Source organism: Cryobacterium sp. Y82 (genome assembly GCF_002929495.1).
Taxonomy (GTDB): Bacteria; Actinomycetota; Actinomycetes; order Actinomycetales; family Microbacteriaceae; genus Cryobacterium; species Cryobacterium serini.
Window position 1 is genome coordinate 1 of the sequence record NZ_PJJJ01000033.1, and the last position, 57,421, is coordinate 57,421.

A 57,421-nucleotide genomic window follows, 5' to 3' on the forward strand; every position below is an offset into this window, starting at 1 on the left:
AGAGCGGTGAGAACGGAGGGTTCCGCTCGGTAGCGGTTGGGCGCGGTGGATTTATGAACAATGGCCATGAGGCCTCCAAAAACGGGACCTCAGGGAGAAGCCAGATGGATGGGAGTGGCGATTGGGGCGCCGGTTTCACGCGTCTCGCCACTGGGGCGCGGTGTGATGAGAGTCGACCCGAAGGAGAAAATTCTTTCCCGTCGAAACACTCAGCCATCGCAACGTTACCTGAACGTAAGGGTTTAAGCCCCTTCGCGCACAAATAGGCCGGGCCCCGCAAGGAGGCAGAGCCCGACCCGGTTAGGCAAGGAAGTGGGATGGATTAGTGGCCTGAGCCCATGTTGCCGGCGAGGCGGGCGTGCAGCAGGCTGCTCGCTTCGTTGAGTCCCTCAATCGTCACGGTCTTCTCGTGGCGCTCGTACTTGTAGGTGATGTCGTCGAGGGTGGCGACGGTGGAGGCATCCCAGATGTGCGAGTTCGTCATGTCGATGACGATGCGGTCAGGATCGTCGAGGTAGCTGAACTGCGTCTTCAGATCGTTGCTGGAGGCAAAGAACAGGGCGCCGGTGATCGTGTAATAGGCGATGGGACCAGTCTCGTCGACGGTAAGGCTGCGTTCAACCTGGGCGAGGTGGGCGACGCGTCGGGCGAAGGCGACCATAGCGATGACGACACCGATCACGACGCCGACCGCGAGGTTGTGTGTAGCGACGACGGCGACAACGGTGAAGACCATGACGGTCGTCTCGCTCTTGGGCATTCGCTTCAGCGTGCTCAAGCGGATGCTGTGCCAATCGAAGGTCAGCACGGACACGATGATCATGACCGATACCAGTGCGGCCATGGGCACGACGGAAAGCACCGGGCCGACGCCGAGTACGAGCACGAGCAGAAAGGCGCCGGCGAGGAAGGTGGAGATGCGGGTGCGGGCACCGGATGCCTTGACGTTGATCATGGTCTGGCCGACCATTGCGCAGCCGCCCATGCCGCCGAAGAAGCCGGAGAGCATGTTGGCAACGCCCTGAGCCCAGGACTCACGCGTCTTGTTGGAGTGGGTGTCGGTGCTCTCATCGACGATCTTGGCGGCCATCAGCGACTCGAGAATTCCGACCATCGCCATTCCGAAGGCGTAGGGAGCGATGATCGTCAACGTTTCCATGTTGAGCGGGACGTTGGGAAAGAATAGCTGCGGGAGCGTCGTGGGCAGTTCGCCCTGGTCCCCAATGGTGGGGACATTGATCGATACCACGACGGTCAGCACCGTGAGTACGACGATCGCGACGAGCGGCGCGGGAACCACCTTGGTGAAGCGCGGCATAACGACCATGATGATGATGCCGACCGCGACGAGCGGGTAGACCATGAACGGGACGCCCAGCAGTTGCGGCAACTGCGAGGTGAAAATCAGGATGCCGAGGGCGTTGACGAATCCGACCATGACGCTGCGGGGAATGAACCGCATGATTTTGGCGACGCCGATGAAGGCGAAGACAATCTGGAAGATACCCGCCAGGATCACGGTAGCGATGAAGTAGTCGATGCCGTAATCCCGCGCGACCGGGGCGATCACGAGCGCAATGGCTGCGGTCGCACCGGTGATCATGGCGGGGCGGCCACCGAGAAATGCGATCGACACGGCCATGATGAAGGTCGAAAAGAGGCCGACACGCGGATCGACGCCGGCGATGATAGAGAACGCAATCGCCTCGGGGATGAGGGCCATGGCTACAACGAGGCCGGCGAGCACCTCCCGGGTGAGGATGCGCGGTGTGCGCAGAGCTTTCATCACGGTGGGATCGGCTTTGTACCGATTCTTCTCCGTGGTTTTTTCAATGATGGCCATGGGGCCTTCCTGGAGCGGGACACACGTATGGTGTCGGATGAGTAGAAGAAGTGAGTGTGGGCGCCCCGTCGCGCACCTCCACCAGTCATCAGGGACAATGGTGGGAGAGTGGGCTCACATGACAATGTCAGCCAACTTCTGCAACACTACTCTAACGTTAGGGTTGATTGCTAATCCGTTCGAGAAAAGGTATCAACTATGACTTCCCCAGCCGCCACGGGCACCATGCATATTGGAGAGCTCGCCGAGAAGACCGGTCTCTCACTGCGCACCATTCGTCACTATGACGAAATCGGGCTGCTCAAGGCCTCTGGTCGTACCGAGGGCGGTTTTCGCCTCTATACGCAGGAAGATCATTCTCGGCTGATCTTGATTCGCCGCATGAAGCCGTTGGGGTTCTCTCTCGAAGAGATGATGGCGCTGTTGAAGATCATCGACACGCTGCAGGGCGGCATGGCTGGTTCGGATAATCCGGATGTCCGCGCGGAGCTCGACACCTTCATTGCACAAGCGATTGAGCGTCGGCAAAAACTTCAGGACCAGCTGGGAATGGCCGACGAGTTTCTTGAGGTTCTGCGCACTCAGTAGGGCTGCGCAGTACAGCTAGCCGCGGTGCGGCGGTCGCACGAAAAGTGCGACGCCGATGACGACGGCGGGAATAAGTGCCAGTGCCAGCGTCGGCGTGGTGAAGCTGCCGGTCAGGTCGAACCCGAGCGAGAGCGCGACCGGACCGAAAGCCGTCGACGCGAGGCCGATGGCCGTAGCTACTCCTCGGATATTGCCAATGTGTGCCAAGCCGTAATAGCGCACGTATGAGGCGGCTTCCATGCCGCGCAGGCTCCCTCCGGCGGCACCAAGAATGAGGCCGTAGACGATGGCCGCCATTCCGCTGGTCACCCACGGCAGCATAACGAGAGCCGCGGTCAGCGTCACCATAGAGAACACGATGAAAACCTTGGGGCTAACCCGGTCGACGAGGCTGCCCGTGAGTAGGGTGGCTAAGATCCCGGTCACGGTCTGCGGTAGAAAGTTCGCCGCCGCCTCGAGCGAGGTCAGGCCTTGGGCGCCTAAAATAGCGATTTGATGAAACGCCAGCGCCGTTGTCAGCATGCCCGAGGTTGCCAGGCTCGCGGCGATGACCCAGAACATGCCCGATCGGATGGCCTCCGGCAGTGTCCACGATTCCTTCTGAATGGTGAGTTGAGCTGTGGAGGGGGTCGATTCCGGATCGACGGCGGGGGCGCGCTTGGGAAAGACCAACGCCAGCGGAATGACCACCACAACCACCGCCACCGCTTCCCACCGCCACGCATCGTAAATTCCCACGGATGCGATCAGCCGCTCCACAAAGATCGGTGCGAGTGAGATGCCGGCCGAGCCGATGGCACTCGCAATGCCGAGGGCCAGCCCGCGCCGATGGTGGATGGCCCGGGCAACCGCGGTGGTCGCGGCCAGGGTGAGCGCACCTTGGCCGGCCATCCGAACACCGGTGAAGCCGGCGGTGAGCCCGATGATCTCGCCAACGAAGCTGAAGGCTAGAAGGATGACGGCAAAGGTAAGGCCAATCACGACCGTGACGGACCGTGCTCCCCATCGATCCAACGCCCGCCCAATAAACGGCTGCACGGACGCGCCGGCGAGCGTGCCAATGAGATAACTGAGCGAGACATCCGTTCGCGACAGTCCCAGGTCGGCAATCAGGGGATCTGTGAAGACGGAGAGACCGGCAGTCTGGCCGGGGGCCGTCATGACCGAGATCAGTCCGGCGGCACCGATGAGGGCCAGCCAGGACCATGAGATTCGCGGACGCGGGCGCGGCGCTGTCCTGCGGTCGGACGGCGCCGGGGGGTGCGGGGAGTGTGGTGTAGAAGATGACACGGAAGCTTTCACAAGAATGGGGCAGACGGCGCGCCAGCAGCGCGCTGGGTGCGACGTGCAAAAAGAGCGCATCTGGAAGGTTCGAACAGCTTTCGAAAGGTGAGCGACACGCAAGCCCACTTACACTCTACTCTCACGTGAGAGGAAGGTGACCGATGGTGGATGGGAAATGGCCTTCAATTCATACTCTTCTCTTACGTTAGGGTAGAGTTGCTGTGAGTGGTTGACAGAAAACCACTCACGCGGTCCCTGACCCGATCGCGGCCCCAACTTTCCCCGTTCTAGGTTCCCGAGAGGCGCACTTCATGTCCATTCATCCCCTCGCTCGTACTGACCAGCACCTGATTCAGGATTTCATGTTGACCAAGATCACGCTCCTGCTGGCCCGCCACGCGGAACATACGGAGTGGGAATTTGAACTCACAGCAATGGATGAGAAGTCCCGCGAAGGTTCGTCGCAGGGACACTCATTCCTCTTCATTTACACCGTCGCGCGGTACTATGTCGCGGTCACACGCGCCCACGCGGAATCCAACACCTCCGAGACCGGTCCCGATCGCGACGATTCAACATTCTTCGGCGACTTCATCGATGCTGTCGCCAGCAACGACCCCAAACGAGCGTTGACACTGTGGTTCTCCACCGACATCAGCGCCGAAACCGATATCGCCGCTCCGGCAATTCGACAACTCGCCTTTGTATTTCTCGACCGGCTGACCATGCCGGCCTCGGATTTCATTGCCAGTGACGTGGCCGATTTCCTGCCTGACCCGTACGAACCTGACCATTCCGTGGGCTGACGCCCGCGCCCCAAGAAAAGAGCTCTATGAGCACCCATCCACTGTCCCTTACTGCACCGCCCGCACTTCTTGCGCGCGGCCTGCGTATCATCCCGCTCGGCGGTCTCGGCGAAATCGGCCGTAATATGACCGTGTTTGAGCACAAAGGCAAATTGCTCGTCATCGACTGCGGGCTGCTGTTTCCAAAAGACATTCAGCCTGGCATCAACGTGATCTTGCCCGATTTCTCGATCTTGCGTGACCGGCTCGACGACATCGCAGCCATCGTCCTCACCCACGGCCACGAGGACCACATCGGCGCAGTGCCCTACCTGCTCAAAGAACGCGGCGACATTCCCGTCATTGCCTCCAAGCTGACCCTCGCCTTCGTCGGAGCAAAATTTCAGGAACACCGCCTGCATCCCCCGGTCGTTGAAGTCAAGGAAGGCGAACGCCGCTCTGTTGGTCCCTTCAACCTCGAATTCCTGGCCGTGAACCATTCCATCCCCGACGGCCTCGCCATCGGCATCCGCACAGAAGCCGGGCTGGTCGTGCACACTGGCGACTTCAAAATGGATCAGTTCCCCCTCGACAACCGACTCACCGACCTGCCCGGTTTCGCCCGGCTCGGCGACGAAGGCATTGACCTGCTGCTGATCGACTCGACCAACGCCGTTGTGCCCGGATTCACCACACCCGAAGCCGATATCGGCCCCGCCATCGACACCGTGTTTCGTAACGCGCCACGACGGATCATTGTCTCCAGCTTCGCCAGTCACGTCCATCGCATCCAACAGGTGATCGATGCGGCTGTACGCCACAACCGCAAGGTGGCCTTCGTCGGCCGATCCATGGTGCGCAACATGGGTATGGCCGCTGAATTGGGGTATCTGCACGTCCCGAAGGGACTGCTCGTCGATGTCAAGGCCCTGGAGCGGATGAAAGACGACAAGGTCGTTCTTATCTGCACCGGTTCACAGGGAGAACCGATGGCGGCTCTGGCCCGAATGGCGAACCGTGAACACACCATCCGCATCGGCGAGGGCGACACCGTTCTCTTGGCCAGTTCGGTCATTCCCGGAAATGAGAACTCCATCTACCGGGTCATCAACGGACTGACCCGCTGGGGTGCCAACGTCGTGCACAAGGCCAACGCCAAAGTCCACGTGTCCGGGCACGCCAGCGCGGGCGAACTCGTCTACTGCTACAACGTGATGCGCCCCACCAACGTGATGCCCGTGCACGGTGAATGGCGCCACCTCACCGCCAACGCGGACCTGGCCGTGCGCACCGGAATCAGTAAAGACCGCGTTCTCGTTGTCGAAGATGGCATCGTGGTCGACCTGGTCGATGGACGCGCCACCGTCGTGGGTCGAGTGCCAGCCGACTATGTCCTGGTCGACGGCATGACCGTCGGCGGAGACGCAGCAGAAGCGATGGAAGACCGTCGACTCCTCGCGGAAGACGGTGCCATTACCGTTCTGGGAATTCTCAACACCGAGACGGGACGCCTGGCCGAACCGGTGGAATTCATCTCCCGCGGCTTCAATCACGATGCCGACTGGGCAGCCAATGCCGCGCAGGTCATCGACGAGGCCATGGTTGCAGCAACCCGGAACAATGCGCTCGACGGAGCAGCCGTCGAGCGCATCTTCTCCGAGAGCGTGACCCGATGGATGCAACGCAAGTATCGGCGCAACCCGGTGATCACGGCGGTCGTCGTTGACGCCTAGACGATAGCAAGCACAGCAGCGGCCCGGCACATCACGTGTGCCGGGCCGCTGCTGTTTTCGCCGGTGACTCACCTTCAGCGACGTTTATCGCCGCGGGCTGCGCCCTCGACGGACTCCATCTCGACGGACGGGCTGAGGTTCTCCAGCACGATATCTGGGAACTCCCGAGCGACAGCCTGAAACCGCCAAGGGGTGCTGAACAGGGCCAAGAGTGTGTCGTCGGAGCGGGTGAGCACTTCCACCTGGCGTAGCGACCCCAGTCTGCCCGCGCTTGCTCGATCGGTGCGGCGCGCGATTTGGTAGGGCAACGTCTCCATGCGGATGTCAGCACCAAAATCGTGCGTCATGCGTTCCTCAACGACGTCGAACTGCATTGGACCCACGGCCCCGAGTACGGGAGCTTGGTCGCCCCGCAGGTCAGATCGCATGACTTGAATGACCCCCTCATGGTCGAGCTGATCGATTCCTCGACGGAATTGCTTGTGCTTGCTGGTGTCCGCGGGGCGTACGGCACGAAAATATTCGGGGGCGAACACCGGCAGGGGTGGGTATTTGACGGGTTCGGAATCATAGAGTGAATCGCCTACCCGAAGAGAGGCTGCGTTGATCAACCCGACGATGTCGCCGGGCCAGGCCTGCTCCGCCATGGTGCGTTCTCGTCCGAACATCTGTTGCGCATACTTCGTGGCAAACGGACGGCCGGTCGATGCCTGCGTTAGAACCATCCCGCGGTGGAACATGCCCGAACACACTCTCACGAATGCGACGTGGTCACGGTGCGAGGCGTTCATGCCGGACTGAACCTTGAAGACAAAGCCCGAGAAGTCACCGCTGATGGGCCGTCGTCGATCGGTGATATCTGCCCGGGCCAGTGCGGGCGGAGCGAATTCCACGAGAGCGTCCAGCAGCTGGTGAACACCAAAGTTGAGGACGGCAGCGCAAAAAAGTACCGGCGTGGTCGTCGCGCGAAGAAAAAGTGCCTCGTTGTGGTCGTGCCCTTCGGCATGGAGCAGTGCTGATTCTTCGGCAGCATTAGTCCATTCCTGGCCGAGTTCCGCGGCAGCGGCCGTCGCCGTGGTACGAGCTTCAATGGCGGCGGTCGCGCCTCCCGGGGTTCGGGTGAAACGCACAAATCCGGGGGATTGTCGATCCAGAACTCCGTGAAATTCGCCGGCGAGCCCCACAGGCCAGGTGAGCGGTGTGGGAACGAGCCCGGTGCGGTCGTGGATCTCGTCCATGAGATCCAACGCGGACTTTCCAGGTCGGTCCCATTTATTGATGACCGTGATCACGGGCAGGCCGTGTTGTCGGCAGACCTCAAACAGTTTCATGGTTTGCGGTTCCAGGCCCTTGCTGGCATCGATGAGCATCACAGCGGCATCAACAGCGGAGAGGACCCGGAAGGTGTCTTCGGAGAAATCGGCGTGACCGGGGGTGTCAACGAGATTGATCACGGTGTCGCGATACTCAAACTGGATAGCGGCGGACGTCACGGAAATGCCACGGGCCTGCTCCATGGCCATCCAGTCAGACACGGTGCCTCGCCGGCCGGCTTTGCCGTGTACTGCACCCGCCCAATCAATCGCGTGCGCGTGCAGCAGGAGTGCTTCGGTCAGGGTGGACTTGCCGGCATCCGGGTGAGAAATAACGGCAAAGGTGCGCCGTTTGTGGGCTTGGGCGAGGATGTCGAGGTTAGAGACGGTGGGCGTGGTTTGATGCGTCACGGTGTTCCTGTCTGTGGCATGATCACGAGGTGGGCGTGGTGGCTTCACAGACTTCGCAGCAGGTCGACGAACCCGTTGGCTACGCGAACCTGTTCGCGCAGTGAGCATTCACGCGCTTCGATATCGCTGATCAGGATGGCGAGATCACGCCGGATTGTTGACATTGTCCCGTCCGGGTCGGAGTCGACCAGATCCAGTGTCGCCAGGGCGTCCTTGATTTCCGGATGGGTGAGAGACAACGCTCGGAGGCTGCGGATGATGCGTGCCCGATCGAGGTCGGCCGGGGCATAGAGCCGATAGCCGGAATCGCTGCGCCCTGACGCTTGCAAAATGTGGATCTCGTCGTAGTGCCGCACGGTGCGCTGGGAGAGCCCAGTCCGTTCGGCGAACTCACCGATAAGCATGAATGCCCCCTTGTCTCGTATGGGAATAATCGTACGTCTCTACTCTAACGTAAGAGGAGAGTTGGTGGTAATAAACATAAGGCATATGACCAACGCATATCTGAACCACCCGTGGACGCGATATGTCGCGCTCGGCGACTCCTTTACCGAAGGCATCGGTGACCCCGAGCCAGAGTGTGTGGGCGGGAATCGAGGCTGGGCCGACCGGGTCGCCGAAGTGCTCAGTGACGACCAACCGGACTTCGGCTACGCCAACCTCGCCGTGCGCGGCAAGATCTTGAGCCAGATCAGCGACGAACAGGTGGAACCGGTGCTACAGCTGCGCCCGGATCTCATCACCATCTCCGCTGGCGGTAATGACGTGATTCGTCCCGGTCCCGCGCCAAGATCGTCCTCTTCACCGGGCCGATCTCGGGTTCTCACCATTTTTTCGGGGCATGCGGGGAAAAGTCGCGATCTACAACGAGAACTTGCGCTCTGTGGCAGCGCGGCACGGCTGCGTGGTAGTTATCTCTGGTCGCTGACGGCCATTCATGACGCGGGTATGTGGGCTCCGGATTGGTTGCGCTTCAGCCCGCTGGGTCATCACACCACACGATTGCCCGCAGCGTTCTGAGCGCGCTCCGTGTCGAGAATTCATTGCAGCCATCCCAGATCGAGCCGTTGCCGTTCTGGCGGAGCGTACGAACGAGTGATGTCGCGTGGGCGCGCACCTATCTGGTGCCGTGGGTCTTGCGCCGTGCTCTGCACCAATCCTCGGACGATCACATTCTGCCCAAACGCCCCGAGGCCAGTTCCTTGGGCCAGACTCGGTTGTGACGCTGCCTGCGTTCGATGGCTACTCCGCAGACTTGACCGCGTGGCCACCGAACTGGTTCCGTAGCGCGGCGACAGCTTTCATCGCCGGGGAATCTTCCTGACGAGATTCGAACCGGGCGAAGATTGATGCGCTCATGGCGGGAACGGGCACGGCATTAGCCAATGCTTCTTCGATAGTCCACCGGCCCTCGCCGGAGTCATCGACGTATCCTTCGATACTGGTCAGTGCCGGATCCTCCTCGAGCGCCTGAACCAGGAGCTCGAGAAGCCAGGACCGAACGACCGAGCCGCGCTGCCATGCCTTGAATGTTCCAGGAACATTCTTGATAATGTCGTCGCGCCTGGCGAGCAGCTCGTATCCTTCGGCGTAGGCCTGCATAAGGGCGTATTCGATGCCGTTGTGCACCATCTTGGCGTAGTGACCGGCACCGACTTCGCCGGCGTGCACGAAGCTTTCCTCACGCGGGCCGGTCGGACGCAGGGCGTCGAATACCGGCATGAGCCGGTCAACGGAGGCCGCGCTGCCGCCGACCATAAGCGCAAAGCCGTTCTCCTGGCCCCAGACTCCGCCGGAAACACCGGCGTCGATGTAGTCGATTCCTTTCTCAGCGAGAAGGGCTGCGTACACGAAGTCGTCGCTGAAACGGGAATTACCGCCGTCGATGACCACGTCACCGGTGCCTAGGAGTTCGCTGACCTCGGTGATGACGGTCTTCGTGATGGCGCCGGAGGGGACCATTACCCAGACGGTTTTGGGCGAGGGAAGGGCGTCGATGAGATCTTGGAGAGTAGCGACGTCGGACACGTCAGGGTTGCGGTCGTAGCCGGTTACTGTAACGTCGTTGTCGCGGAGTCGGGCGCGCATGCTGGCACCCATTTTTCCGAGTCCGATGAGGCCGATATGCATGTTCATGCTGCTCATTTCAATCGTGACTTGCAGGCGGAGGTGGTTTGAGGTGTGCTCAACAAACATATGCATAAGGATCGACGCCGTCGGGAATTCGGATGTTTTCGTTGTGGTCCAAGACCACTGAGGCGACTTTGAGCCAGGCTACGCTTTCGTCCCCGGCCGTGGTGAGGCGGAAAGTTTGCCGGATATCAACACAAGCTCGTGGCGACCCTGCAGAAGAAGCCTTTTCGCTTAAGTCAAGGCCCCGAACCGTAGGGTTACGAGATGGCGCGTTCGGCAGGTCCGCAAGGCTAAAAGTCCGATCGAATAGATCAACATCTTGGCCTCGATAGGAGCAGACTGCCGACAACACTGCCTGCGTGAAGTGGGGGTCGGACTTTGCGCAGCGCTGTCCCCGATGACGATAATCGGTAGGCGCTGCATGTGCTGCCAACGGCATGCCGCCATGGGAGGGGGCTATGTTGGGTGGAGATGGAAGCGGCATCGGAGCTGGTCGAGGTACCGCTAGTCCGGACCGCTCATCACGAAGGAGATTCAATGTCGAATCAGAGTCATCAGCCGTGCGCAACGAGAGATCTCGAGGTCCGCAGCCTGTCCGATCATGAATGGCGTGTGGGTGATCGCCGCTGCCACGAAAGGTCACCCGAGAAGGTGCTCGGTTACATCGAAAAACGTGGTTCTGCTTTTGAAGTCATGAACATAGAGGCGCCGCGACGGCATGTCGTATTCGATCACTTCGAGTCGGCGGTCGCCTCGTTTGCGTCAGTCTCTCCGACTTAGATTTTGTCCACGGCGTGACACCAACTTGCCGAATCGCTCAGCTTCGGGCGCGAGGTTTTGACGCGTTCACGCTGCGGGGTCCAGATGAAGCAGAAGCGGCTCAATCCAAGCCTTCCCTGGGGCCAAGCAGCGTGCGTATCAAAAATGAGACCGCCTTAACTTAGATGAGACAGAGGGGGCCATTTCACGGGTTGCCTCTACCGCCAACAGATTCTGTTGGATGAGAACAAGCAGGTTAAGGACCGCCGCCACCACCCCGCCCGCCTCACCGACGCAAAATCGTTCATGGCCTCGTTCGTCGATGGCTATAACCACGAACATCGCCATACCCGGATCGGCCTCAAAACGCCCGCCGACGTCCACTCCGGCCTCGCAGCAGCGAAGGCCATCTAACGTAGCAGCGACGCTGGAGACGCGGCCCGGGAACGCCTCCCCGGGCGATCCAGCACCAACCACGCGCCCCAGATGTCGAAATGAAGGGTCATTTAAACCTTCGTCCGTCCCGGCAGCTAGTGGTAGACTGGCTCGGCGATGGTTACGGCGAGGTCTGCTGGTCGACTCCACATCGGCCAGTGCCCGGTCGGGAGATCGATAAGTTCGAGATCGCGGAGGAGTGCGGCTTCAGCCATCATCGGATTACCTTCGCGAGCCATGTGCATTATGTCAGCGCTCGTTGAAAAGTAGACCAGAGATCGTTACCGGGATGACGCTGTGGCCGAGGTCGCGCAGATGGGCCGCGACAGCGTCCCACGCCCATCCACCAAGCCAGTAGCCGGGTACGAGAACAAATGAGGTTTGGGTGGGGCTGTCTTTCTTCATGATTTCATCTTTGTTCGCACCCGAGACAACGGCATGTCACTATTCATGCCATTAATCTGTTTCTTGTGAAAAGATCCGAGCGTCTTCAATCCCTGACCGAGTCGTTGCGTCGGGCGGGCTCTCGCGGTCGCACCGCGCAGCAACTCGCCGACGGGTTTGAGGTGACCATCCGCACGATCAAGCGTGAAATCTCCGCACTCGAGGCGGGCGGTCTCCCCGTTTGGGCGCGCACAGGTCCTGGCGGGGGCTACGGGCTGACAGAGATGTTCCGTTCTCGGATTCGGCGCGTGCTTCGATCCTCAAAGTGCTTGACGTACTTGATCCAGTGTCCCGTCGGAAAGCCGCTGAGCTCTCCAGCCGCGTATGGGTTGACGTCGGCCCGTCAGCCGAACGGCGCGTGATGTCCGCGCTCGAGCAAGCCACCGTTGACCAGGTCACCGTCAACGTCACCTACACCGACGCGGAGGGGCAAACCACACGACGCGAGATAGAACCAATGATCTTCGCTCTCACCGCTGGCCAGTGGCAGCTCGTCGCCTGGTGCAGACTCCGGGAGGGTATTCGCTGGTTCGCCCTAACCAGGATTCAGCGCGCAACGGTCACACGCCATCCGTGTACGGGACATCAGATCGAAGAGATAGGTAAACCGCCTACGCTTGCGCATTCCGTCCATTTCTGAGCGTCGCTTCGGCGGGGGCCAGATTTTGGCGCAGAAGCCGGTTGGTGTTCTCGTTCGATCCTCGCTGCCACAGAGACCACGGATCACAAAGTAGGCGTTCGATTAGCCGTGAAATGCGTCGCAACTCCCACCCGACAACGCGCCGCTACCGGCCGTATGCCGCGCAGAATTGTTGATGCTGTTGATGCCGACGACGTCGATCAGCCGGTGATTGCCGGAATGATGGCGCCGGAAAACACCTGCCAGGCGAGCGCGGTTTTGGCTACCAGGCTCAAAGTGATGTACGTGCGTTCGCCTTGAAGATAACTCTTCCACTTACCGACCTGCTTGTACTGCAGCCATTGGTTGATCGCAAAGGTATTGAAGAACAGGAACAGAGAAATAACAATGCCGACGACGAAGCTCGGGATAGCGACGTCGCTGGCGCTGCCCGGTCGCAGGAAGTAGATAAGGATGAGGATCCAAGGAACGATGCCGACCATGCACCCGAAAATGAATGGCACCAATCCGCGGGAACCGGGACGCTCATATTTCTCCTGCAAGGCACCGAACATGATCATGGCCGCATTAATAGCGAAGACCGCGAACAGCGCACCAATATCCGTAACGCCGTTGATCGCCAGGATGAGCCAGATCATGATCGATGAACTCAGGGAGTATTCGACCCAGCGGAAATAGTTGTGCGTGTTCTTGAGACCGTTCTTGTACCGCGCGAAAAACCACGGGCTCGAAATAAGGAAGTGAAAGAAGGCGCTGAGGGCGAGGAAAGCGACGACACCGGCACCGATATTCACCTCGAACACGGTGACCCGCTCCGGTGGAATTGGAAACCCGGGGGGACCAGCCAAATAGTCCGCCGTCACCGCGAACAGAACCTGCGAACTCAGGGTGCTCAGAATCACCGAAAAGAAGATCGCCTGGAGCAGGTGCAAACTTCCGGCGACGACGTTATAGATTCGCAGCCGATCGATCTGCTCGTCCGGTGTGTACATTTTCTTGGCCAAGGCCATCTCCTTCTTTGGGCGTGCCTGACCTCGCAACACGGCGAGCTGACGGTGCCAGACTCCTGCGGTCATCATGGCACTATCAGGCGCGTTGTCGGTGACGCGTCGCGACCACGTGGTGGCGGGGTTGACCCGGTCCCCTGCTATTCCCCACACCATTCGGGGCCTGGCCGCAGCCCGCGTACAGGGTTCATGTCAGGGTGCCCTCTCATTGCTGGCGCATGTCTTGTGAACGGAGACGGCAGTGCCGCAATGGCATCGCCACCAATGCGTCCACTGGAGTCTCCGCATCCATTGCGCTTTGGCGGCATTTTGTGATCCTTATCTGTTGTGGCACCGCGCAGACGGCCGCGGTGATGTCGGTGAGCGCTTCGGCGAGGTTGCGGTTGCGGTGGAGGCGTTCGACGTGCGGTGGGCCGAGGAAGATGAAGATGGGGAGGGCACGAACGTGACGCAGATGGTCACGAGCGCCCCGATGCTGGCAGCGACCCAGGGGTCGAGGTCGGCGGGGTTGTGGCAGGCCCCGATGAAGCTGACGAACTGGACCACCATAATCAGGGGCCGAGTGTGGTCTTGGCTTCTTGGTTGCATCCTTGCGATGGACACCGCGAGTACTGGGGATAGACGCCTGTTGAGTTGCGACGCGGAATGCTGGAAACGTGAAAAACATGCGTATCATCTCCGCTCTGGCTGCCGTCCTGATCGTCGGTATTATCTGCCTATGATGCAGATCACGAAGCTTGACCTTGGGTACCTGTGGGTCAAGCGCATTGTGGCGATTTTCGGAGTGATCGTCACCGTCGGCTCCGCTTTCGCAACCGGACCGATGCTGATTCACGGGCATCCGGCGTACATCGTGCTACTCGCGGTGACTCTCGTCGTCAGTGTGATTGTCGCCGTGAGGTCGTGGTCCGTACCCGCACCCCGCACACCCGTCCGTCGTGGGCGCAGAGTGGTTCAGGCGGTGCTGATTGCACTGAGTTCTCTGGTGATCGCGGCCGTTGCCTGGCTGGTGCCCCAGTCGGCCGAAGCTCCAGCATTGGCTGCCATGAAGTCCGACCGCACAGTCACGGTGATGGAGGACGCCACCGAAATCGTGATGATGCCAACGGGCGTCGAGAGCCCCGTTGGAGTGTTCTTTCAGCCCGGCGCTCGAGTCGATGCTCGGGCTTATTGCGCGATTCTTCGACCACTGGTCGAGTCGGGGCACTTGGTGGTTATTGCCAAGCAACCCCTCGGAATCGCTTTTCTGTCTACCGGAACGTTTGCGATGGCCCGGGCCGCGCATCATCCGGTCACTCGCTGGGTTGTCGGAGGTCACTCCCTCGGCGGACTTGTGGCGGCGACAGACGCTGAAACTTTTGCTCGGGCCGCTCGCGATCCGGTCGTCGGGCTGCTCTTTTTTGCTTCCTACCCAGCGACGAACATCGCTCAGGTGAACGTCGCAGTGTTGTCTATCTCGGGGTCGAAGGATGGCTTGTCGACCCCAGCCAAGATTGCTGCAGCGAAGCCGACTCTGCCGGCCGCTGCCCGCTACCTCGTGGTGAAGGGCGTCGTTCACGCGTTCTTCGGGGACTACGGGCCTCAGGATGGGGACGGCAAACCTACCATCAGTCACAATCAGGCTCGCGCGGAGATTGCCGCAGGAAGTGTCGCGTTTGTGAACGGGCTCGACGGCTAATCGATCTCGCCCGCCGCGTACGGCGTCGGCAGCGAGTGGGTAGGAGCAAACGCCGGCCGGTTTCTCGGCATCGGGGGTGTCAGATTCCATGGCGTGGGAATCTTCCACATAAAAAAGGTTGGACCCCTAAGATTTGCGCGGGTCATGAATTACCCGATACTGGCACCACTAATCGAAGGCGGACCGTGAAATATTTTGTAGCTGCAGTCCGACTATCTGTCGCGACACTGGGCACGGTGGCGATTCTGTCGACATTTTTCGACACGGCCACGCGGGCGACGATCAACCCGTTCAACTTCTGCGGATTTTTCACCATGCAAAGCAACATTATTCTGGTCGTTGTGCTGCTGGTCGCCGCGGTCGTGTCCCTCTCTGGACGACCCCAGTCCCGGTCGTTGATGTTGGCGCGAGGTTGTGCCACAACCTACATAGTCATCACCGGCGTCGTGTACAACGTGCTGTTGGCGGGACTTGAAGGTGGCGTGTCCCTCGCGTGGGCTAACTCCGTGTTGCACATAATCCTGCCCCTCTATGCCGCGCTCGACTGGGTGATCTTCAGCGACCGCAGTGCCCTGCCGCTCAACAAAATATGGGTCGCGCTTGTCTACCCAATCGTTTGGATCATCGTCGTCACCATTCGCGGGGCAACCGACGGATGGGTACCCTACCCATTCCTGGATCCGGCACAGGGCTACGGCGTCGTCGGGCTCTACGCTCTGGCCATTGCTATCGCAACTGTCATTTTCGCTTCGATTATTTGGGCTATCAGTCGAGTGCACCTCGTGCGCAATCTAACACCGGGGGAGGGGCCCGAAACCCGTCTCTCGGAACTTGGGCTGCATCCCATTATTCAAAGATGACAGCCCAGACGTAGTTCCCGCGCCCGGTGTTTAGGGTTCCACGGCCGCCAGGGGCGCCTGCCCATTGGCGAGGCCGAAACCAGAGCACGCTTGTATTAGTGGCGCCACTGGAAGACCACGTCCAAAGCGGCTTGCGCACTGTTGCCCAGGTGGTCAGAGAACAGCACTATTCGAGCTCGCGTTCTGGACACGGTGCGCCGCAGAACGGAGCTGTGCCGGGTGTTGACCATCCTCGGAGGATATCCGGCGCTATCGCGGTGACGCCAGACCGCCGCGAGTCGATATCGAGTCGACACCCCTCTCGATGGTTTCTCCGATGCAATGTACGCCACGCATCTCACGATGTATGGGCATCCGCGACGCCTCTGACAGACCCCCTGGGGTAACCTGCGGGCGTGGCAACATTCTGGCAAGGTTTGAAGGAGATTGCTCCGTTTTCTAACATGGCCAAAAGATTGCAAAACCGCGTAATCAGGGAGATCTGAGGCTTGTTCCGCCTTCTCATTGGGGGACGCTTTAGGTTTCAAATCTCACCGGTACGCTGGAGACCACGTCACCCAGCACCAGCACGTGCACTCTGCGGGTGGCGCGTCGTCCTGCCACGCTGCTTTTTAGACCCACCGCAGCGCACCCTTTCGGCAGGCCCAGACGACACCGACCATGAGCACACCGAGAAAGACGAACATCTCCACGTCAAAGGCCAGGCAGAGCAGGGTTACCGGGTACCACCTGGCGTGGTATCTGGACAGGGCATGTTCCTCCAGGTCCCGGCTGGGAAGGAACGGCAACCGCTCAAGTGGGTCGCGGGCCACCGCGGTCTATCGCGCCACCAGGTAGAGGCCTCCCACTGTCAGCAGCGTGACTGCGAAAAGATCGGCAATGCTGATGTAAGTGGACACGCGACTCCTTCTCACCACTCCTCGGCCTCATAGCCTTTTTAGATCGATGCGTTGTCCAACCGAGTCCGACGGCGGGTGCGCAGGTATGCTCCCCAGCACGGATACGAGCAGGATACGTATGAGCGAAGTTCCGAACCCGCAAGGGCAGGCGACAGCAATCCTTGCGTACATCGGTGTCCACGCGGATCACTCAATCGAGAAATCGGAAAGACGTGTGCTGTCGAGCTTTATCTAGCCGTGCCCACATTTTGCCCACAGTGCGCGGGATTCGAAAGTCTGCTATCGATATGATCACACCAACTATCCGAGGGGCACCGCAAGCAAATCAGGGGCCGACCTAGGACCGATCGTCAGCCGGTGCCCAAGCGAGGAACAGCATTCCTGTCCTGTGAACCATCGACGCGAGCGTTGCCGAACTTCGGCGCGAAGCGACGGTGCGCGACAGGTCGCCAGCGGGTTATGGTCCAGCCGCGACCAACGCGACTCGTGGATACAGCGAAAAGCAAGCTGACGCTAATAGTCTGGAGTCATGTCGTTTCGTCCCCGCCGGACGCATCCATGGGCACCGTGACACCGTATGACACCGCACATGGCCGTCGCTATCGCGTGCGTTACCGCAAGCCAGACAAATCACAGACAGACAAGCGAGGGTTTCGAACCCGGCGCGACGCGGATCTGTTTCTTGCATCCGTTGAGATCGCCAAACATACTGGCCGATACATCGGTCCCAGCCGCGCCCGAGTCACGGTCGCGGACTGGACTGCCACTTAGTTGGCCAGCCGCTCGGGCCTGCGCACGTCCACTCTTGATCGCGTAAACGGCGCTGCGGTGGGGCGAACTAGCGGGGTTGCAGGTTCGGGACTTCGATTCGGCGACAGTCGCCTCCACATCCTCACCATGATGGTGGAGATCGAAGCGCTTTGACGTTGGCACCCGCCGAGACAGCGAGGCTGGCGCACGTGTCGCGGAGACGCTCGTCACCTACTTGACAGCGTTGCAGCGGCGCTGAATCAGGTCATTATGAAACTGAATGTGGGCAGATGACGAATTGCCGGCATTGGCGACAGTTGCTGAAAGGGCGCAGGATCCGCGTAATCACGCGGATCCTGCGAGTGTGCCCCCAGGCAGATTCGAACTGCCGCCCCTGCCTCCGGAGGGCAGTGCTCTATCCCCTGAGCTATGGGGGCCAGGGTGGTACAAGGTTAGCATCCTGGCTCGGCTGCCAAGACCCACGACGAGCCAGCTGGCAGAATCTGCTAGCCGAGGTGCGACAGCACCGTCGAGATGAGGGACTCCGCATCGCCGGGCTCAAAGAACGCGGAGGTGCTGAGAGTGACCCAGTACTGTTCCGTGAAGACCTGGGCCTGGCCCACGCCACCGGCGTAGGTGAAGAAACCGTCGACGACCGGCGGGGTACCGTAAGTCGGCACGGCCTGGCTGTCGGCATCCGCCTGCTGCTTGAGCGTGGTCATCAACACATCGTTGGGCGCGACGACCGAGACCTCGATGAGTTCGCCGCTGGTCTGGTTTGACCAGCCGCAGGTTAGCCCGTTGTAGGTCGTGGCGGTCTCGGCGAGACCGTCAGCGGTTGGTGAATAATTCGGGGCGGTGCCGTAATTCGGGTTGAAATCGTAGACATCCTGCAGGGTGAGCAGGTCGCCACAGAGCTGCGCAATCGGAGATCCGGTCGCTTCCGCTGTCGGGGTGGGAGACGACGATGGCTCAGCTCCCGTCGTCGGGTCAGCGGATGCTTCGCTCGTCGCGGCCGCGGAATCCGTCGGCGTCGGTTTCTGTGCTCCGCTGCAGCCGGCCAAAAGGAGTGCGAGCAGTGCTCCGCCCGCGAGCATTAGCCCGGCACGTCGGCGCGTGGCAGCTCCGCCGGTGCGTGCAGCGGTGCGAACAAAAAGGGGGTAGACGCGGGTATCAGTCACGCGTTGACCTTACCAACAGGAGGGGCCGGTACGATTGTGCAGTGACTCCTGCCGAACTCTCCCAGTCCCTTTTCGACCTCATCCAGGGCGTCAGCGAACGCCGACGCGAGGCTGACACGGCAGGGGTAGACCTCGGACTCACTCTCGCCGACGTCGCTGTCGAACGCCCGCGCAACCGCGACCACGGCGACTGGGCTTCAAGCATCGCGCTGAAGATCGCCAAACCCCTCGGTGCGAACCCGCGTGAAATCGCGGCCGAACTGGCCGCTGGTCTCGAACAGCTGGCGGATGTCTCATCCGTTGAAATCGCCGGCCCCGGCTTCATCAACATTCGCCTCGAGGCTGCCGCCGCCGGCGCGCTCGCCAAGACCATCGTCGACCAGGGCACTGTCTACGGCACCGGCCACCTGTATGACGGTCTCAAAATCAACCTCGAATTCGTTTCGGCTAACCCCACCGGGCCCATCCACATGGGCGGCGTGCGCTGGGCCGCGGTCGGCGACAGCCTGGCCCGCGTGCTGGCGGCCGAGGGCGCCGACGTGACCCGCGAGTACTACTTCAACGACCACGGTTCGCAGATCGACCGCTTCGCCCGCAGCGTGCTCGCCAGCTACCTCGGCGAACCCACCCCCGAAGACGGCTACGGCGGAGCGTACATCGGCGATATCGCCGCCAACGTGCTCGCGAAGTACGACGGCGACGTCGCTGCCCTTCCCCGGGACGCTCAGCAGGAGGTGTTTCGCTCGATCGGTGTCGACCTCATGTTCACCGAGATCAAGGACAAACTGCACGGCTTCGGTGTGGACTTCGATGTGTACTTTCACGAGGATTCCCTGCACGAATCCGGCGCCGTCGACCGCGCCATCGAACGCTTGCGCGAGCAGGGCCACATCTTCGAAGCGGATGGCGCCATCTGGCTGCGCACGACGACCTTCGGTGATGATCGTGACCGGGTAATCATCCGCTCGAATGGCGAACCGGCCTACATCTCCGGTGACCTCGGCTACTACCTTGATAAGCGCGAGCGCGGATTCGACCAGTGTCTGATCATGCTCGGGGCCGACCATCACGGCTATGTCGGCCGCATGATGGCCATGGTGTCGGCCTTCGGCGACGAGCCCGGCGTGAACCTGCAGATTCTGATCGGCCAGATGGTCAACCTGCTCAAAGACGGCGAACCGGTGCGCATGTCAAAGCGGGCCGGCACCATTGTCACCCTCGACGACCTCGTCGATGCCGTCGGGGTCGACGCCGGCCGCTACGCCCTGGTGCGCTCGAACAGCGACTCACAGCTCGACATCGACCTCGACCTGCTCGGAAAACGCACCAACGACAATCCCGTCTTCTACGTGCAGTATGCCCACGCCCGCACCTGCTCGGTCGCCCGCAACGCCAGTTCGAGCGGCGTCGAACGCACCGTCTTCGCCCCCGAACTGCTCGTGCACGACAGCGAATCCGCACTGCTGGGTGTGCTGCAGGAATTTCCGCGCGTTGTGGCCCAGGCCGCTGAACTGCGGGAGCCCCATAGGGTGGCCCGCTACATCGAGGAGGTCGCCGGCTATTACCACCGCTGGTACGACAACTGCCGGGTTATTCCACTCGGCGAAGAACCGGTCACCGACCTGCACCGCACCCGTTTGTGGCTCAACGACGCGACGGGTCAGGTGATCCGCAACGGCCTCGGCCTGCTCGGCGTCACCGCCCCGGAGCGCATGTAATCATGGCCAAAACAAAGCGTCGCGGCCTTGTTCCGCTCATCATTGTCGGCGTACTCGCGATTCTGCTGGTCGTCGCCTATTTTCTCGTCGACAGCGGCGTACGTGCGTTCGCGCAGGACCGCGCCGAAGTCGAAATCAGCAACCGGATGCCCGCTTCCGTGACCGGCGACATCACAGTCGCTATCGGCGGCACCTCCGTCATTGCGCAGTTCATCGCCGGCAGCTTCGATGAGATTGAGCTCACCGCACCGAACCTGGCGGTCGACGGCGTGCCGGCCTCCGTTCACGTCGTTGCCCGCGACGTGTCGACCAACACTGCCAAGGCCATCGGCTCGGTCAACGCCACGCTCGACCTCGATCAGGACGCGCTCAATCAACTGGTGCAGGCCTCCGGCACCGCTCCCGCCGACGCCGTGATGACCCTGGGCGACGGCACCGTGGCGTATACCGGCACCGTGAAGTTGTTCGAGTTCAATGTGGGCTATAGCGCCACGGCCACGGCCAGCGCCGCCGGGGAAACGCTGAACTTCAGCCCCACCGAAGCCACCGTGACGAGCGGCGTCGGCGACATCGACGCGACACCCCTCGTCAACCTGATCCTGCAGCAGGCACCGATCGGGGTCTGCGTTGCGAGTTATCTGCCCGAGGGAATCGAGCTGAGTGGCGTTGATATTTCGCCCGAGCGCGCACGCGTTACGCTGGAGTCAAGCACGCTTATGCTTACCGCGCAGTCGCTGACCACCCTCGGCAGCTGCGCCGGTTAATTCGAACGCCACCATCTGCGGCGGTAAAATACCGCAGGCACACCCGCTCACCCGGGCTGTCAATTTTCCGGCTTCAGGGACCAATCCGGGTTCGCTCGCTGAGATTCCCCTTCGACTCTCGTGAGGTAGTTCCCGTGACACCTAGACCAAATCCGCTGGCGCCCGACTGGCTGCGCCTACCCGCCGACGCCAACGACATCGCGCCCGGTCTGTGGCCAGCCTCGACGACCCGCAGCCGCACCGGCGAACTCGTGCTCGGCAACGTGCGTGCCACGGCCCTCGCCGCCGAATTCGGCACCCCCCTCTACGTCATCGATGAAGCGGATGCCCGCGCGCGCGCCGCCGAGCTGCTGGCCGTGTTTCAAGCCGAGTTCGCCCGCATCGGCACGAGCGCCAAGGTGTACTACGCCGGCAAGGCTTTTCTCTCGACCGAGGTAGTGCGCTGGATGATCGCTGCCGGGCTCAACATCGACGTGTGCAGCGGCGGCGAACTGGCCGTCGCCCTGGCCGGCGGCGCCGATCCGGCCCGGCTCGGTTTTCACGGCAACAACAAGTCACTCGCCGAACTCGATCAGGCCACCCGGGTCGGGGTCGGCACGATCGTGATCGACAGCGAGGTCGAAATCGGCCGTGTTGCCGAAGCCGCCGCTCGAAACGGTCGGGTGCAGAACGTGCGCCTGCGCGTGAACAGCGGCGTGCACGCGCACACCCACGATTTTCTGGCCACCTCCCACGAAGACCAGAAATTTGGCATCGTGCTCACCGATGCGCCGAGGCTCGTCGCGCTTATTCGCGCCGAAACGGCTCTCAACTTCGTCGGCCTGCACTGTCACATCGGCTCGCAGATCTTCGGTGCCGACGGATTCGCCGAGTCGGCCGCCCGGTTGCTCGATCTGCACGCTGCACTGCTCGCCGATGGCCCGATACCCGAGCTCAATCTCGGCGGGGGCTTCGGCATCGCCTACACGAGTGCCGACGAACCCACCCCGATTCGCGAACTGGCAGCGGCCCTGGCCGACATCGTCGCGACCGAATGCGCGCGGCTGAACATTCCGCTCCCGATCGTCGCGTTCGAACCCGGCCGCGTCATCATCGGTCGCGCCGGCGTGAGCCTCTACCGCGTCGGCACAACCAAGGCCGTCGATGTCTCCGGCACCTCGCGGCTCTACGTGAGCGTCGACGGTGGAATGAGCGACAACGTGCGCCCGGCCCTGTACGGCGCCGACTACGCTGTGCGCCTGGCCGATCGCGCATCGAGCGCTCCGCCGGTGCTCGTGCGCATCGCCGGCAAGCACTGCGAGAGCGGCGACATCGTGGTCGATGCAGACTATCTGCCCGGTGATGTGAGTCCCGGTGATCTGCTCGCTGTGCCGGCCACCGGCGCCTACTGCTGGGCACTTTCCAACAACTACAACTTTCAGGGCCGTGCGCCCGTCATCGCTGTACTCGACGGCACAGCACGAGTGCTCGTGCGCGGCGAGACAATTGCCGATCTGCTCGCGCGGGACACCGGGGCGCAGCAGCCCTCCAACGGAGGAAAATCTTGAAGATCGAATACCGTAATTTGCGCGTAGCCCTCCTCGGCGGTGGATCCGTCGGCGCCCAGGTCGCCCGCCTGCTGCTGGAACAGGGGCCAGAACTCGCCAACCGCATCGGCGCCACGCTCGAACTGGTCGGCATCGCGGTTCGCGATGTCAACGCGGAACGCACTGTCGACCTGCCACGAGAACTATTCACGACCAACGCCGAGGAACTCATCCTCAGCGCCGACATCGTCATTGAACTGATGGGCGGCATCGAGCCGGCCCGCAGCCATATTCTGCTCGCGATCGGCAGTGGAGCGGATGTTGTCACCGCCAATAAGGCACTGCTGGCCCTCCATGGATCCGAACTGTTCGAGGCCGCGAACCAGGTGGGCGCCCAGATCAACTACGAGGCCGCCGTCGCCGGGGCTATTCCCATCGTGCGTCCGCTGCGGGAAAGCCTCGCCGGAGACCAGATCAAGCGAATCCTCGGCATCGTCAACGGCACCACCAACTTCATTCTCGACCGGATGGATACCGAAGGGTCCAGTCTCGAAGACGCGCTGGCCGAGGCGACCGCGCTCGGTTACGCGGAGGCCGATCCGACCGCCGACATCGGGGGCTACGACGCGGCGCAGAAAGCGGCCATTCTGGCGAGTCTGGCGTTTCACACGACGGTTCCGCTGGCATCCGTTTATCGCGAGGGCATCACCTCGGTCACTCCCGCGCAGATCGAATCGGCACGCAAGGCTGGCTATGTCGTGAAATTGCTGGCTATCTGCGAGCGTGTTACCGACGAGAACGGCGTGGACGGGGTGTCGGCACGGGTCTACCCGGCGATGGTGCCGCGCAGCCATCCGCTCGCTGCGGTGCACGGCGCGAACAATGCCGTCTTCGTCGAAGCGGAATCAGCCGGCAGCCTCATGTTTTACGGGGCCGGGGCCGGGGGAGTGGAGACGGCTTCTGCTGTGCTTGGCGACGTCGTTTCCATTGCCAGGCGTCACGTCGCCGGAGGGCCGGGAGTCGCCGCATCGAGCTACGCTGCGCTGCCCGTCTTTGACATCGGCCGGGTCACGACCCGGTACGCGGTGACCCTCGAGGTCACCGACGAACCCGGCGTACTCGCGACCATCGCGAGCGTGTTCAGCAAACGTCTGGTCTCGTTGGCGCTTGTAGAGCAATCCATGACACCGGCCGTGATGGCTACACAGAGTCGCGCAGCGCGCTCAGCCACGGCTACCCTAGTAATCGGGACCCATGACGCAACGGAGGCCGCACTCGCCGCCACCGTGCATGATCTGGCCGCCAATAGTGTCGTCAGCGAAGTCGCATCCGTTTTGAGAGTTGAAGGAGTCTGATGTTTAGCCCAAGCGAGACCAGTGCCAACCTGACCAAGCCCGGCGCGATTGTCAGCCGCCAGTGGCGTGGGGTGCTGAACGAATACTCCGATCGGCTGAATATCTCGGCCGCGACGCCGATCATCACTATGGGTGAGGGCGGAACGCCGCTTATTTCAGCCGGCGCGCTCTCCGCCCGCACCGGCGCCAAGGTCTGGATCAAGTTCGAGGGTATGAACCCGACCGGGTCGTTCAAGGACCGAGGCATGACCATGGCCATCTCCAAGGCCATGGAAGACGGCGCGAAGGCAGTCATCTGCGCGTCGACCGGCAACACCAGCGCCTCCGCTGCCGCCTATGCCGCCCACGCCGGTATCACCGCCGCAGTGCTCGTGCCGGAGGGAAAGATCGCCATGGGCAAGCTCAGCCAGGCCGTCGCGCACAACGCGCAGCTGCTGCAGGTGCAGGGCAATTTCGACGACTGCCTCGACATCGCCCGCGACCTCGCCACCAACTACCCGGTGCACCTGGTCAACTCGGTCAACCCCGATCGCATCGAGGGCCAGAAGACGGCCGCGTTCGAGGTCGTCGAGGTACTCGGTGACGCTCCCGACTTTCAATTCGTTCCGGTCGGCAACGCCGGCAACTACACGGCCTATTTTCGTGGTTACAGCGAAGAGGTAGCTCGCGGCGCCACCACGAAGCTGCCGCGCATGTTCGGCTTCCAGGCCTCCGGCAGCGCCCCGATCGTGCTGGGCCACCGCGTCGACCAGCCCGACACCATTGCGAGCGCCATCCGCATCGGCAACCCGGCATCCTGGGACCTCGCGCTGAACGCACGTGAGCAGAGCGACGGCTACTTCGGCGCCATCACCGACGCGAAAATTCTCGAAGCCCACCGCATCCTCTCGGCCGAGGTCGGCATTTTCGTGGAACCGGCATCCGCTATCGGTGTGGCCGGCCTGCTGGAGCGTGCCGAAGCCGGGTTCATTCCGCGCGGCTCGACCGTGGTCATCACCGTGACCGGCCACGGTTTGAAGGACCCGCAGTGGGCTCTGCGTACCGCAGACGGCTCCGACGTTGCACCGACCATCGTTCCGGTCGACACCGCCGAAATCGCCAGCGTTCTCGGCCTGGCCAAGGCATGACCAGTCCCGTCTCGCTGATCGGCCGCGCAGTCTCGGTGCAGGTGCCGGCCACAACGGCCAACCTCGGCCCGGGTTTTGACACTCTCGGCCTTGCGCTGGCCAAATACGACCAGCTCGAGGTCACCGTGCGAAGCGTTCCCGGTGTGTCCGTCGAGGTGCACGGTGTGGGTGCCGGGGTGGTTCCCACCGACGAGAGCAACCTCGTCGTGCGCGCCATTGCGCACGCGTTCGCCGCCGTCGGCCAGCCCATGCCCGGGCTCAACATCGTCGCGCACAACGTTATCCCGCACGGGCGCGGCATGGGCTCGTCGGGTGCTGCCATCGTGTCGGGCATCATGGCCGCAAAGGGCCTGCTCGAGGGTATCGTCGACATCGATGCTGAAATGCTGCTCGTGCTTTCCACCGAAATGGAAGGACACCCCGACAACGTCGCGCCGGCGCTGTTCGGCGGCCTGACCATCGCCTGGACCACTCCGGAGGGGCCGCGTCACAAGAAGCTGATGGTGCATCGGGGCGTCAAGCCGCTGGTGTTCGTACCCGAGCAGGAGATGTCCACCGCGCTCGCGCGGAGCCTCCAGCCGGCCTCGGTGCCGCACGAGGATGCCGTCTTTAACCTCTCGCGCTCCGCGCTCCTCATCGCCGCGCTTATCCAGAGCCCCGAGCTGCTGCTCGCCGCGACCGAGGACAAACTGCACCAGAGCTACCGCGCAGCCGCCATGCCGGAAACGAACAAGCTCATCAATCTGCTGCGCGCCGCCGGCTTCGCGGCCGTCGTGTCCGGTGCCGGACCATCCATTCTCGTGCTGGCAAGCGATCCGGGCCAGCGCCTGGTGGCGGCCGAACTCGTCGCAAGCAAATCCGATACCCCGTGGCGTGCCCTGATGCTGGCCGTCGACGTTCAGGGCGCTACCGTGCATCCGCTTACCGTAGAGAACGCCGCGTAACGAGTATTCTGACCGGGCCGACCTGCCGCGTGCACGTCGGCCCGACTGGCGGTTCGGTTGGTGCGGGAGTGCTATGATTATTGTGCACCCGATAGAAACCGCCCACGGCGACATCTTCTCCGGTGCATTCCCTGTACCTCACTGCTATTGCGATTTCGTGCGTAGCTGTGTGTGTTTACACCAATCCCCTCCACTGTCGGATTGGATCACCCGCAGCGCATTCGTCGCTGCATACATCTCTCCTGGCCTGAATTTTTGTTCGGCAGGGGAAAGGAACCCCTTTCGTGACTGATGTCAACCTCCGCGCCACTGGCTCGGATCTTCCCCGTCTGAGTACCCTTCGCGTGTCTGAGCTTCAGGCTCTGGCGCTTGAATTGAAAATCCCCGGCGCTTCCAAACTTCGTAAAGGAGAACTCGTTGAGGCAATCGAAACCGCTCAGGCCGGCTCGAGCGCCGCTGCTCCGGTCGAGGCTGCTCCGGTAGTCGAGGCTGCTTCGGTAGTCGAGGTTGCTCCCGAGAGCGCACCAATTGCGAGCCTGGCTGAGTCACTCGAAACGGTTCCGCGCAAGCGTGCACCGCGTCGCGCCAGTACCACTACCGCCGCTCCTGCCAAGTCCCACGTCAATGCCGACGCCAGCACCGGATTCGGTATCATCCTGCCCGATGCTCCGGCGGCTGGCTCGCGGATCGCGCGTAATGCCCGTGGCGCGGTGGCATCCAACACCGTCGCTCCCGCCGTTGACGACGCTGCAACCGCCGCACCCGACACCGACAAGCCGGTTCGGCAGGCACGCAAGCGCGTGCAGGTCTCACCCGTTCACCGCGATGACGCGGTTGCAGTCGTCGACTCCTCTGATGCTCCGGTGGACGCGCCGGCCGATGCACCAGTCGAGGCCACACCGCCCGCTCGCCGTCCATCCCGCCGCGCTTCGTCGCTGCGCCCAGCCGCTGTGGCTCCCGATGAGTCGGCCGCCGAGTCGCCCGCTGAGCCAATCGATGTCGTCGTAGCTCCTCCCGAAGCTGGCGATTTTGCCGATTCGGCCGATTCAGCCGACGAGACAACCGACCAGGCAAACGATTCCGCGGCGCCCCGTCAAGGGCGAAGCCGCAGCCGAAGCCGTGGTGGTGACCGTGCGCAGGGTGCCGATCGCAACCAGGGCGAACAGAACACCCAGAACCAGAGCGAACGTGGTCAGAGTGACCGCAACCAGAGCGATCGCAACCAGAACGGCACCAACGACGAGGGCATGACCCGGGCGCAGAGCCAGCGTCAGGCTCGCAACGAGCGCAATCAGGAACGCAACCAAGAGCGTGCCCAAGCGCAGGCCGACCGCAACCAGGGTCAGAACGATCGTGGACAGGACCGCAATCAGGGTCAGAACGATCGTGGCTCAGACCGCAACCAGGGCCAGGATCGCAACCAGGGTCCCGATCGGCTCGACGACGACCTGAACGGCCGTGGCAACCGCAACCGGTATCGTGACCGCAAGCGTCGCGGCCCGAACCAGGGTGACGACTTCGAACCCGAGGTCAATGACGACGATGTACTCATTCCCGTCGCCGGCATCCTCGACGTGCTCGACAACTACGCGTTCGTGCGCACCTCGGGCTATCTGCCCGGTGCGAGCGACGTCTACGTCTCGCTCGGACAGGTCAAGAAGTACAACCTGCGTAAGGGTGACGCCGTTGTCGGTTCCATCCGGCAACCGCACGAGGGTGACCAGTCCGGTCGTCAGAAGTACAACGCCATCGTGAAGGTCGACTCGATCAACGGCCAGACCGTTGAGGAGGCCCAGGCCCGCGTCGACTTCCACAAGCTCACCCCGTTGTACCCGACGGAACGCTTGCGCCTCGAGACCGAGCCGGGCAAGCTCACCCAGCGCATCATCGACCTCGTCGCCCCGATCGGCAAGGGCCAGCGCGGCCTGATCGTTGCGCCGCCCAAGGCCGGCAAGACCATCGTCATGCAGCAGATCGCCAACGCCATCGCCACCAACAACCCCGAGGTTCACCTCATGGTCGTTCTGGTCGACGAGCGCCCCGAAGAGGTCACCGACATGCAGCGCACGGTGAAGGGTGAGGTCATCGCCTCGACCTTCGACCGTCCTGCCGAAGACCACACCGTTGTCGCCGAGCTCGCCATCGAGCGTGCCAAGCGTCTGGTCGAACTGGGTCACGATGTCGTCGTGCTGCTCGACTCGATCACCCGCCTCGGCCGCGCCTACAACCTCGTCGCGCCGGCCTCTGGTCGAATTCTTTCCGGCGGCGTCGACGCATCCGCTCTGTATCCGCCGAAACGTTTCTTCGGTGCGGCGCGCAACATTGAGAACGGTGGCTCGCTCACCATTCTCGCCTCCGCGCTCGTTGAGACCGGTTCCAAGATGGACGAGGTCATCTTCGAAGAGTTCAAGGGCACCGGCAACATGGAATTGCGTCTGTCGCGTCAGTTGGCCGACAAGCGCATCTTCCCCGCCGTCGATGTGAACGCCTCGGGCACCCGTCGCGAAGAAATGCTGATGAGCCCTGATGAAGTAAAGGTCACCTGGAAGCTGCGTCGCGCCCTCGCCGGGCTCGAGCAGCAGCAAGCTCTCGAACTCATCCTCGGCCGTCTCAAGGAGACTACGTCGAACGTTGAATTCCTCATGCAGGTTCAGAAGTCGATGCCGACCCTGAACGGGTCAGATAAGGACAAGTAATGTTCGAATCCGTCCTCACGCTGCTGGCCGAGCATGATGACCTGCAGTCGCAGTTGGCGGATCCGGAGCTGCACGCGAATCCGGCCCGTTCGAAGAAGGTCAACCGGCGTTATGCCGAGTTGAGCCGCATCATCGCGGCCTACCACGAGTGGAAAGAGGTTGACGATAACCTTGAGGCCGCTCGTGAACTCGCCGATGAAGATGCTGCGTTTGCCGAAGAAATTCCAGATCTGGTGGAACAGCTCGATGCCACGGCTGAGAAGCTGCGACGCCTGCTAATTCCGCGCGACGAACTCGATGCCCGCGACGTGATCATGGAGATCAAGATGGGGGAGGGCGGGGCCGAATCGGCGCTGTTCGCCGCCGATCTGCTGCGCATGTACCTGCACTACGCCGAGTCGAATCGCTGGAAGACCGAGATCATCGAGCAGACCTCGAGCGACCTCGGCGGCATCAAAGATATTCAGCTCGCGATCAAGGGCAATTCGAGTGACCCGGCCGAGGGCGTGTGGGCGCACCTGAAGTATGAGGGCGGTGTGCACCGCGTGCAGCGGGTGCCGGCGACCGAGTCGCAGGGACGCATTCACACCTCCGCGGCCGGAGTGCTCGTCTTCCCCGAGGTCGACGAGCCCGAAGAGGTCGAGCTGCACCCGAACGATCTAAAAATCGACGTGTACCGCTCGAGTGGCCCTGGTGGTCAGTCGGTCAACACGACCGACTCCGCCGTGCGTATCACCCACCTCCCCACCGGAATCGTCGTCGCGATGCAGAACGAGAAGTCCCAGCTGCAGAACAAGGAAGCCGGTATGCGCGTTTTGCGGGCCCGGGTTCTGGCCCGCCAGCAGGAAGAGATCGACGCGGCGGCCTCGCTCGTGCGCAAGGGCCAGATTCGCACGATGGATCGGTCTGAGCGCATACGCACGTACAACTTTCCGGAGAACCGCATCGCGGACCACCGCACCGGCTACAAGGCTTACAACCTCGACGCCGTTATGAACGGTGCCCTTGGCCCCGTCATCGACTCCTGCATCCACGCCGACGAGGAGACCCGCCTGGCAGAGCTAGGCGACCCCGAGTAGGACCCGCACTAACCGACCGGGCCCGGGCCCGGAAAGCCGGCCCACGATAGAACATGGGCCCACTTTCCGGGCCCGGGCCCGGTCGCTGTATTAGAGGTAGTATTCCGGTTCGAGGGTTCCTCCGCGGGCAGACTCGACCGTCGCGGGGGTTTGCGGGCGTATCGTCGCCGGTACGCCGACCAGCAGGGAGCGCGGAGGGGAATTTTTGGTCACGACGGCGTTCGAGCCGATCGTGCTCCAGGCCCCGATCGTGATCGGGCCGAGCACCTTGGCGCCCGCCCCCACAGTGACGCCGTCATCGAGAAACGGATGACGCCGCACCCCCCGTGCATGCCCGTGACGGCTCTTGCCGCCCAGCGTCACCGCGTGGTACAGCATTACATCGTCGCCGAGCACCGCAGTCTCCCCAATCACGACGCCCATGCCGTGGTCGATGAACAGCCGGCGGCCGATCGTAGCCCCCGGATGAATCTCAATTCCGGTGAGAAGCCGGGTCACCTGAGACAGCAGGCGTGCGGGCAAATGGAGCCCGGCACGCCACAGGCGATTGGCAACCCGGTACGACCAGACCGCGTGCAGCCCGCTGTAGGCAAGGAACACCTCGGTGTTACTGCGCGCGGCGGGATCGTGGGTGCGCGCAGCCGCGACGTCTTCGCGTAGGCGCAGGAAAAAATTCATTGAGGGGCAGGCAGCGTTCTCTTAGTCCAGCAGGTCTTCGTACAGCACGGTCGAGATGTATCGCTCGCCGAAGCCGGGAATGATGACGACAATGGTCTTACCAGCGTTCTCCGGGAGTTTTGCCTGCTCAAGCGCTGCCCAGACAGCGGCGCCGCCGGAAATGCCGCCGAGGATTCCCTCATCCGTGCCGAGTGAGCGCGCTGCGGCGAGCGAGTTGGCCAGGGTCACGTCGATGATCGAGTCGTAAACGCCGCGGTCGAGGGTTTCTGGAACGAAGTTGGCGCCGAGGCCCTGAATCTTGTGCGGGCCAGGCTTGCCGCCGGTGAGAATGGGGGAGTCGATCGGCTCGACACCGATGACCTTGAGACCCGGCTTCTGCTCCTTGAGGTAGCCGCCAGCGCCCGAGAGTGTACCGCCGGTACCGATGCCAGCTACGAGAATGTCGACCGTGCCGTCGGTGTCGTTCCAGATCTCGACGCCGGTGGTCGCGCGGTGAACGGCCGGGTTGGCCGGGTTCGTGAACTGGCTGGCCAATACAGCGCCCGGGGTATTCGCGACGATCTCGGCGGCCGTTTCGACCGCTCCGCGCATGCCGTCGGCCCCGGCGGTCAGCACGATCTCCGCGCCGTACGCCCGCATCATGACGCGGCGTTCCTTACTCATCGTTTCGGGCATGGCCAGAATGACGGAGTAACCGCGGGCCGCGCCGACCATGGCGAGGGCGATGCCCGTGTTGCCACTGGTCGCTTCAACGATGGTTCCACCGGGCTTGAGCGAACCGTCCTTCTCTGCTGCGTTGATGATTGCAACGCCGATGCGGTCCTTCACGCTGCTCGAGGGGTTGTAAAACTCGAGCTTGGCAAGCACGGTGGCACCGAGGCCCTCGGTCAAACGATTCAGCTTGACGAGGGGGGTTCCACCGACGGCTTCGGTGATGTCGGAGTAGATCTTGGGCACGTGAGCAACTTTCGTTCGGTGGAATTTTGCTAAATCCAAATAAATTGGGTGGCAGGGCCGTCTTCAGCCTATGCCCACGGCTGCTAGCGGCCGGGTGCGTTACATTTCACTACGTGCCTTCTTCAGATTCTGCCCTGCCTGCCACCGTGACTTCCCTGCGTAACCGAGCGGTCAGCCTGCTCACCGCGGCCGGCATCACCGACCCCGAAGTTGACGCCGACCTGCTGATCGGCCACGTGCTCGGACAGAGCCGCGGCGAAGTGCAGGCTGGCAGCATCCTAAATCGACCGATCAGCCCAGCGGATGCCGCCACCATCGACATCCTGCTCGCCCGCCGCGGCAGGCGCGAACCACTGCAGCACATCACTGGGCGGGCCCCGTTCCGGTCGTTGTCGTTGAACGTTGGTCCCGGAGTGTTCGTGCCGCGGCCCGAAACCGAACAGGTCGCCCAGCTCGCCATCGACGCCCTGCGGTCGATGCCCGATCCGGAGCCGATTGGCGTTGACCTGGGCACCGGGAGCGGCGCGATCGCGTTGGCTCTGGCCACCGAAGTGCCCCACGCGCGCATCTTCGCGATTGAGAATTCGCCAGAGGCTTTTTCGTGGACCACTCGAAACTTTAAGGAAGTGGCCGCCGAAAACGCCATCCTCACCTTCGGTGATCTCATGGACGCATTCGTGGAACTCGACGGTACGGTTGCCGTCGTTATCTCCAATCCACCGTACATTCCAGCCGATGCGATTCCCCGCGACCCCGAGGTACGTCTGTTCGACCCCGCCCACGCCCTGTTCGGCGGACCAGACGGCCTCGACGTGGTGCGCAGCGTGTCGGCAACCGGCCTTCGGCTGCTGCGCCCCGGCGGGGTGCTCGTGATCGAGCACGGCGAGCTGCAGGGTGCCGCGATCAGGGAGTTGCTGGCGATCGATGGCTGGCGCGCCCCCGCCACCCACCGCGACTACACCAGTCGAGACCGGGCCACGACAGCACTTCGGCCCTAAACAGCACGTGCCGAGGCCGTCGTTCAAACGCCCAGCCCGCGTATCCGCTCTTCACAACCGCACTGGGTTAGAATTGCCGGAAATGACACGCATCTACGATTGCACGAGCGACTCGCAAGCGAGCGAAGACTACCAAGCGCACATTTCACTGGCGCGCACGGCCATCGGACGCGGGGCGCTCGTTGTCATCCCTACCGACACGGTCTACGGCATTGCGGCTGACGCATTCAACGCCGAAGCGGTGCAGCTGCTCCTCGACGCAAAGGGCCGAAGCCGGCAGTCGCCCCCGCCGGTGCTCATTCCGGGCATCTCCACCCTTGACGCCCTCGCCGTGGACGTACCGCAGCCGGTACGCGACCTGGTCGCGGCGTTCTGGCCCGGGGGACTCACGGTCATCGTCAATGCCCAGCCCTCGCTGGTCTGGGATCTCGGTGAGACACGCGGTACCGTGGCGCTGCGCATGCCGAGCAATCAGGTCGCCCTCGACCTGCTCGCGGAGACCGGCCCGCTTGCCGTATCCAGCGCAAATCTCAGCGGCATGCCGCCCACCGTCGACGCCCAGGCTGCTGCAGCCGCGCTCGGCGAAAGCGTCGACATGTACCTCGACGGTGGAACCGCTGGCAGCACCTATGAAAGCGTGTTTAGTCAGACCAGCGACGTGTCGTCGACGATCGTGGACGCCTCCGGTTTCGAGACCAACGGTGGTTTTCTGCACATCGTGCGTAGCGGCGTTATCTCCCGCGAGGCCATCGCCAACGTCGTGGGCGATGTGCTCGCGGCCGTGCCGGCTATTCCAGGGACGCTGGCGGTACCGGCTGAAACGGATGCTGCGCCAACCGTCGTTGCCCCGTCCCAGGATGCCAGCATTGGCGACGCGCCCGACGAAACGGATGCCAGCCGGTAGCCCATGACCCTTTTCCTCCTGCTCGCGCTCGTTTCGGCGATCGTGACCTTCGTTTTGTCAATCGTGGTCTACAAACTGAGCCACAAGTATCGCCTATACCCGAAAATCCGCGCACGCGACGTGCACACCCGGCCCACGCCGCGTCTCGGCGGCATCGCCATGTTCCTCGGAATTCTCGTGGCTTTCGGCATCGCCTATCTCATTTCGGCTCCCTTCGCCCCGCTGCGTCTGGTCTTCGCCGACCCGCAGCAGATTCTTGCGATCCTCGGCGCTGCACTTTTGATCGTGCTTGTCGGCGTCGCCGACGATATCTGGGACCTCGACTGGATGACCAAGCTGGCCGGACAATTTATCGCCGCTGGTCTGGTCGCGTGGCAGGGCGTGCAAATCTACTCTCTGCCGATCGGCGGACTGACGGTCTGGAGCGGCTGGACGTCGATCGTCGTCACGGTCGTCGCGATCGTCGTGGTCATGAACATGATCAACTTCATCGACGGCCTGGACGGCCTCGTCACCGGCGTGGCATTGATCGCAAACGGGGTGTTTTTCCTCTACAGCTACTTGCTCGTGCGAGACACCTCACCGACCAATTACTTCAACCTCGCCTCGCTTATCGCCGCCATTCTGGTGGGCGCCTGTGTCGGTTTCCTCCCCTTGAACTGGCACCCGGCCAAAATGTTCATGGGCGATGCCGGTGCGCTCCTGGTTGGCCTGCTCATGGCAACGAGCGCCATCGCCATCACCGGCCAGATCGACCTGACAGCGATCAATCGCTCCCAGCTGTTTCCGGCCTTCATTCCCATCCTGCTGCCGGTGGCGATCATGATCATTCCGCTGCTCGACTTCGGGCTGGCCGTGATCCGTCGCGTGCACGCCGGCAAATCACCATTCAGCGCCGACCGAAAACATCTGCACCACCGGCTGCTCGATATGGGACATTCTCACCTGCACGCCGTGCTGATCTTTTATGGGTGGACGGCAGCAGCAGCCATCGGATGTCTCCTGTACTACATCCTGCCGGTCTATTTCGGGCTGCCGACCTGGTACGCGACCATCTTTGTGGTCACGTCGCTGCTGACCTGCACCATCGTCACGCTCGCCCCGCTCGGCCGCCGCAAGACCGGTGAATGGATCAGCCAGTCGGCTCCGGTGCAGATGGCAGTGCTGGACCGATTTGACCCGCTTGACGAAGCCGCTGCTCCCACGACAGTACTATCAGCCCCAACAACGACACCAGCGACCGCCTCCACGGCGGCGCCTGCCGAGGAGAACGTATGACCAGCGCCAACCCCCCCGTTTCCACCCAGCCCACCTCGATCCCCGTGCTGCGCCGCATCCTGATGTACGGGGGATATGTCGCCCTCGCCATTGCCGTGGTGGGTTCGATCATCGGCTACTTCGTCGCGGGCGGCACCGGTGTACTCAGCGCCCTGATCGGAACGCTCATGTCGGTTGGCTTCATGGGCATCACGGCCGGCAGCATTCTGTTGGCCAATCGCGTCGCCGGAAACGAATCCGCCATCGGTGGCTTCTTCGGCATCATCATGGGCGGCTGGCTGCTCAAATTCGTTGTATTTCTGGTGCTGCTCGTGGTGTTGCAGGATCGCGCGTGGATTCAACCGATGGTGCTCTTCTTCTGCATCGTCGCCGGTGTCGTGGGTTCCCTTGTCGTGGACGCTGTCGTGGTTCTGAAGACCCGGATGCCCTACGTCGGCGACGTCAGACTGCCGCCTGCCCCGGTCGACGAGTAACCCTTCGACCCATTCGCCCACGGATCCTGCTCTCGATTCGGCTCCGCGCCTGATCTTTGCTAGAGTAAACACCGATCCCACCCCGGTTTGCACACGCTTTTCAGCGGCGTAAACCTGCCCCATTCGTCGTTGCGCGAGCAGAGCTCACCGCCCCGAAACAGGAGAAAGCGCTGCTAGAAATCGCCGTAAACCTGATGGTCCCGTCTGCCACCGGCGACGGTGAATTCCACGGTCCCTCCATCAATGAGTTCTTCCCCGACGTAATATTTTTTGCTGATACTCCGTTCGAGATTAACCGCATCATTCTGATTCGTTTTATTGCGGTCGCCGTTCTGATGCTGGTCTTCTGGCTTGGTACTCGCCGCATGAAGATCATTCCGACCCGCGGCCAGAGTCTGGCCGAAATGGGACTCGACTTCGTTCGCGTCAACATCGCTGAAGACCTGCTCGGCAAGAAAGACGGCAAACGCTTTCTGCCGCTTCTGACCACCATCTTCTTCATGGTGTTGTTCATGAACCTCACGGGAATCATTCCTTTCCTCAACATTGCCGGTACCTCGGTGATTGGGGTTCCGTTGCTTCTGGGCATCATCGCCTACGCCACGTTCATTTATGCCGGCGTCAAGAAAAACCCCGCGAAGTTTTTCCGCAACTCGCTCTTTCCGCCCGGAGTACCAGTCGGGCTCTACATCATCGTGACGCCGATCGAATTCATCTCGACGTTCCTGGTGCGACCTTTCACCCTCACGCTCCGACTGATGATGAACATGATCGTCGGACACCTTCTGCTCGTGCTGTTCTTTAGCGCTACCCAGTTCTTCTTCTTCACTGCGGATGGCGGGTTCAAGCTCTTCGGTGCTGGCACCCTCGTCTTCGGCTTCGCCTTCACTCTCTTCGAAGTGCTGATTGCGCTCCTCCAGGCTTACATTTTTGCCCTACTCACCGCCGTCTACATCCAGCTCGCGCTGGCTGAGGAACACTAGACACTTTAGGAATCCGGCACTCGCCGAATTCACCATCACGGAAGGAAACATACGTGGACGCAACAACCGTTCTCGCGGAAATCAACGGAAACATCGCGACCGTCGGTTATGGCCTCGCAGCCATCGGCCCGGCAATTGGTATCGGTATCGTCGTTGGCAAGACCATCGAAGGTGTCGCACGTCAGCCTGAACTGGCCGGCCGCCTGCAGGTGCTGATGTACATCGGCATCGCCTTCACCGAGGCGCTCGCCTTCATCGGCATCGCCACGTACTTTATTTTCACTGGCAACTAAACCCCTCCACTATCTAGTTAGGAGGCATGATGCTTCACGCAGTAATTGCAGCCGCGACAGAAGAAGCGGCTAAGAATCCGCTCATTCCGGAGTGGTACGACATCATTTGGTCGGCGGTTTGCTTTGTCGTGATTTTCTTTTTCTTCTGGAAGCTTGTGCTGCCCAAGATGCAAAAACTTCTTGACGATCGTGCCGAAGCCATCGAGGGCAACATCGCCAAGGCCGACGACGCCCAGCGCAAGGCCGAAGCTGCACTCGTGCAGTACACGGCCCAGCTCGCTGACGCTCGCGCGGAAGCAGGTCAGATTCGTGACCAGGCCCGCACTGATGGCCAGCGCATTGTCGCTGAGCACAAGGATCAAGCTGCTGCCGAAGCGGGTCGCATCGCGGCCAGCGCCAAGGCGCAGATCGAAGCCGAACGTCAAGCCGCCGTCGTGTCCCTTCGCAGCGAGGTCGGCACCCTTGCCATTGACCTCGCCTCGGGTGTCATTGGTGAAAGCCTGTCCAACGATGCGAAGGCCAGCGCCATCGTAGATCGCTTCCTGGCAGAACTCGAAGCCAATGAAGTACCAGCTCATGCAGCAGCTCCAGCAGCAGGAAAGATCTAGCAAATGGGAAGCGCCACCAGAGAAGCACTGGCCACGTCGAGGGCGGCACTGTCCGTTCCCGGCGGGACGACTGATCTGGCGACGGGCGAAAGTTTGTTCGGTGCCGGTCGCGTGATTGGTTCGTCATCTCAGCTGTTGTCAGCCCTCGGCGACGCGTCAGCGGATGCTGCGGCCAAGGTCACCCTCGTGCGCGCCGTTTTCGGTGCAACTGTGACATCTCGCGCGCTCGACCTGCTTGCCGCTGCAGTGTCCGAACGCTGGTCCAGCCACGAGGACCTGCTGGCCGGCATTGAAGAACTCGGCCTGCGGTCCCTGGCCCTGTCTGTGATGGCTGGCAGTGCGTCAGCCGCTAGCACGTCCATCGAGGGTGAACTGTTCGCCTTCGGCAAGACGGTGGCCTCCGACGCTGAGCTGGAGCTGGCTCTAGCCAGCAAGCTCGGCAAGCCAGGCGCCAAGGCTGCCTTGGTTGAGAAGCTTCTGGCAGGCAAAGTTTCCGGTCAGACGCTCGCCATTGTTCGCCACCTGGTGCAGCAGCCCCGCGGTCGCCGCATCGGAGAACTGCTGCGACACGCAGCGGCCGTCGTCGCGGATGAGACTGGCACGTCGATCGCTACCGTCACCTCGGCACTTGTCCTCACCGCCGACCAGCTTGCCCGCCTGCAGAAGAACCTTGAGCTGCGTCACGGACGAGCACTGACCATCAACCAGGTCGTCGACCCGGAACTGGTTGGTGGCGTGCGCGTACAAATCGGTGATTTGGTCATCGACGGCAGCATTGCAACCCGCTTGGCGGATTTGAGACTCCAGCTCGCTCGCTGAGTCACCTCAGCAGCACCATAAACCCAGCAGTACCAGATGACTCAGGGCGGCAGCGTCCTCGAACAGACAGAACCTGTACAGCCGTACAGAAAAGGGAAGATGATGGCAGAACTAACGATCAGCCCCGATGAGATCCGTGGCGCTCTCCAGGACTTCGTCAAGTCCTACGAGCCGAACAAAACATCAACGACCGAGGTTGGCTACGTCACCACGGCCGGAGACGGTATCGCCCACGTTGAGGGCTTGCCCGGCGTGATGGCGAACGAGCTCATCAAATTTGCCGACGGCACCCTGGGCCTGGCTCAGAACCTCGACGAAGATGAGATCGGCGTCGTCGTTCTCGGCGAATTCGGCGGCATCGTTGAGGGCATGGAGGTGCACCGCACTGGCGAGGTACTCTCCGTACCCGTCGGCGACGGTTACCTCGGCCGGGTTGTCGACCCGCTCGGCGCCCCCATTGACGGACTTGGCGACATCGCGACCGAAGGCCGTCGTGCCCTCGAGCTGCAGGCCCCCGGCGTCATGAGCCGCAAGTCGGTTCACGAACCGATGCAGACCGGCATCAAGGCCATCGACGCCATGATCCCGATCGGCCGTGGCCAGCGTCAGCTGATCATCGGTGACCGGCAGACCGGCAAGACGGCGATCGCGATCGACACCATCATCAACCAGAAGGTCAACTGGGAGTCCGGCGACACGAACAAGCAGGTTCGTTGCATCTATGTCGCGATCGGACAGAAGGGCTCCACCATCGCTTCGGTGAAGGGTGCCCTCGAGGATGCCGGAGCGATGGAATACACCACCATCGTCGCCGCTCCCGCGTCCGACCCAGCCGGCTTCAAGTATCTCGCCCCGTACACCGGCTCGGCTATCGGCCAGCACTGGATGTACGCGGGCAAACACGTTCTCATCGTCTTCGATGACCTGTCCAAGCAGGCCGAGGCGTACCGTGCCGTATCGCTGCTGCTGCGCCGCCCGCCGGGACGCGAAGCGTACCCCGGAGACGTGTTCTACCTGCACTCCCGCCTGCTCGAGCGTTGTGCCAAGCTTTCCGACGAGCTCGGTGCCGGATCGATGACCGGTCTTCCGATCATTGAGACCAAGGCCAACGACGTTGCCGCCTACATTCCGACCAACGTGATTTCAATCACCGACGGTCAGATCTTCCTGCAGTCCGACCTGTTCAACGCCAACCAGCGTCCAGCTGTTGACGTTGGTATCTCGGTCTCTCGTGTCGGTGGTGACGCGCAGGTCAAGTCGATCAAGAAGGTCTCCGGAACACTCAAGCTCGAGTTGGCCCAGTACCGTTCACTCGAGGCCTTCGCCATGTTCGCCTCCGACCTCGACGCGGCGAGCCGTCGTCAGCTCGCCCGCGGTGCCCGCCTCACTGAGCTGTTGCGTCAGCCGCAGTACTCGCCGTACCCCGTCGAGGATCAGGTCGTCTCCATCTGGGCCGGCATCAACGGCAAGCTCGACGAGGTTCCCGTTGCTGACGTGCTGCGCTTCGAGCGCGAGCTGCTCGACTTCCTCGGTCGTAACACTGAGATCCTGAAGACCCTGCGCGAGACCAACGTTCTCTCCGACGAAACCGTTACAGCCCTCACCGCCGGCGTCGACAAGTTCAAGCTTGAGTTCCAGACCGGTGAGGGCAAGCCGCTCGCCTCGGTGGGCAAGGAAAAGTTTGAGGCTATTGCTGCTGAAGACGTCAACCAGGAAAAGATCGTCAAGCACCGCCGCTAGTCCTCGGCGATTCGCACGATGCAGAACCACTGACGACGCTGTAACAATGACGACGACAAACTGAAAGACAAGGAAGCAGACACATGGGAGCGCAACTTCGGGTCTACCGGCAGAAGATCAAGTCTGCCCAGACGACCAAGAAGATCACTCGGGCCATGGAGCTGATCTCCGCCTCGCGTATCCAGAAAGCGCAGGCGCGAGTGGCTGCGTCAACCCCGTACTCGCGCGCGGTAACGCGTGCTGTTTCAGCGGTGGCCACGTACTCGAACGTTGAGCACGTGCTCACCACGGAGCCCGAGAAGATCGAGCGCGCAGCGGTCGTTATTTTCGCGTCCGACCGCGGCCTGGCCGGTGCGTTCAGCTCGCAGGTGCTGCGGGAAGCCGAGTCTCTGAGCGAGTTGCTCCGTGGCCAGGGCAAAGAGATCGTGTACTTCCTGGTCGGCCGCAAGGCCATCGCCTACTTCAACTTTCGCAACCGAGCCTCGGAGCGAATTTGGACTGGTGGAACAGACCAGCCGCAGTTTGAAACGGCCAAGGAAATCGGCGAAGCCCTTCTGGAGACGTTCCTCACGGACTATGCCGATGGTGGCGTCGACGAGATTCACATCGTCTACAATCGTTTCGTCAGCATGGTCACCCAGGTTCCCGAAGTCGTTCGACTGCTTCCCCTCGAAGTCGTCGAGGGGGTGGAAGAGCCCGGTGACAATAAGGTCCTTCCTCTCTATGAGTTTGAACCCGACGTCGAAACCGTTCTAGATAGCCTCCTCCCGGTATACATCGAGAGTCGTTTGTTCAACGCGATGCTGCAGTCGGCGGCGTCCGAGCACGCGAGTCGCCAGAAGGCGATGAAGTCGGCCAGTGACAATGCCGACAAGCTAATTACGGACTACACACGCCTGTCGAACAACGCGCGCCAGTCCGAGATTACCCAGCAGATTTCCGAGATCGTGGGTGGAGCCGACGCGCTCTCATCCGCTAAGAAGTAGTTCACATGTCCTATGGGCAGAGAAGAGAGAGCAATGACTGACACCGCAATCGCGCCAGTCCGGGCGGATGACACGGCCGGCTCTGTTGGCCGCATCGCGCGCGTCACGGGCCCCGTTGTCGACATCGAGTTTCCGCATGACTCGATCCCCGGCATCTACAATGCCCTGAAGACCACGATCACCATCGGTGGCGAGTCGAACGAGATCACCCTCGAGGTCGCATTGCACCTCGGTGACGACCTCGTTCGCGCTATCGCGCTCAATCCGACCGACGGGCTCGTTCGCGGACAGGAAGTACGCGACACCGGCAGCCCCATCACCGTTCCGGTCGGAAACGTCACCAAGGGCAAGGTCTTCAACGTCATCGGCGATGTCCTCAACGCCCAGCCCGGCGAGACGATCGAAATTACCGAGCGTTGGCCCATCCATCGTAAGCCGCCGGCCTTCGACCAGCTCGAGTCCAAGACTCAGCTGTTCGAAACCGGTATCAAGGTCATCGACCTTCTGACGCCGTATGTACTTGGTGGAAAGATTGGCCTGTTCGGTGGTGCCGGAGTCGGCAAGACCGTCCTCATCCAGGAAATGATCCAGCGCGTTGCGCAGGACCACGGTGGAGTGTCGGTGTTCGCAGGCGTCGGCGAGCGTACCCGTGAGGGCAATGACCTCATCGCCGAGATGGAAGAAGCCGGCGTTTTCGACAAGACCGCCCTGGTCTTCGGCCAGATGGACGAGCCGCCGGGAACGCGTCTGCGCGTTGCCCTCTCCGCTCTCACCATGGCTGAGTACTTCCGCGACGTGGAGAAGCAAGACGTCTTGCTCTTCATCGACAACATCTTCCGTTTCACCCAGGCCGGCTCCGAAGTGTCGACCCTCTTGGGCCGTATGCCTTCCGCCGTGGGTTACCAGCCCAACCTGGCCGACGAGATGGGCATCCTGCAGGAGCGGATCACGTCGACCCGCGGCCACTCGATCACCTCCCTTCAGGCGATCTACGTTCCCGCCGACGACTACACCGACCCGGCACCGGCGACCACCTTCGCCCACCTGGACGCTACGACCGAGCTGTCCCGCGCGATCGCGTCGAAGGGCCTGTACCCGGCCGTCGATCCGCTCACCTCGACCAGCCGTATTCTCGACCCCCGCTACCTGGGTGCCGATCACTACAACACGGCTGTTCGGGTCAAGGCCATCCTGCAGAAGAACAAGGAACTCCAGGAGATCATCGCGATCCTCGGCGTTGACGAGCTCTCTGAGGAAGACAAGGTCACGGTTTCCCGTGCCCGCCGCATCGAGCAGTTCCTGTCGCAGAACACCTACATGGCGAAGAAGTTCACCGGTGTCGAAGGTTCCACCGTTCCGCTCAAGGACACCATCGAGTCGTTCACGGCCATCGCTAACGGTGACTTCGACCACGTGGCCGAGCAGGCTTTCTTCAACGTCGGTGGCATCAACGACGTCGAAGAGAAGTGGGCTCAGATTCAGAAGGAGAACGACTAAGCATGGCGAAGTCGTTGTCCGTCAGTGTTGTTTCTGCCGACCAGCAGGTGTGGACCGGCGAGGTGACCATGGTCGTTGCGAAGACCGTCGAGGGCGAGATCGGCATCCTGGCCGGACACGAACCGATGCTGGCGATTCTGGCCGCGGGTGACGTACGTCTCACCCTGGCGGACGGCTCAAAGGTTCTGGCCCAGGCTGAGGATGGCTTCTTGTCGGTCGACAACGACGTGATCACCATCGTGGCCCGCAAGGCCGAACTCGTGGGTTCCAAATAACCCGTTTGAAACACCAGTGCTGATACTGCTTCCGCCGTCGGAGACGAAACGCTCCGGCGGCGAAGCTGTACCCCTGGACTGGGCAGAACTGGCCTACCCGACCCTGAACGTGAAGCGTCGGGTTCTGGCGCGGGCGCTCGTCGCACTGACGCGGCATCCCGAGGCCGCCCGCACCGCCCTCAAACTGGGCCGCACACAGTTGTTTGAGATTGACCGCAACCGTGAGTTGTTTGCGTCTCCTACCCTTCCGGTGATCGACCGTTACACCGGGGTACTCTTCGACGGCCTGGATGCTGCGACCCTTTCGCGGCCGCAGCGCGAGTTCGCACACGCCCACCTGGTCGTGCACTCCGCACTCCTTGGGCCGCTCGCTGCCCTCGATCCGATCCCGGCGTACCGGCTGTCCCACGATTCGCGCGTGCCGGGAGTCACGCTGGCCAATCACACTCTCAAACAGCACTGGAGCGCCGACGTTCAGAAGCTTCTCGGCCGGACTACCGGACTGTTGCTCGACCTGAGGTCTGAGGCTTATGTTGCCCTGGGCGCCCGACCCGTGCGGCCGGAGTCACTGTACCTTCGAGTAGTCACCGACACCGGAGACGGTCAGAAGCGTGCCCTGAACCACTTTAATAAGAAATCCAAGGGTGAGTTCACCCGGGCTCTGCTCGAAAACGAACACAATTTCACGAACGCGCGCGAACTCATCCGCTGGGCACAATCGGTCGGAATCCGACTCGACCATGGCACACCCGGCGAACTCGAGCTTGTCGTCGAGCAGCACCTCGCCGCGCCGGGTCGCCCGGCCTCATCGACGATCTATACCGGGGTTAGGCTGGGCGCGTGACTACAGACACCGGCACCCTCCCCAAAGCGGTCAACGTCCCGATCCTTCGGCAACCGGTCAATGTGACCGTCACCGGAGCTGGCGGGCAGATCGGTTATGCGCTGCTCTTTCGCATTGCCGCCGGCGCGCTGCTGGGGCCCATGACGCCGATCCGTCTCACCCTGCTGGAAATACCTCAGGGGTTGAAGGCTGCTGAGGGCACTGCGCTCGAGCTCGAGGACTGTGCCTTCGGCCTGCTGCGCGGGGTGAACGTCACCGATGACCCGGCGGTCGCATTCGACGGAGTGAATATCGCTCTGCTCGTCGGGTCGCGCCCACGTGGTCCGGGCATGGAACGTGCCGACCTTCTTGAAGCAAACGGCCGCATTTTCGGTCCGCAGGGGGCCGCCATCAACGCGGGCGCGGCCGATGATGTGCGCGTGCTGGTGGTCGGCAACCCCGCCAATACAAATGCCCTCATCGCCGCCGCTCACGCGCCGGATGTGCCGAGTGACCGTTTCACTGCCATGACCCGGCTTGACCACAACCGGGCCGTCGGGCAATTGGCCAACCACCTCGACGTCTCCGTCGGGGCGATTCACGGGCTGACCGTCTGGGGCAACCACTCGGCCAGTCAATACCCGGATGTCTTTCATGCCACAGCAGAGGGCCGAGCGGTTCGCGATCTCGTCGACGAGCAGTGGCTGACGGAGACATTCATCCCGCGAGTCGCCGAGCGCGGGTCGGAGATTATCGCCGTGCGGGGAGGCTCTTCGGTCGGCTCCGCCGCCAATGCGGCCATCGACCATGTGGGCGACTGGGTCACCGGCCGCGGCGTCGACTGGACCAGCGCAGGGGTCGTTTCCGATGGCTCCTACGATGTTCCGCTCGGCTTGGTGTGCTCTTTCCCGGTGCGATCGGTTGACGGGAATTGGCGCATCGTAAGCGGGCTGCAACTCAACGAATTCTCGCGCAGTCGAATCGAGGCATCCGTCGCAGAACTCGTGGAGGAACGCGACGCGGTGCGTGCGCTTGGCCTGCTGCCAATGGGGCGTCGCTGAGTTTCACGGTCACGCTGGCCGGCTACCGGTGCGCGATGCCCTCGTGGTTGAGCAGCCAGGCCTTGGTGGGGATACCCTGCCCAGCGCTGTAGCCGGTGATCTGACCGCTCGTCGCCAATACACGGTGACAGCCGATGATGATCGGCACCGGATTCGCGCCGACGGCGCCGCCGATGGCGCGGCCCGAACCCGGCCGGCCAACGTCACTGCCGAGCGCCCCATAGGAGATGACGTTGCCAAAGTTGAGGCTGGCCAACCGCGCCCAGACGCTCCGCTGAAACTCGGTGCCGCGCGTCAGATGCACGGGAAGATCGAACGACTGCCGGGTCCCGGCAAAGTACTCGTCGAGCTGTTCGGCTGCAAGTCGCAACACGGAGGAGGGCGACTCGGGGGTCGAATCTAGCGGTAAGTGACCGTCGGTTTCGATGGAAAGAGAGAGGATACCCTCATCGTCAGCGGTGAGTTCCAGACGGCCGACGGGGCTGGGGAGGCGAAGGAGCTTGTGCGTCGTTTTGGGGAGCTGGGTGACGTGCGTCGGGATGCTGTCCATGATTCGACTGTAGCCGTCGCTCGGCCGACACGTCGCGGGTTTCGGACAGGGGTGTACAGAGGCCCGGCACGCGCACCTGTGCAGGAGGGGGCCGCGCCCCTAGTCTGTAGTGATGGCTCAAATTGAATATCGCAGGCTTGGCTCCTCCGGACTGACCGTCTCGACGATCGGGCTCGGGTGCAACAATTTCGGTCGTACCGGTACCGCGTCGGAAAGCCAGGAAGGCACTACGGCGGTGATCGACGCCGCATTCGAAGCAGGGGTTACGCTGTTCGACACCGCCGATATTTACGGTGCGGAACGAGGACTGAGCGAAACGCTCATGGGACACTCGCTGCGGGACAAGCGCGACCAGATCGTGCTGGCCTCAAAATTCGGCCTGGACATGGGCGGGTCGAACGGTGCGGACTGGGGCGCGCGCGGCTCACGCCGGTACATCCGCTTGGCCGTCGAGGCATCCCTCCGGCGACTGCAGACCGACTGGATCGATCTGTACCAGCTGCACTTTCCCGACCCGTCAACGCCCATCGAAGAGACCCTGTCAACCCTGCACGACCTCATTACCGAGGGCAAGATTCGATACATCGGTCACTCCAACCTATCTGGATGGCAGATCGCGGAAGCCGAGTTCACCGCCCGGATGAACGGTCATCCCGCGTTCATCTCGAGCCAGAACGAATACAGCCTGCTTGCACGTGATGTCGAAGACGAGGTGTTGCCGGCCGTGAACGCCTACGGTCTCGGGTTTCTGCCCTTTTTCCCGCTTTACAATGGCCTGTTCACCGGCAAATTCTCGCGCACGGGCGGGCCGGCAGACAGCCGCATCATGATGATCAGGCGCCATCTCGCCGACGATGCCCCGTGGGACGTGATCGAGCAGTATCAAAAATGGTGTGACGCGCGCGGGGTGAGTATGCTGGCCGCGACGTTCGCCTGGCTACTGGCGCAGCCGGGACTGACCAGCGTCATCGCCGGCGCCACCAAGCCTGAGCAAATCATTCAAAACGCGGATGCCGCGGCGTCCTGGCAGCCGTCGGTCGACGAGGTTGCGTTTATTTCCAACCTCTTCGCCTGACCTCACTCTGGGAGAACTTCGTGCTGTGGTCCTTGCTCGTGCGTTACCTGCGTCCATACTGGAAGCTGCTTCTGGGAGTGATTCTCTTTCAACTGGCCCAATCGATCGCCTCTCTCTTTCTGCCCACCCTCAACGCCGACATCATCGACGAGGGCATCGCAACCGGTGACACCGGCTACATTCTGCGTGTTGGCGGACTGATGTTGCTGATCACTTTCGCGCAAATTGTCTGCGCGATCGTGGCTGTGTACTTCGGCGCGAAGGTGGCGATGAAGGTCGGGCGTGACCTTCGCGGGGCCGTCTTCAGCAGGGTGGGCGAGTTCTCCGAGCAAGAGGTCACCCGGTTCGGGGCCCCATCGCTCATCACCCGCTCCACCAACGACGTGCAACAGGTGCAGATGCTCGTGCTCACTACCTGCACCTTGCTGGTAACTGCACCCATCCTCAGCATCGGCGGTGTGATCATGGCGATCCGTCAGGACGTGCAGCTGTCCTGGCTCATCGCGGTGAGCGTGCCGATTCTGCTCATCGCCGTCGGATTCATCGTGGTCAAGATGGTGCCCCTGTTTCGCAAGATGCAGACCCGCATTGACACCGTCAACCAGGTGCTGCGGGAACAGCTCACCGGCATCCGGGTCGTGCGCGCCTTCGTCCGTGAAGACGTGGAGGTCGCTCGGTTTGCCCGGGCTAATCAGGATGTCACCGACCTCGCCCTCAGCTCGGGTCGGCTGATGGCGCTCATGTTTCCCATCGTGATGCTCGTGCTCAATGTGTCCAGCGTCGCCGTGATTTGGTTCGGCGCGTTTCGCATCGAAGACGGATCGATGCAGGTGGGTACGCTGATCGCGTTCCTCAGCTATCTCATGCAGATTCTCATGGCCGTCATGATGGCCACGTTCATGGCCGTCATGATCCCGCGTGCTGCCGTCTCGGCGGACCGCGTCGGTGAGGTGCTCGCGACCGAGTCGAGCGTTATGCCGCCCGCCAACCCGGTGAACACAACGGTCGGTCAGGGCGAACTCGAATTGCTCGATGTTGGATTCGCCTATCCGGGCGCCGAACAGCCGGTGCTGCAGAACGTCAGCTTCATCGCCCGTCATGGCCGGACCACCGCGATCATCGGCAGCACCGGCAGCGGCAAAACCACCCTGGTTAATCTGTTGCCGCGCTTGTTCGATGCCACGAGCGGCTCCGTGCTTGTCGACGGCGTCAACGTGCGCGAGCTCAATCCCGACCTGCTCTGGGGGCAGATTGGCCTCGTGCCGCAAAAGCCCTACCTGTTCTCCGGAACGGTGCGCAGTAACCTGCTCTACGGCAAACCGGATGCGACCGAGGACGAACTCTGGCAGGCCCTCACGATCGCCCAGGCTCGGGACTTCGTCACGGAAATGGACGGCGGACTCGACGCACCGATTTCACAGGGAGGCACCAACGTGTCGGGCGGCCAACGCCAGCGCCTCGCGATTGCCCGCGCCCTCGTAAAACGGCCGAAGCTGTACATTTTCGACGACTCATTCTCAGCCCTCGACCTCGCCACCGATGCCCGACTGCGGCTCGCCCTGAAGCAGAGCACCAATGGCGCCACCATGGTCATCGTCGCCCAGCGGGTGTCGAGCATCATCGATGCCGACCAGATTCTCGTGCTCGAAGACGGTCGCATTGTCGGTCGGGGAACCCACGAGGAGCTCCTCGATACAAACACCACTTATCAGGAAATTGTGTTGTCCCAGCTCACCGCGGAGGAGGCAGCGTGAGCGAGACGCACGCCGATGACAAGCCGGCCCCGCGTCCGCAGCGCGGCGGCGGGCCGTTTGGCGGTATGAGCCTGCCGGCCGAGAAATCGATGAACTTCACCGCGTCGGGCAAACGCCTGCTCGGCAAGCTGCGCCCCGAGCGGCTCTGGCTCGTTCTCGTGCTCGTCCTCGCCGTGATCAGTGTCTCGTTTTCCGTACTGGGCCCGCGTCTGCTCGGCGAAGGCACCAACCTGATCTTCTCCGGCGTTGTATCCAAATCGCTTCCGGCTGGCAGTAGCCAGGCCGACGTGATTGCGGGGCTCCGGGCATCTGGTGACAGCACGCAGGCCGACATGCTCAGCGGCATGACGCTGGCACCTGGCCTCGGCATCGACTTTGCGATGCTCTCGACCGTGCTGTTCTGGGCGCTCGCCCTCTACGTGCTCTCCAGCGTGTTCAGCTGGATGCAGGCGTATGTGCTCAACGGCGTCGTGCAGCGCACCGTCTATCGGCTGCGCGAAGAGATCGAGGCGAAGATCAACCGTCTGCCGCTGAGCTACTTCGACAAAAAGCCGCGCGGTGAGCTGCTCAGCCGGGTCACCAACGACGTCGACAATATTTCGCAGAGCCTGCAGCAGTCACTCAGCCAGGTGGTCACGAGCCTGCTCACTGTCATCGGCGTGATTGTGATGATGCTCATCCTCTCGCCGCTGCTGGCCCTGATCGCGCTGGTGACCGTTCCGCTGACCCTCGTGATCACGGCGTTCATCGCGAAGCGTTCCCAGAAACTGTTCGTAGCCCAGTGGGCGAACACCGGTGAACTCAACGGTCAGATCGAGGAGACGTTCACCGGCCATGCACTGGTCAAGGTCTTCGGACGGCAGAAAGAGGTCGACGCCCGGTTCACGGCCAAGAACGACGAACTCTATGAGGCCAGCTTCGGCGCCCAGTTCATCAGCGGCATGATCATGCCGGCCATGACCTTCATCGGCAACCTCGTCTACGTTGCTATCGCGGTCGTCGGCGGACTGCAGGTCGCTTCGGGCGCGATGCAACTGGGGGACGTGCAGGCGTTCATCCAATACTCCCGCCAGTTCACTCAGCCGCTCGCGCAGCTCGGGTCGATGGCGAACCTGCTGCAGTCGGGCGTGGCATCCGCTGAACGCGTCTTCGACCTGCTCGATGCCGACGAACAGAGCGAAGACCCCGACCCTGCCGGCTCACCCACCGAGGTGCACGGACGTCTGGTCTTTGAAAACGTGTCGTTCCGGTACACCAAGGAGAAACCGCTGATCGAGGAACTTAGCCTCGTCGCCAAACCAGGGCAGACCATCGCGATCGTCGGTCCTACCGGAGCCGGCAAGACCACGCTGGTCAACCTCATGATGCGGTTCTACGAGATCGACTCGGGGCGTATCCTGCTCGACGGCGTCGATGTTGTCACCATGACCCGGCACGACCTGCGCAGCCGGATGGGCATGGTGCTGCAGGACACCTGGCTGTTCGGCGGCACGATTCGCGATAACATCGCCTACGGCCGACCGGATGCGACGGAGCAGGAGATTCTCACCGCCGCCGCTGCGACCTATGTGGACCGTTTCGTGCACTCGCTGCCCGACGGCTACGACACCGTGCTCGACGATCAGGGCAGCAACGTGAGCGCCGGCGAAATGCAGTTGCTGACCATCGCCCGCGCGTTCCTGGCGCAGCCGAGCGTGCTCATCCTCGACGAAGCGACAAGCTCGGTAGACACCCGCACGGAAGTTCTCGTGCAGAAGGCGATGAGCGCCCTGCGGGCCGAACGCACGAGCTTCGTCATTGCCCACCGCCTGTCGACGATTCGTGACGCCGATCTGATTCTGGTCATGGAATCGGGCCGCATCGTGGAGCAGGGCAACCACGTGCAGCTGCTTGACGCAAACGGTGCCTACCAGGCGCTGTATGCCGCCCAATTCGCGGCGCCCGTTGCCGACGAGGTCTAGAGGCGACTCCTCCCCAACCGGTCGCCTGGCCGAATCAACCCCAGATTTGGTCCGGCGCGGATCCGCGCGCGGCGGCGCTGGCACTCTGGCGGCATGCATCCCACCATTGTCAAAGCCCAGAAGGCCCAGGACTTTCTGGCACTCGTTCCCCAGCTGCTCGGTTTTGTTCCCGAGGCCAGCGCCGTGCTCGTGGCGTTTCGTGGCAACCGCACCTGCGGCGCGCTGCGTTTCAACCTGCCGGACGACGGCGCACCCCACAAGGTGTACAAACGCATCGCGACGACCCTCGCGGGGATGCTGTGCAAGATTCCCGGAGTGGATGCCGTCGTTCCGGTCATCTACACCGATGATTCCTTTATCGATGCCGTCGGTATCCCGCGCGAACAATTTGCCGAGATTTTGAATCGGCGACTCGAATGGAGCGGTTTTCTGGTGCGCGATTCCCTATGCGTGGCAGCGGATGCCTGGGGAAGCTACCTCGATCCGGAGTGCCCCGCTGGCGGGCATCCACTCAGTGATATTGCTACGTCACCGGTGAACACGGCGGCGAACGAGGAGACGGGGATCAAGACCGTACGCCCGCTTGGCACTCTGCAAAACGGCGCGGATCCGATCGGAGTCAACCTAGCGACCCAGGAACGGCTGGCCCGGATCTACCGGCGGTACCGCCACCTAGTCGCGCGAGCCGAGAACTCTCCACCATTGTTTAGCGCCTTCGGCATTGCACTTGACCCGGTAGCGATCGCTGAGGAGGCACTCACCTGGCCGAATCCGCCCACCGAGGAAAACGCTGCCGCGCTTCTCGTGCTCGTGCAGTCCCCGCCTAACCGCGATCAGATCATGGTGCAGTTCGCCTTTGGGCACGATGAAGGGGTGCGGGCCCACGACATCAACGGGCGGTACGCTCGGCTCCAGCACGAAACCGGGCGCAGCCTCGATGACCTTGTAGCCGAGGAGATCGATATCGGTGACCCGACCGCCGCGCACACCGGCGATATTATGCTCGGCCTGCAGTGCGAACGGCCCGACATTGACCGGATCCGTATCGCGATCACGCTATTACGCACCGTCGTTGCCATGGCTTCTCGATCGGCCAGGCCGGCGCCGCTTTGCATGCTGGCCTGGTTGTCATGGGCACTCGGCAGTGGATCTGTAGCCGGCTTCTTCGTGGACCAGGCCCTTGCCATCGACTCGCAGTACAGCATGGCGATCCTGCTGGAACTGCTGCTCGACTCGGGGCACCTGCCGGAGTGGGCGTTCGCGGTCCCGCGCGACGATGACGGCGATGATGACGTCGCAGTTGATGAGCGCGATGGCTACGAACTCGACGAAGACTTGGACCAAGACTGGGGTGAAGACTTCGACGAGCGCGCAGCCGGCCGCTGAACCTCGTGCGCAGCGGTTACATATACTTCGGTGCCTCCGACAGCACCCCGTGCAGAATCTCGCCCATCTCGGCGAATTCCTTCGGGCCCACGGTCAGTGGGGGAGCGAGCTGGATGACCGGGTCGCCGCGGTCGTCGGCGCGGCAGTACAGTCCGGCCTCGTAGAGCGCCTTCGACAGGTAGCCGCGCAGCAGACGTTCAGATTCCTCGTCACTGAAAGTTTCCTTGGTGCCTTTGTCCTTGACCAGCTCGATACCGAAGAAATACCCGGCACCGCGCACGTCGCCGACGATGGGCAGGTCGAGCAACTTCTCCAGTTCCTTGCGGAATACCGGCGAATTCTCACGAACGTTCTCGTTGAGTTTTTCCTCTTCGAAGATATCGAGGTTGGCCAGGGCAACGGCCGAGGAGACCGGGTGGCCACCGAACGTGTAGCCGTGGTAAAAGGTCGTGTCGCCGTGTTTGAACGGTTCGTAGATACGGTCGCTAATGATGGTCGCGCCGATTGGTGAGTATCCGCTCGTCATGCCCTTGGCACAGGTGATCATGTCGGGTTGAATGTCATAGGTCATCGAGGCGAATATGTTACCAATGCGACCGAACGCCGTGATGACCTCGTCGGCGACCAGGAGCACATCGTACTTGTCGCAAATCTCGCGCACCCGTTTGAAGTAGCCGGGCGGCGGAGGGAAGCAGCCGCCGGAGTTCTGTACCGGCTCCAGGAAGACGGCGGCGACGGTTTCGGGGCCCTCGAACTCGATCATTTCCTCGATGCGGTTTGCGGCCCACTGACCGAACATTTCGAGGTTGTCACCGAGGCCGAGGCCAGGGCTCATCTCGTCGGCCCGATAAAAGTTCGTGTTGGGAACGCGGAAACCACCGGGGGTGACCGGCTCGAACATCTCCTTCATCGCCGGGATGCCGGTGATGGCCAGGGCGCCCTGCGGGGTGCCATGGTAGGCGACATTGCGGGAGATGACCTTGTGTTTGGTCGGGCGCCCCATCAGCTTCCAGTAATACTTGGCGAGTTTGAACGCGGTCTCGACCGCTTCACCGCCTCCGGTGGAGTAGAACACCCGGTTGAGGTCGCCGGGAGCATAGGAGGCGAGCCGATCGGCGAGTTCGATCGCGTTCGGGTGAGCGTACGACCAGATCGGGAAGAAGGCGAGTTCCTCGGCCTGCTTGGCAGCGACTTCGGCCAAACGCTTGCGTCCGTGCCCCGCGTTGACTGTGAACAGGCCGCTGAGGCCGTCAATGTACTGCTTACCCTTGGAATCCCAGATGTGGTGTCCGTGGCCCTTGACGATGATGGGCACTCCAGCGCCGGATTCCATCACCGACTGACGCGAGAAATGCATCCAGAGGTGGTCCTTAGCCTTCTGCTGCAGCTCGGCGTTGTGGGCGTCGCTGAAGGCAACAGTCGTTTCGGTGAGCGTGGTGAGAGTCATTTTTTTTTACCGTGTTCCCCAGTTATAGAACTGTTTATGGAGTTTGAGATAAACGAACGTCTCGGTGGAGAGGACTCCATCGAGATTGCGGATCTTGGAGTTGAGCAGTTCGAGCAGTTCGTCGTCGTCTTCGCAGACGACCTCGGCGAGAATGTCAAAGGTGCCAGCCGTGAGCACGACGTAGTCCACGGCATCGATTGCGGCCAGCTGATCGGCGAGCACACGGGTGTCGGCCGAGGCGCGAATGCCGATCATGGCCTGACGGAAGAAGCCCAGCTGCATCGGGTCCGTTACAGCCACCACCTGCATGACACCGGAGTCAGTGAGTTTCTGTACCCGTTGGCGCACGGCCGCTTCGCTGAGGCCGACGGCTTTGCCGATCTCCGCGTACGACCGACGTCCGTCGACTTGAAGCTGTTCGATGATCTTTTTCGACACATCGTCGAGCTGGGCCGGCTTGAGCGACTGACCGCGCCTTTGTCCATTCATGCATCGATTCTGTCAGTGCGAATACACTTCGGCAAGCGAATCCGTCGCGCATTATGCAAATTACTGCGGATTTCATTTGTGAATCTCCATGCATCTCAAATTGAGATGGATACACTGGGCCGCATGAGCGCCTTCGAACTGCGTAACTTCATCAATGGTCAGTACGTCGACTCCACCGCGGCAAATTGGTTCGACCTCATCGATCCCGCGACCGAAACGGTCTACGGCACTAGTCCTGTATCGAATGCAGCCGATGTGGACTCGGCCTACCGTGCCGCAGCATCCGCTTTCGAAATTTGGGGCGAGACGACCCCGGCCGTGCGGCAGCTAGCGCTGTTTCGCATAGCGGATGCGATCGAGGCGCGTGCCGAAGAATTCGCCGACGCCGAGTCGCTCGACACCGGCAAGCCTCGCTCCACCCTGGTTGACGATGAGATTTTGCTCTCGGTCGACCAGATTCGTTTTTTTGCCGGCGCAGCCCGCAACCTTGAGGGTCGCGCGGCCGGCGAGTATATGACTGACCACACCTCATTCATCCGGCGTGAACCGATCGGTGTCGTCGGCCAGGTCACGCCTTGGAATTATCCGTTGAACATGGCGGTGTGGAAATTCGCGCCCGCGCTCGCCGCCGGCAACACCACGGTGCTGAAGCCCTCGGATACCACCCCAAGCGCGACCCTGCTGCTCGCCGAGGTCGCGGCGGAATTTCTTCCAGCCGGTGTGCTCAACGTGCTCGTCGGCGACCGCACGACCGGTGCGGCCATGGTCGACCACAAAACCCCGCAGCTTGTGTCGATCACCGGTTCGGTGCGGGCAGGAATGGCCGTGGCCGAAGCCGCGTCACACGATTTGAAACGGGTGCACCTCGAGCTGGGCGGCAAGGCGCCGGTCGTGGTGTTCGACGATGCGGATATCGAGCTTGCCGTTGCCGGGATCGTCGCCGCGGGCTTCTTTAATGCCGGTCAGGACTGCACGGCCGCAACCCGGTTGCTCGTGCAAAATGGCATTCACGACGAATTCGTCGCGGCGCTCGCCGTATATGCCCGGGACAACGCCCGCACGGGGGCCCCACGCGAAGCGGGCATTCTGTTTGGACCGGTCAATAACGCCAGCCAGCTTGCCCAGGTAACTGGCTTCGTCGACCGACTGCCCGACCACGCCAGGGTCGAACTCGGCGGACACCGGGTTGGCAGTATCGGATATTTTCACGACGCGACCATCGTGAGCGGACTTTTGCAGACCGATGAGGCGGTGCAGCAGGAAATCTTCGGGCCGATGATGACCGTACAGCGCTTCACCGACGAGGCCGAGGCGCTTCGCTGGGCCAACGACGTGCACTACGGTTTGGCGTCGTCGGTGTGGACCCGCGACCACGGCCGCGCGATGCGCTTCGCCAAGCACCTTGACTTCGGTTGCGTCTGGATTAACACGCATATTCCCATCGTTGCCGAGATGCCACACGGCGGTTTCAAGCACTCCGGTTATGGCAAGGATCTGTCGATATATGGGTTCGAGGACTACACCCGGATCAAGCACGTGATGAGCTACATCGGGCACTAGTCGGTGCAGTGGCCGTGAGCGGTGACGTTATTATGGTCCAAGTCCTTCGGTGAACGTTGGAACGGCGGGGACGAATTCGTGCCCAGACTCGGAAGGCACCACCCGTGACCCAGATTGGTCAAGGTTCGACCGAATTTCGCGTCGAACTGCCCAGCGTTGCCACGACGCTAACGCTGGCATGGGCAGCCCTGACCGATGTCGGCCATCGCCGTGAGGTCAACGAGGACAGCCTCCTCGCCGCCCCGCCCCTGTTCGCCGTCGCCGACGGCATGGGTGGCCATTCGGCCGGCGATGTCGCAAGTGCCGCAGTCGTGACCAGGCTCTCCGAGCTGTCCGGGACTCTCGTGGCGGAGGCTGGTTCGATCGATCGGGCACTCGCTCTCGCCGTGGAGGACATGGCGCAGGGTGTCGGCGTCACCGACCAGGGCACCGGAACCACCGTGACCGGCGTAGCTCTGGCACTCGTCTCGGACGCCGTTAGCTGGATCGTCTACAACATCGGTGATTCCCGGGTCTACCAGCTGACCGGTGGTGTTCTCGAGCAGGTCACCAACGACCACTCGGTCGTGCAGGAACTCGTCGACGCCGGTCGCATCACCCGCGAAGAGGCGGACGTGCACCCGCACGGTAACATCATCACTCGCGCCGTCGGCTTTCACGAACCGCCAATTCCCGACTACCGTATTCTGCCGATCCAGGCCGGCATGCGCATTCTGGTCTGTTCAGACGGACTCACGAAAGAACTCACCCCCTACGGAATTCGTCATTTTTTGCTCGAACAGAAGCTCGCAGCGGATGCCGTCGCGGCGATGGTCGAGGCGGCCCTGGAAAACGGTGGTCGCGACAACGTCACCGCCATCGTGGTTGACGTGCTCGCGGTCGAGCCGTACGAGGCGCCCAACACCTGACCCGACCCCTGCTAGCAAGTATTCCCAGCTATTAGGCATTGCCCACTAGTTGCCCTAGGGTGATAGCTATGAAGCAACCACCGTCCACGCCGGAGGTGCAGCAAGACGCGCAGTCCCTGCGCGGTGTGCTGCCCATGCTGATCCTGAGCCAACTGCACCTCGCCGAATCGTACGGTTACGAACTCGTCGTGCGACTGCAGAACATCGGCCTGGGCGACCTTGCGACCGGCACGGTCTACCCGGTGCTGTCACGGCTCGAACAGGAGGGTTCACTCACCAGCCACCTCGTGGCATCCACAGCTGGACCGGCGCGCAAGTACTACGCACTCAGCCCGGCCGGGGAAAAAGCCCTCATGCTCGCCACGGCGCGATGGCATTCCCTGATTGCGATCGTGCACACGGGGCTGGGCGCCATCCCCACAGCTGAACCAGACGAGCGAGAACCAGCCGGAGAGGAACAGAAATGAACACGCACACCACCGAGGTCAGATCAACGTTTGCAGTCTGGCGTCGCCGCGAGTCCTATCTGTTTCGGTTCGACCTCGCCCTCGAAGAGGCGGTCACTACGCGCGAACGCCGATCGATCCTGCGGGAGATTCGCGACAATATCGAAGTGGATGCCGCCGCCCGCGGCATCGACGCCGCCCTCGACTCGCTCGGCTCTCCTCGCGCCCTGGCCCGAAGTTTCGCCGAGGACGGCCGCAGTAACCGGCCGTCCTGGGTTCGGGCAATCTACTGGTTCACCGGCCTGCTGCTGCTCTGGTGGACCCTGGCCTTCGCGTTCACCGCTGGCATGTTGTCTGCCCTAATGGACAACGGAGCAGAGTCGGCCGAGTCATACTTTCTCGGGCTGCTGGTATCGGCTTTCAACCGTGATTCCGGAATCGGGATTGGTTGGGAAGCCTCCTCTGTCGTCGCCTACATTCCGCTCATGTTCATGGTTATCGCGGCCATCATCGCCGGTCGGCTCTGGCGCGTGCTGACCCGCCGCCGCTAGCACGCCCGTGCCGGCTTAATCCAGACGCGTATTATGGAACGAGTGAATGAGACCCTGCCGCCGTGCCCTGAATGTTCCAGCGACCTGACCTATGAGATGGGCTCCCTGCTGGTATGCCCGCTCTGCGCCCACGAGTGGTCGAACGAACCGGTCGACGAAGAACAGGAAGCCGTTGTCAAGGATGCCTTCGGAACCGTGCTGACCGACGGTGACACCATCTCGATCATCAAGGACCTCAAAGTCAAGGGCCAGTCATTGTCGATCAAGGTCGGCACCAAGGTTCGCAACATCCGTCTCGTCGACCCGGTCGATGGCCACGACATCGACTGCAAGGTCGATGGATTCGGATTCATGCAGCTCAAGTCCAGCCTGGTCAAAAAGGTCTAGGCCAAGCTGATCGTGACGTGTCAGATTTGCGGGGCCTGGTTGCCGGCCTTAGCCATGTTCTGCGGCGAATGCGGCAGCTCCCGTACCGCTACCGTGGAGTCGCGCAAGCGCCGGGACCCTCGCCCCAACGACACGACGATCATTGCGCGGCTGCCGCGCACCACAGTGGTCATCTCCGTACCGATTCCAACAGAGGTGCCGGCGCCCGTTCGGGCCATCGCTGTCGTGACCGTCGCACCAGCCGCCGCACCGCACGCAGTCCCCGCCGCCGCGCTGCCGACCCGGGCGACCTTCGTGTTGACCTTCAGCACCGGTCAGGTGGTCTCCGTGCAAGGCTCCGGCCTAATCGGCCGCAAACCCCTGGCCCAACCCGATGAGATTTTCGACGAACTCATTCGGGTAGCGGATGCCGACCGCTCGGTCTCGAAGACGCACCTCGAGTTCGGCCAGCACGACGGCGAATTCTGGGTCAGCGACCGGGTCTCGGGCAACGGCACCGTGATTCGCCGTCCCGGCGAAACGGCCGAGGTGCTCGAACCGGGCCGACGGTTCGTTTTGCCGCGTGGTACGCGGGTTGAAATC

At 62.1% G+C, this 57,421-nt stretch carries 56 protein-coding genes and 1 tRNA gene (1 of these 57 cut by a window edge); 41 read left to right on the forward strand and 16 right to left on the reverse strand.

Annotated elements, in window-relative coordinates; all coding sequences use genetic code 11:
* Positions 1–322 precede the first annotated feature (322 nt).
* The gene (locus CXY70_RS09860; protein ID WP_104192203.1) at positions 323–1,843 is read right to left on the reverse strand and encodes a SulP family inorganic anion transporter; all 1,521 of its coding nucleotides are present in this window, start codon (positions 1,841–1,843) and stop codon (positions 323–325) included.
* Between the two features lie 198 nt (positions 1,844–2,041).
* On the opposite strand from CXY70_RS09860, the gene CXY70_RS09865 reads away from it, so the two are divergent.
* Positions 2,042–2,431 carry a MerR family DNA-binding transcriptional regulator gene (locus CXY70_RS09865; RefSeq protein ID WP_104192204.1) on the forward strand — a complete coding sequence of 130 codons (390 nt, stop codon included), beginning with the start codon at positions 2,042–2,044 and terminating at the stop codon, positions 2,429–2,431.
* 15 nt (positions 2,432–2,446) lie between these two features.
* Here the strand turns inward: CXY70_RS09865 and CXY70_RS09870 are convergent, their stop codons facing one another.
* Entirely contained in the window at positions 2,447–3,721 is a 1,275-nt protein-coding gene (locus CXY70_RS09870) for an MFS transporter (protein ID WP_233205872.1), read from the reverse strand.
* Positions 3,722–4,026: 305 nt separating this feature from the next.
* On the opposite strand from CXY70_RS09870, the gene CXY70_RS09880 reads away from it, so the two are divergent.
* Both CXY70_RS09880 and CXY70_RS09885 read left to right on the forward strand, forming a co-directional pair.
* Entirely contained in the window at positions 4,027–4,521 is a 495-nt protein-coding gene (locus tag CXY70_RS09880) for a hypothetical protein (RefSeq protein WP_104192207.1), read from the forward strand.
* Positions 4,522–4,547: 26 nt separating this feature from the next.
* On the forward strand, positions 4,548–6,233 hold the full coding sequence (locus CXY70_RS09885) for a ribonuclease J (RefSeq protein ID WP_104192208.1): 1,686 nt from the start codon (positions 4,548–4,550) through the stop codon (positions 6,231–6,233).
* Positions 6,234–6,307: 74 nt separating this feature from the next.
* Here the strand turns inward: CXY70_RS09885 and CXY70_RS09890 are convergent, their stop codons facing one another.
* On the reverse strand, positions 6,308–7,957 hold the full coding sequence (locus CXY70_RS09890; RefSeq protein WP_233205873.1) for a peptide chain release factor 3: 1,650 nt from the start codon (positions 7,955–7,957) through the stop codon (positions 6,308–6,310).
* Between the two features lie 44 nt (positions 7,958–8,001).
* Positions 8,002–8,361, reverse strand: a complete 360-nt coding sequence (locus CXY70_RS09895) for a MerR family transcriptional regulator (RefSeq protein WP_104192210.1) — start codon at positions 8,359–8,361, stop codon at positions 8,002–8,004.
* 85 nt (positions 8,362–8,446) lie between these two features.
* On the opposite strand from CXY70_RS09895, the gene CXY70_RS09900 reads away from it, so the two are divergent.
* Positions 8,447–8,977: an SGNH/GDSL hydrolase family protein gene (locus tag CXY70_RS09900; RefSeq protein ID WP_369852378.1), complete on the forward strand. Its 531-nt coding sequence runs from the start codon at positions 8,447–8,449 to the stop codon at positions 8,975–8,977.
* Positions 8,978–9,199: 222 nt separating this feature from the next.
* Here the strand turns inward: CXY70_RS09900 and gnd are convergent, their stop codons facing one another.
* The gene (gene gnd / locus CXY70_RS09905) at positions 9,200–10,087 is read right to left on the reverse strand and encodes a phosphogluconate dehydrogenase (NAD(+)-dependent, decarboxylating) (RefSeq protein ID WP_104192386.1); all 888 of its coding nucleotides are present in this window, start codon (positions 10,085–10,087) and stop codon (positions 9,200–9,202) included.
* A gap of 999 nt (positions 10,088–11,086) precedes the next feature.
* On the opposite strand from gnd, the gene CXY70_RS17565 reads away from it, so the two are divergent.
* On the forward strand, positions 11,087–11,263 hold the full coding sequence (locus CXY70_RS17565; RefSeq protein ID WP_146066107.1) for a transposase: 177 nt from the start codon (positions 11,087–11,089) through the stop codon (positions 11,261–11,263).
* A 116-nt stretch (positions 11,264–11,379) separates the two neighbouring features.
* Here the strand turns inward: CXY70_RS17565 and CXY70_RS18500 are convergent, their stop codons facing one another.
* Positions 11,380–11,502: a hypothetical protein gene (locus tag CXY70_RS18500; protein WP_255412029.1), complete on the reverse strand. Its 123-nt coding sequence runs from the start codon at positions 11,500–11,502 to the stop codon at positions 11,380–11,382.
* A 31-nt stretch (positions 11,503–11,533) separates the two neighbouring features.
* A complete protein-coding gene (locus CXY70_RS17810; protein ID WP_158250956.1) occupies positions 11,534–11,689 on the reverse strand; it encodes a hypothetical protein in 156 nt (51 codons plus the stop codon).
* Positions 11,690–11,754: 65 nt separating this feature from the next.
* Here CXY70_RS17810 and CXY70_RS18675 point away from each other — a divergent pair, with 65 nt between their 5' ends.
* Together CXY70_RS18675 and CXY70_RS18680 are read left to right on the forward strand one after the other, a co-directional pair.
* Complete coding sequence (locus tag CXY70_RS18675; protein ID WP_369852381.1) at positions 11,755–12,090, forward strand: helix-turn-helix transcriptional regulator; 336 nt, start codon at positions 11,755–11,757, stop codon at positions 12,088–12,090.
* Positions 12,090–12,368, forward strand: coding sequence for a helix-turn-helix transcriptional regulator (locus CXY70_RS18680; protein ID WP_369852383.1), 279 nt, complete (start codon positions 12,090–12,092; stop codon positions 12,366–12,368). Before CXY70_RS18675 ends, CXY70_RS18680 begins: the two co-directional genes overlap by 1 nt.
* A gap of 200 nt (positions 12,369–12,568) precedes the next feature.
* Here the strand turns inward: CXY70_RS18680 and heR are convergent, their stop codons facing one another.
* Positions 12,569–13,447 (reverse strand): heliorhodopsin HeR, encoded by an 879-nt coding sequence (gene heR, locus CXY70_RS09915; protein ID WP_233205874.1) that lies wholly within the window; start codon positions 13,445–13,447, stop codon positions 12,569–12,571.
* Positions 13,448–14,093: 646 nt separating this feature from the next.
* Between heR and CXY70_RS09920 the strand changes: the two genes are divergently transcribed.
* Both CXY70_RS09920 and CXY70_RS09925 read left to right on the forward strand, forming a co-directional pair.
* Positions 14,094–15,053, forward strand: coding sequence for an alpha/beta hydrolase (locus tag CXY70_RS09920; RefSeq protein ID WP_158250957.1), 960 nt, complete (start codon positions 14,094–14,096; stop codon positions 15,051–15,053).
* 185 nt (positions 15,054–15,238) lie between these two features.
* Positions 15,239–15,913: a Pr6Pr family membrane protein gene (locus tag CXY70_RS09925; RefSeq protein WP_199183416.1), complete on the forward strand. Its 675-nt coding sequence runs from the start codon at positions 15,239–15,241 to the stop codon at positions 15,911–15,913.
* A 611-nt stretch (positions 15,914–16,524) separates the two neighbouring features.
* Here CXY70_RS09925 and ndhC read toward each other — a convergent pair.
* From ndhC to CXY70_RS09945, 3 genes are all read right to left on the reverse strand, one after another.
* A complete protein-coding gene (gene ndhC / locus CXY70_RS09930) occupies positions 16,525–16,725 on the reverse strand; it encodes an NADH-quinone oxidoreductase subunit A (RefSeq protein WP_146066108.1) in 201 nt (66 codons plus the stop codon).
* A gap of 1,202 nt (positions 16,726–17,927) precedes the next feature.
* Positions 17,928–17,999, reverse strand: a tRNA-Arg gene (locus CXY70_RS09940).
* A 69-nt stretch (positions 18,000–18,068) separates the two neighbouring features.
* The gene (locus CXY70_RS09945) at positions 18,069–18,743 is read right to left on the reverse strand and encodes an iron ABC transporter ATP-binding protein (protein WP_104192213.1); all 675 of its coding nucleotides are present in this window, start codon (positions 18,741–18,743) and stop codon (positions 18,069–18,071) included.
* Between the two features lie 41 nt (positions 18,744–18,784).
* On the opposite strand from CXY70_RS09945, the gene argS reads away from it, so the two are divergent.
* From argS to prfA, 8 genes are all read left to right on the forward strand, one after another.
* Complete coding sequence (argS, locus tag CXY70_RS09950; RefSeq protein WP_104192214.1) at positions 18,785–20,461, forward strand: arginine--tRNA ligase; 1,677 nt, start codon at positions 18,785–18,787, stop codon at positions 20,459–20,461.
* 2 nt (positions 20,462–20,463) lie between these two features.
* Positions 20,464–21,225: a DUF2993 domain-containing protein gene (locus CXY70_RS09955; RefSeq protein WP_104192215.1), complete on the forward strand. Its 762-nt coding sequence runs from the start codon at positions 20,464–20,466 to the stop codon at positions 21,223–21,225.
* A 134-nt stretch (positions 21,226–21,359) separates the two neighbouring features.
* Entirely contained in the window at positions 21,360–22,772 is a 1,413-nt protein-coding gene (gene lysA, locus CXY70_RS09960; protein WP_104192216.1) for a diaminopimelate decarboxylase, read from the forward strand.
* Positions 22,769–24,106 carry a homoserine dehydrogenase gene (locus tag CXY70_RS09965; protein WP_233205875.1) on the forward strand — a complete coding sequence of 446 codons (1,338 nt, stop codon included), beginning with the start codon at positions 22,769–22,771 and terminating at the stop codon, positions 24,104–24,106. The genes lysA and CXY70_RS09965 overlap by 4 nt, the downstream gene beginning before the upstream one ends.
* Complete coding sequence (gene thrC / locus CXY70_RS09970) at positions 24,106–25,233, forward strand: threonine synthase (protein WP_104192217.1); 1,128 nt, start codon at positions 24,106–24,108, stop codon at positions 25,231–25,233. The genes CXY70_RS09965 and thrC overlap by 1 nt, the downstream gene beginning before the upstream one ends.
* The gene (gene thrB / locus CXY70_RS09975) at positions 25,230–26,177 is read left to right on the forward strand and encodes a homoserine kinase (protein WP_104192218.1); all 948 of its coding nucleotides are present in this window, start codon (positions 25,230–25,232) and stop codon (positions 26,175–26,177) included. Before thrC ends, thrB begins: the two co-directional genes overlap by 4 nt.
* A gap of 284 nt (positions 26,178–26,461) precedes the next feature.
* Positions 26,462–28,873: a transcription termination factor Rho gene (gene rho / locus CXY70_RS09980; RefSeq protein WP_104192219.1), complete on the forward strand. Its 2,412-nt coding sequence runs from the start codon at positions 26,462–26,464 to the stop codon at positions 28,871–28,873.
* Positions 28,873–29,952 (forward strand): peptide chain release factor 1, encoded by a 1,080-nt coding sequence (gene prfA, locus CXY70_RS09985; protein ID WP_104192220.1) that lies wholly within the window; start codon positions 28,873–28,875, stop codon positions 29,950–29,952. The genes rho and prfA overlap by 1 nt, the downstream gene beginning before the upstream one ends.
* 90 nt (positions 29,953–30,042) lie before the next feature.
* On the opposite strand, the gene epsC is transcribed toward prfA, so the two are convergent.
* Together epsC and cysK are read right to left on the reverse strand one after the other, a co-directional pair.
* Positions 30,043–30,630: a serine O-acetyltransferase EpsC gene (gene epsC / locus CXY70_RS09990; RefSeq protein WP_104192221.1), complete on the reverse strand. Its 588-nt coding sequence runs from the start codon at positions 30,628–30,630 to the stop codon at positions 30,043–30,045.
* 21 nt (positions 30,631–30,651) lie between these two features.
* Positions 30,652–31,587 carry a cysteine synthase A gene (gene cysK / locus CXY70_RS09995; RefSeq protein ID WP_104192222.1) on the reverse strand — a complete coding sequence of 312 codons (936 nt, stop codon included), beginning with the start codon at positions 31,585–31,587 and terminating at the stop codon, positions 30,652–30,654.
* 113 nt (positions 31,588–31,700) lie between these two features.
* Here cysK and prmC point away from each other — a divergent pair, with 113 nt between their 5' ends.
* The 14 genes from prmC (at position 31,701) to CXY70_RS10065 (ending at position 44,325) form a co-directional block, all read left to right on the forward strand.
* Positions 31,701–32,585: a peptide chain release factor N(5)-glutamine methyltransferase gene (prmC, locus tag CXY70_RS10000; RefSeq protein ID WP_369852389.1), complete on the forward strand. Its 885-nt coding sequence runs from the start codon at positions 31,701–31,703 to the stop codon at positions 32,583–32,585.
* 82 nt (positions 32,586–32,667) lie between these two features.
* On the forward strand, positions 32,668–33,489 hold the full coding sequence (locus tag CXY70_RS10005) for an L-threonylcarbamoyladenylate synthase (RefSeq protein ID WP_104192223.1): 822 nt from the start codon (positions 32,668–32,670) through the stop codon (positions 33,487–33,489).
* 3 nt (positions 33,490–33,492) lie between these two features.
* Positions 33,493–34,767, forward strand: a complete 1,275-nt coding sequence (locus CXY70_RS10010) for an MraY family glycosyltransferase (RefSeq protein ID WP_104192224.1) — start codon at positions 33,493–33,495, stop codon at positions 34,765–34,767.
* Entirely contained in the window at positions 34,764–35,240 is a 477-nt protein-coding gene (locus CXY70_RS10015; RefSeq protein ID WP_104192225.1) for a hypothetical protein, read from the forward strand. Before CXY70_RS10010 ends, CXY70_RS10015 begins: the two co-directional genes overlap by 4 nt.
* A 194-nt stretch (positions 35,241–35,434) precedes the next feature.
* Positions 35,435–36,223: a F0F1 ATP synthase subunit A gene (gene atpB / locus CXY70_RS10020; RefSeq protein WP_104192226.1), complete on the forward strand. Its 789-nt coding sequence runs from the start codon at positions 35,435–35,437 to the stop codon at positions 36,221–36,223.
* A gap of 53 nt (positions 36,224–36,276) precedes the next feature.
* Positions 36,277–36,516 (forward strand): ATP synthase F0 subunit C, encoded by a 240-nt coding sequence (gene atpE / locus CXY70_RS10025; protein WP_104192227.1) that lies wholly within the window; start codon positions 36,277–36,279, stop codon positions 36,514–36,516.
* 29 nt (positions 36,517–36,545) lie between these two features.
* Complete coding sequence (locus CXY70_RS10030) at positions 36,546–37,124, forward strand: F0F1 ATP synthase subunit B (RefSeq protein ID WP_104192389.1); 579 nt, start codon at positions 36,546–36,548, stop codon at positions 37,122–37,124.
* A gap of 3 nt (positions 37,125–37,127) precedes the next feature.
* Positions 37,128–37,943, forward strand: coding sequence for a F0F1 ATP synthase subunit delta (locus tag CXY70_RS10035; RefSeq protein ID WP_104192228.1), 816 nt, complete (start codon positions 37,128–37,130; stop codon positions 37,941–37,943).
* Positions 37,944–38,045: 102 nt separating this feature from the next.
* Positions 38,046–39,683 (forward strand): F0F1 ATP synthase subunit alpha, encoded by a 1,638-nt coding sequence (atpA, locus tag CXY70_RS10040; protein WP_104192390.1) that lies wholly within the window; start codon positions 38,046–38,048, stop codon positions 39,681–39,683.
* Positions 39,684–39,766: 83 nt separating this feature from the next.
* A complete protein-coding gene (locus CXY70_RS10045; RefSeq protein WP_104192229.1) occupies positions 39,767–40,669 on the forward strand; it encodes a F0F1 ATP synthase subunit gamma in 903 nt (300 codons plus the stop codon).
* 33 nt (positions 40,670–40,702) lie between these two features.
* Positions 40,703–42,166 carry a F0F1 ATP synthase subunit beta gene (gene atpD, locus CXY70_RS10050; RefSeq protein WP_104192230.1) on the forward strand — a complete coding sequence of 488 codons (1,464 nt, stop codon included), beginning with the start codon at positions 40,703–40,705 and terminating at the stop codon, positions 42,164–42,166.
* 2 nt (positions 42,167–42,168) lie between these two features.
* A complete protein-coding gene (locus CXY70_RS10055; protein ID WP_104192231.1) occupies positions 42,169–42,441 on the forward strand; it encodes a F0F1 ATP synthase subunit epsilon in 273 nt (90 codons plus the stop codon).
* Positions 42,442–42,457: 16 nt separating this feature from the next.
* Positions 42,458–43,285 (forward strand): YaaA family protein, encoded by an 828-nt coding sequence (locus tag CXY70_RS10060; protein ID WP_104192232.1) that lies wholly within the window; start codon positions 42,458–42,460, stop codon positions 43,283–43,285.
* Positions 43,286–43,326: 41 nt separating this feature from the next.
* Positions 43,327–44,325, forward strand: a complete 999-nt coding sequence (locus CXY70_RS10065) for a malate dehydrogenase (protein WP_104192391.1) — start codon at positions 43,327–43,329, stop codon at positions 44,323–44,325.
* Positions 44,326–44,347: 22 nt separating this feature from the next.
* On the opposite strand, the gene CXY70_RS10070 is transcribed toward CXY70_RS10065, so the two are convergent.
* Complete coding sequence (locus CXY70_RS10070; RefSeq protein ID WP_104192233.1) at positions 44,348–44,875, reverse strand: methylated-DNA--[protein]-cysteine S-methyltransferase; 528 nt, start codon at positions 44,873–44,875, stop codon at positions 44,348–44,350.
* Between the two features lie 112 nt (positions 44,876–44,987).
* Here CXY70_RS10070 and CXY70_RS10075 point away from each other — a divergent pair, with 112 nt between their 5' ends.
* From CXY70_RS10075 to CXY70_RS10090, 4 genes are all read left to right on the forward strand, one after another.
* Positions 44,988–45,950 carry an aldo/keto reductase gene (locus tag CXY70_RS10075; protein ID WP_104192234.1) on the forward strand — a complete coding sequence of 321 codons (963 nt, stop codon included), beginning with the start codon at positions 44,988–44,990 and terminating at the stop codon, positions 45,948–45,950.
* Positions 45,951–45,970: 20 nt separating this feature from the next.
* On the forward strand, positions 45,971–47,704 hold the full coding sequence (locus tag CXY70_RS10080) for an ABC transporter ATP-binding protein (protein WP_104192235.1): 1,734 nt from the start codon (positions 45,971–45,973) through the stop codon (positions 47,702–47,704).
* Positions 47,705–47,769: 65 nt separating this feature from the next.
* Positions 47,770–49,665: an ABC transporter ATP-binding protein gene (locus CXY70_RS10085; RefSeq protein ID WP_104192392.1), complete on the forward strand. Its 1,896-nt coding sequence runs from the start codon at positions 47,770–47,772 to the stop codon at positions 49,663–49,665.
* A gap of 93 nt (positions 49,666–49,758) precedes the next feature.
* Positions 49,759–51,051, forward strand: a complete 1,293-nt coding sequence (locus CXY70_RS10090) for a DUF4192 domain-containing protein (RefSeq protein WP_104192236.1) — start codon at positions 49,759–49,761, stop codon at positions 51,049–51,051.
* A gap of 16 nt (positions 51,052–51,067) precedes the next feature.
* Here CXY70_RS10090 and CXY70_RS10095 read toward each other — a convergent pair whose 3' ends face one another.
* Positions 51,068–52,498, reverse strand: a complete 1,431-nt coding sequence (locus CXY70_RS10095) for an aspartate aminotransferase family protein (protein ID WP_104192237.1) — start codon at positions 52,496–52,498, stop codon at positions 51,068–51,070.
* A 6-nt stretch (positions 52,499–52,504) separates the two neighbouring features.
* Positions 52,505–52,987 (reverse strand): Lrp/AsnC family transcriptional regulator, encoded by a 483-nt coding sequence (locus CXY70_RS10100; RefSeq protein ID WP_104192238.1) that lies wholly within the window; start codon positions 52,985–52,987, stop codon positions 52,505–52,507.
* A 123-nt stretch (positions 52,988–53,110) separates the two neighbouring features.
* On the opposite strand from CXY70_RS10100, the gene CXY70_RS10105 reads away from it, so the two are divergent.
* From CXY70_RS10105 to CXY70_RS10130, 6 genes are all read left to right on the forward strand, one after another.
* The gene (locus CXY70_RS10105; RefSeq protein ID WP_104192239.1) at positions 53,111–54,547 is read left to right on the forward strand and encodes a gamma-aminobutyraldehyde dehydrogenase; all 1,437 of its coding nucleotides are present in this window, start codon (positions 53,111–53,113) and stop codon (positions 54,545–54,547) included.
* Between the two features lie 104 nt (positions 54,548–54,651).
* A complete protein-coding gene (locus tag CXY70_RS10110) occupies positions 54,652–55,455 on the forward strand; it encodes a PP2C family serine/threonine-protein phosphatase (protein WP_369852395.1) in 804 nt (267 codons plus the stop codon).
* 68 nt (positions 55,456–55,523) lie between these two features.
* Positions 55,524–55,922 carry a PadR family transcriptional regulator gene (locus CXY70_RS10115; protein WP_104192240.1) on the forward strand — a complete coding sequence of 133 codons (399 nt, stop codon included), beginning with the start codon at positions 55,524–55,526 and terminating at the stop codon, positions 55,920–55,922.
* On the forward strand, positions 55,919–56,452 hold the full coding sequence (locus tag CXY70_RS10120; protein ID WP_104192241.1) for a hypothetical protein: 534 nt from the start codon (positions 55,919–55,921) through the stop codon (positions 56,450–56,452). The genes CXY70_RS10115 and CXY70_RS10120 overlap by 4 nt, the downstream gene beginning before the upstream one ends.
* Positions 56,453–56,485: 33 nt before the next feature.
* A complete protein-coding gene (locus tag CXY70_RS10125) occupies positions 56,486–56,839 on the forward strand; it encodes a zinc ribbon domain-containing protein YjdM (protein WP_146066109.1) in 354 nt (117 codons plus the stop codon).
* A gap of 54 nt (positions 56,840–56,893) precedes the next feature.
* Positions 56,894–57,421, forward strand: partial view of an FHA domain-containing protein gene (locus CXY70_RS10130; protein ID WP_146066110.1) — the 5' portion only. It continues 27 nt past the right edge of the window; only the first 528 of its 555 coding nucleotides appear in the window; the start codon lies at positions 56,894–56,896; the stop codon falls past the right edge of the window.

What these genes read in the sequence shown, in the direction of transcription:
- CXY70_RS09860 (WP_104192203.1), bottom strand. Translation starts at nt 1,843, where the DNA reads ATGGCCATCATTGAAAAAACCACGGAGAAGAATCGGTACAAAGCCGAT.
- CXY70_RS09865 (WP_104192204.1), top strand. Translation starts at nt 2,042, where the DNA reads ATGACTTCCCCAGCCGCCACGGGCACCATGCATATTGGAGAGCTCGCC.
- CXY70_RS09880 (WP_104192207.1), top strand. Translation starts at nt 4,027, where the DNA reads ATGTCCATTCATCCCCTCGCTCGTACTGACCAGCACCTGATTCAGGAT.
- CXY70_RS09885 (WP_104192208.1), top strand. Translation starts at nt 4,548, where the DNA reads ATGAGCACCCATCCACTGTCCCTTACTGCACCGCCCGCACTTCTTGCG.
- CXY70_RS09895 (WP_104192210.1), bottom strand. Translation starts at nt 8,361, where the DNA reads ATGCTTATCGGTGAGTTCGCCGAACGGACTGGGCTCTCCCAGCGCACC.
- CXY70_RS09900 (WP_369852378.1), top strand. Translation starts at nt 8,447, where the DNA reads ATGACCAACGCATATCTGAACCACCCGTGGACGCGATATGTCGCGCTC.
- gnd (WP_104192386.1), bottom strand. Translation starts at nt 10,087, where the DNA reads ATGCATATCGGCCTCATCGGACTCGGAAAAATGGGTGCCAGCATGCGC.
- CXY70_RS18500 (WP_255412029.1), bottom strand. Translation starts at nt 11,502, where the DNA reads ATGATGGCTGAAGCCGCACTCCTCCGCGATCTCGAACTTATCGATCTC.
- CXY70_RS17810 (WP_158250956.1), bottom strand. Translation starts at nt 11,689, where the DNA reads ATGAAGAAAGACAGCCCCACCCAAACCTCATTTGTTCTCGTACCCGGC.
- CXY70_RS18680 (WP_369852383.1), top strand. Translation starts at nt 12,090, where the DNA reads ATGTCCGCGCTCGAGCAAGCCACCGTTGACCAGGTCACCGTCAACGTC.
- heR (WP_233205874.1), bottom strand. Translation starts at nt 13,447, where the DNA reads ATGATGACCGCAGGAGTCTGGCACCGTCAGCTCGCCGTGTTGCGAGGT.
- CXY70_RS09920 (WP_158250957.1), top strand. Translation starts at nt 14,094, where the DNA reads ATGATGCAGATCACGAAGCTTGACCTTGGGTACCTGTGGGTCAAGCGC.
- CXY70_RS09955 (WP_104192215.1), top strand. Translation starts at nt 20,464, where the DNA reads ATGGCCAAAACAAAGCGTCGCGGCCTTGTTCCGCTCATCATTGTCGGC.
- thrC (WP_104192217.1), top strand. Translation starts at nt 24,106, where the DNA reads ATGTTTAGCCCAAGCGAGACCAGTGCCAACCTGACCAAGCCCGGCGCG.
- thrB (WP_104192218.1), top strand. Translation starts at nt 25,230, where the DNA reads ATGACCAGTCCCGTCTCGCTGATCGGCCGCGCAGTCTCGGTGCAGGTG.
- prfA (WP_104192220.1), top strand. Translation starts at nt 28,873, where the DNA reads ATGTTCGAATCCGTCCTCACGCTGCTGGCCGAGCATGATGACCTGCAG.
- epsC (WP_104192221.1), bottom strand. Translation starts at nt 30,630, where the DNA reads ATGAATTTTTTCCTGCGCCTACGCGAAGACGTCGCGGCTGCGCGCACC.
- CXY70_RS10005 (WP_104192223.1), top strand. Translation starts at nt 32,668, where the DNA reads ATGACACGCATCTACGATTGCACGAGCGACTCGCAAGCGAGCGAAGAC.
- CXY70_RS10010 (WP_104192224.1), top strand. Translation starts at nt 33,493, where the DNA reads ATGACCCTTTTCCTCCTGCTCGCGCTCGTTTCGGCGATCGTGACCTTC.
- CXY70_RS10015 (WP_104192225.1), top strand. Translation starts at nt 34,764, where the DNA reads ATGACCAGCGCCAACCCCCCCGTTTCCACCCAGCCCACCTCGATCCCC.
- atpB (WP_104192226.1), top strand. Translation starts at nt 35,435, where the DNA reads ATGGTCCCGTCTGCCACCGGCGACGGTGAATTCCACGGTCCCTCCATC.
- CXY70_RS10030 (WP_104192389.1), top strand. Translation starts at nt 36,546, where the DNA reads ATGCTTCACGCAGTAATTGCAGCCGCGACAGAAGAAGCGGCTAAGAAT.
- CXY70_RS10035 (WP_104192228.1), top strand. Translation starts at nt 37,128, where the DNA reads ATGGGAAGCGCCACCAGAGAAGCACTGGCCACGTCGAGGGCGGCACTG.
- atpA (WP_104192390.1), top strand. Translation starts at nt 38,046, where the DNA reads ATGGCAGAACTAACGATCAGCCCCGATGAGATCCGTGGCGCTCTCCAG.
- CXY70_RS10045 (WP_104192229.1), top strand. Translation starts at nt 39,767, where the DNA reads ATGGGAGCGCAACTTCGGGTCTACCGGCAGAAGATCAAGTCTGCCCAG.
- atpD (WP_104192230.1), top strand. Translation starts at nt 40,703, where the DNA reads ATGACTGACACCGCAATCGCGCCAGTCCGGGCGGATGACACGGCCGGC.
- CXY70_RS10055 (WP_104192231.1), top strand. Translation starts at nt 42,169, where the DNA reads ATGGCGAAGTCGTTGTCCGTCAGTGTTGTTTCTGCCGACCAGCAGGTG.
- CXY70_RS10070 (WP_104192233.1), bottom strand. Translation starts at nt 44,875, where the DNA reads ATGGACAGCATCCCGACGCACGTCACCCAGCTCCCCAAAACGACGCAC.
- CXY70_RS10075 (WP_104192234.1), top strand. Translation starts at nt 44,988, where the DNA reads ATGGCTCAAATTGAATATCGCAGGCTTGGCTCCTCCGGACTGACCGTC.
- CXY70_RS10085 (WP_104192392.1), top strand. Translation starts at nt 47,770, where the DNA reads ATGAGCCTGCCGGCCGAGAAATCGATGAACTTCACCGCGTCGGGCAAA.
- CXY70_RS10090 (WP_104192236.1), top strand. Translation starts at nt 49,759, where the DNA reads ATGCATCCCACCATTGTCAAAGCCCAGAAGGCCCAGGACTTTCTGGCA.
- CXY70_RS10095 (WP_104192237.1), bottom strand. Translation starts at nt 52,498, where the DNA reads ATGACTCTCACCACGCTCACCGAAACGACTGTTGCCTTCAGCGACGCC.
- CXY70_RS10100 (WP_104192238.1), bottom strand. Translation starts at nt 52,987, where the DNA reads ATGAATGGACAAAGGCGCGGTCAGTCGCTCAAGCCGGCCCAGCTCGAC.
- CXY70_RS10105 (WP_104192239.1), top strand. Translation starts at nt 53,111, where the DNA reads ATGAGCGCCTTCGAACTGCGTAACTTCATCAATGGTCAGTACGTCGAC.
- CXY70_RS10115 (WP_104192240.1), top strand. Translation starts at nt 55,524, where the DNA reads ATGAAGCAACCACCGTCCACGCCGGAGGTGCAGCAAGACGCGCAGTCC.
- CXY70_RS10120 (WP_104192241.1), top strand. Translation starts at nt 55,919, where the DNA reads ATGAACACGCACACCACCGAGGTCAGATCAACGTTTGCAGTCTGGCGT.
- CXY70_RS10125 (WP_146066109.1), top strand. Translation starts at nt 56,486, where the DNA reads ATGGAACGAGTGAATGAGACCCTGCCGCCGTGCCCTGAATGTTCCAGC.